At 60.2% G+C, this 57,671-nt stretch carries 51 protein-coding genes (2 of these 51 only partly in view); 24 read left to right on the top strand and 27 right to left on the bottom strand.

What is annotated here, in order from left to right; translation table 11 throughout:
- The 6 genes from ACN19L_RS18305 to ftsZ all read left to right on the top strand — a co-directional run.
- Positions 1-949 carry the 3' portion of an FtsW/RodA/SpoVE family cell cycle protein gene (locus ACN19L_RS18305; RefSeq protein ID WP_426490904.1) on the top strand. 230 nt of this gene lie to the left of the window's left edge, so only the last 949 of its 1,179 coding nucleotides appear in the window; the start codon falls outside the window, past its left edge; it ends in the stop codon at positions 947-949.
- Between the two features lie 90 nt (positions 950-1,039).
- On the top strand, positions 1,040-2,140 hold the full coding sequence (gene murG, locus ACN19L_RS18310) for an undecaprenyldiphospho-muramoylpentapeptide beta-N-acetylglucosaminyltransferase (protein WP_426490905.1): 1,101 nt from the start codon (positions 1,040-1,042) through the stop codon (positions 2,138-2,140).
- An 18-nt stretch (positions 2,141-2,158) separates the two neighbouring features.
- Positions 2,159-3,601 (top strand): UDP-N-acetylmuramate--L-alanine ligase, encoded by a 1,443-nt coding sequence (gene murC, locus ACN19L_RS18315; RefSeq protein WP_426490906.1) that lies wholly within the window; start codon positions 2,159-2,161, stop codon positions 3,599-3,601.
- The gene (locus ACN19L_RS18320) at positions 3,585-4,349 is read left to right on the top strand and encodes a cell division protein FtsQ/DivIB (RefSeq protein WP_426490907.1); all 765 of its coding nucleotides are present in this window, start codon (positions 3,585-3,587) and stop codon (positions 4,347-4,349) included. The genes murC and ACN19L_RS18320 overlap by 17 nt, the downstream gene beginning before the upstream one ends.
- Before the next feature lie 83 nt (positions 4,350-4,432).
- Positions 4,433-5,833 (top strand): cell division protein FtsA, encoded by a 1,401-nt coding sequence (gene ftsA, locus ACN19L_RS18325; RefSeq protein ID WP_426490908.1) that lies wholly within the window; start codon positions 4,433-4,435, stop codon positions 5,831-5,833.
- A gap of 108 nt (positions 5,834-5,941) precedes the next feature.
- Positions 5,942-7,435: a cell division protein FtsZ gene (gene ftsZ, locus ACN19L_RS18330; protein ID WP_426490909.1), complete on the top strand. Its 1,494-nt coding sequence runs from the start codon at positions 5,942-5,944 to the stop codon at positions 7,433-7,435.
- Positions 7,436-7,527: 92 nt separating this feature from the next.
- Here the strand turns inward: ftsZ and ACN19L_RS18335 are convergent, their stop codons facing one another.
- Genes ACN19L_RS18335 through ACN19L_RS18345 form a run of 3 tightly spaced genes read right to left on the bottom strand, consistent with a single transcriptional unit; the run spans position 7,528 to position 10,005 of the window.
- Entirely contained in the window at positions 7,528-7,695 is a 168-nt protein-coding gene (locus ACN19L_RS18335; RefSeq protein WP_426490910.1) for a hypothetical protein, read from the bottom strand.
- A gap of 12 nt (positions 7,696-7,707) precedes the next feature.
- Positions 7,708-8,841, bottom strand: coding sequence for an acyltransferase family protein (locus ACN19L_RS18340; RefSeq protein ID WP_426490911.1), 1,134 nt, complete (start codon positions 8,839-8,841; stop codon positions 7,708-7,710).
- Positions 8,842-8,883: 42 nt separating this feature from the next.
- A complete protein-coding gene (locus tag ACN19L_RS18345; RefSeq protein ID WP_426490912.1) occupies positions 8,884-10,005 on the bottom strand; it encodes a cytochrome-c peroxidase in 1,122 nt (373 codons plus the stop codon).
- Positions 10,006-10,128: 123 nt separating this feature from the next.
- On the opposite strand from ACN19L_RS18345, the gene ACN19L_RS18350 reads away from it, so the two are divergent.
- Positions 10,129-11,403 (top strand): chloride channel protein, encoded by a 1,275-nt coding sequence (locus ACN19L_RS18350; protein WP_426490913.1) that lies wholly within the window; start codon positions 10,129-10,131, stop codon positions 11,401-11,403.
- A gap of 102 nt (positions 11,404-11,505) precedes the next feature.
- On the opposite strand, the gene ACN19L_RS18355 is transcribed toward ACN19L_RS18350, so the two are convergent.
- The 8 genes from ACN19L_RS18355 to ACN19L_RS18390 form a co-directional block, all read right to left on the bottom strand.
- A complete protein-coding gene (locus ACN19L_RS18355; protein WP_426490914.1) occupies positions 11,506-12,510 on the bottom strand; it encodes a hypothetical protein in 1,005 nt (334 codons plus the stop codon).
- 18 nt (positions 12,511-12,528) lie between these two features.
- Positions 12,529-13,587, bottom strand: coding sequence for a cytochrome-c peroxidase (locus ACN19L_RS18360; protein WP_426490915.1), 1,059 nt, complete (start codon positions 13,585-13,587; stop codon positions 12,529-12,531).
- A 7-nt stretch (positions 13,588-13,594) separates the two neighbouring features.
- A complete protein-coding gene (locus ACN19L_RS18365) occupies positions 13,595-14,362 on the bottom strand; it encodes an MbnP family protein (protein ID WP_426490916.1) in 768 nt (255 codons plus the stop codon).
- Positions 14,363-14,477: 115 nt separating this feature from the next.
- Positions 14,478-14,855 carry a hypothetical protein gene (locus tag ACN19L_RS18370; RefSeq protein ID WP_426490917.1) on the bottom strand — a complete coding sequence of 126 codons (378 nt, stop codon included), beginning with the start codon at positions 14,853-14,855 and terminating at the stop codon, positions 14,478-14,480.
- Between the two features lie 82 nt (positions 14,856-14,937).
- Positions 14,938-15,465, bottom strand: coding sequence for an NADPH-dependent FMN reductase (locus ACN19L_RS18375; protein WP_426490918.1), 528 nt, complete (start codon positions 15,463-15,465; stop codon positions 14,938-14,940).
- 143 nt (positions 15,466-15,608) lie between these two features.
- The gene (locus ACN19L_RS18380; RefSeq protein ID WP_426493601.1) at positions 15,609-16,364 is read right to left on the bottom strand and encodes a succinate dehydrogenase/fumarate reductase iron-sulfur subunit; all 756 of its coding nucleotides are present in this window, start codon (positions 16,362-16,364) and stop codon (positions 15,609-15,611) included.
- 151 nt (positions 16,365-16,515) lie between these two features.
- The gene (locus ACN19L_RS18385) at positions 16,516-18,450 is read right to left on the bottom strand and encodes a fumarate reductase/succinate dehydrogenase flavoprotein subunit (protein ID WP_426490919.1); all 1,935 of its coding nucleotides are present in this window, start codon (positions 18,448-18,450) and stop codon (positions 16,516-16,518) included.
- A gap of 20 nt (positions 18,451-18,470) precedes the next feature.
- Positions 18,471-19,145, bottom strand: coding sequence for a succinate dehydrogenase cytochrome b subunit (locus tag ACN19L_RS18390; protein WP_426490920.1), 675 nt, complete (start codon positions 19,143-19,145; stop codon positions 18,471-18,473).
- A 234-nt stretch (positions 19,146-19,379) separates the two neighbouring features.
- On the opposite strand from ACN19L_RS18390, the gene ACN19L_RS18395 reads away from it, so the two are divergent.
- From ACN19L_RS18395 to fabD, 3 genes are all read left to right on the top strand, one after another.
- Entirely contained in the window at positions 19,380-22,232 is a 2,853-nt protein-coding gene (locus ACN19L_RS18395; protein WP_426490921.1) for a gliding motility-associated C-terminal domain-containing protein, read from the top strand.
- A 70-nt stretch (positions 22,233-22,302) separates the two neighbouring features.
- The gene (locus ACN19L_RS18400; RefSeq protein WP_426490922.1) at positions 22,303-22,638 is read left to right on the top strand and encodes a hypothetical protein; all 336 of its coding nucleotides are present in this window, start codon (positions 22,303-22,305) and stop codon (positions 22,636-22,638) included.
- Positions 22,639-22,749: 111 nt separating this feature from the next.
- On the top strand, positions 22,750-23,637 hold the full coding sequence (gene fabD / locus ACN19L_RS18405) for an ACP S-malonyltransferase (RefSeq protein WP_426490923.1): 888 nt from the start codon (positions 22,750-22,752) through the stop codon (positions 23,635-23,637).
- Between the two features lie 49 nt (positions 23,638-23,686).
- Here the strand turns inward: fabD and folK are convergent, their stop codons facing one another.
- Entirely contained in the window at positions 23,687-24,184 is a 498-nt protein-coding gene (gene folK / locus ACN19L_RS18410; RefSeq protein WP_426490924.1) for a 2-amino-4-hydroxy-6-hydroxymethyldihydropteridine diphosphokinase, read from the bottom strand.
- Positions 24,185-24,295: 111 nt separating this feature from the next.
- Positions 24,296-25,162, bottom strand: coding sequence for an alpha/beta hydrolase family protein (locus ACN19L_RS18415; protein ID WP_426490925.1), 867 nt, complete (start codon positions 25,160-25,162; stop codon positions 24,296-24,298).
- A gap of 160 nt (positions 25,163-25,322) precedes the next feature.
- Between ACN19L_RS18415 and ACN19L_RS18420 the strand changes: the two genes are divergently transcribed.
- A complete protein-coding gene (locus tag ACN19L_RS18420; protein WP_426490926.1) occupies positions 25,323-26,303 on the top strand; it encodes a polyprenyl synthetase family protein in 981 nt (326 codons plus the stop codon).
- A gap of 164 nt (positions 26,304-26,467) precedes the next feature.
- Here ACN19L_RS18420 and ACN19L_RS18425 read toward each other — a convergent pair whose 3' ends face one another.
- Positions 26,468-26,770, bottom strand: coding sequence for a hypothetical protein (locus ACN19L_RS18425; protein ID WP_426490927.1), 303 nt, complete (start codon positions 26,768-26,770; stop codon positions 26,468-26,470).
- Between the two features lie 186 nt (positions 26,771-26,956).
- On the opposite strand from ACN19L_RS18425, the gene ACN19L_RS18430 reads away from it, so the two are divergent.
- Together ACN19L_RS18430 and ACN19L_RS18435 are read left to right on the top strand one after the other, a co-directional pair.
- Entirely contained in the window at positions 26,957-28,339 is a 1,383-nt protein-coding gene (locus tag ACN19L_RS18430; RefSeq protein WP_426490928.1) for a cytochrome P450, read from the top strand.
- Between the two features lie 139 nt (positions 28,340-28,478).
- Positions 28,479-29,033 carry a GNAT family N-acetyltransferase gene (locus ACN19L_RS18435; RefSeq protein ID WP_426490929.1) on the top strand — a complete coding sequence of 185 codons (555 nt, stop codon included), beginning with the start codon at positions 28,479-28,481 and terminating at the stop codon, positions 29,031-29,033.
- A gap of 9 nt (positions 29,034-29,042) precedes the next feature.
- On the opposite strand, the gene ACN19L_RS18440 is transcribed toward ACN19L_RS18435, so the two are convergent.
- Positions 29,043-30,815: a glycosyl hydrolase 53 family protein gene (locus ACN19L_RS18440; RefSeq protein ID WP_426490930.1), complete on the bottom strand. Its 1,773-nt coding sequence runs from the start codon at positions 30,813-30,815 to the stop codon at positions 29,043-29,045.
- Between the two features lie 158 nt (positions 30,816-30,973).
- On the bottom strand, positions 30,974-32,317 hold the full coding sequence (locus ACN19L_RS18445) for a TlpA disulfide reductase family protein (protein ID WP_426490931.1): 1,344 nt from the start codon (positions 32,315-32,317) through the stop codon (positions 30,974-30,976).
- 251 nt (positions 32,318-32,568) lie between these two features.
- Here ACN19L_RS18445 and ACN19L_RS18450 point away from each other — a divergent pair, with 251 nt between their 5' ends.
- On the top strand, positions 32,569-34,851 hold the full coding sequence (locus ACN19L_RS18450) for an aconitate hydratase (protein ID WP_426490932.1): 2,283 nt from the start codon (positions 32,569-32,571) through the stop codon (positions 34,849-34,851).
- Between the two features lie 139 nt (positions 34,852-34,990).
- Positions 34,991-35,464, top strand: a complete 474-nt coding sequence (locus ACN19L_RS18455; protein WP_426490933.1) for a hypothetical protein — start codon at positions 34,991-34,993, stop codon at positions 35,462-35,464.
- 395 nt (positions 35,465-35,859) lie between these two features.
- On the opposite strand, the gene ACN19L_RS18460 is transcribed toward ACN19L_RS18455, so the two are convergent.
- Positions 35,860-36,270, bottom strand: coding sequence for a hypothetical protein (locus tag ACN19L_RS18460; protein WP_426490934.1), 411 nt, complete (start codon positions 36,268-36,270; stop codon positions 35,860-35,862).
- A 129-nt stretch (positions 36,271-36,399) separates the two neighbouring features.
- Between ACN19L_RS18460 and ACN19L_RS18465 the strand changes: the two genes are divergently transcribed.
- Positions 36,400-37,092, top strand: a complete 693-nt coding sequence (locus ACN19L_RS18465; RefSeq protein ID WP_426490935.1) for a TIGR02117 family protein — start codon at positions 36,400-36,402, stop codon at positions 37,090-37,092.
- A 65-nt stretch (positions 37,093-37,157) separates the two neighbouring features.
- Positions 37,158-37,862: a carbonic anhydrase gene (locus ACN19L_RS18470; RefSeq protein ID WP_426490936.1), complete on the top strand. Its 705-nt coding sequence runs from the start codon at positions 37,158-37,160 to the stop codon at positions 37,860-37,862.
- Positions 37,863-38,179: 317 nt separating this feature from the next.
- On the opposite strand, the gene ACN19L_RS18475 is transcribed toward ACN19L_RS18470, so the two are convergent.
- The 8 genes from ACN19L_RS18475 to ACN19L_RS18510 all read right to left on the bottom strand — a co-directional run bounded on the left by ACN19L_RS18475 (position 38,180) and on the right by ACN19L_RS18510 (position 46,085).
- Entirely contained in the window at positions 38,180-38,428 is a 249-nt protein-coding gene (locus ACN19L_RS18475; RefSeq protein ID WP_426490937.1) for a hypothetical protein, read from the bottom strand.
- A 234-nt stretch (positions 38,429-38,662) separates the two neighbouring features.
- Positions 38,663-41,455 (bottom strand): S8 family serine peptidase, encoded by a 2,793-nt coding sequence (locus ACN19L_RS18480; protein WP_426490938.1) that lies wholly within the window; start codon positions 41,453-41,455, stop codon positions 38,663-38,665.
- Between the two features lie 163 nt (positions 41,456-41,618).
- Positions 41,619-41,882: a hypothetical protein gene (locus ACN19L_RS18485; RefSeq protein ID WP_426490939.1), complete on the bottom strand. Its 264-nt coding sequence runs from the start codon at positions 41,880-41,882 to the stop codon at positions 41,619-41,621.
- Between the two features lie 129 nt (positions 41,883-42,011).
- A complete protein-coding gene (locus tag ACN19L_RS18490) occupies positions 42,012-42,764 on the bottom strand; it encodes a LytR/AlgR family response regulator transcription factor (protein ID WP_426490940.1) in 753 nt (250 codons plus the stop codon).
- 10 nt (positions 42,765-42,774) lie between these two features.
- Complete coding sequence (locus ACN19L_RS18495; RefSeq protein WP_426490941.1) at positions 42,775-43,947, bottom strand: sensor histidine kinase; 1,173 nt, start codon at positions 43,945-43,947, stop codon at positions 42,775-42,777.
- Positions 43,925-44,503, bottom strand: coding sequence for a DUF7010 family protein (locus tag ACN19L_RS18500; RefSeq protein WP_426490942.1), 579 nt, complete (start codon positions 44,501-44,503; stop codon positions 43,925-43,927). The genes ACN19L_RS18495 and ACN19L_RS18500 overlap by 23 nt, the downstream gene beginning before the upstream one ends.
- 87 nt (positions 44,504-44,590) lie before the next feature.
- Positions 44,591-45,526 (bottom strand): alpha/beta fold hydrolase, encoded by a 936-nt coding sequence (locus tag ACN19L_RS18505; protein WP_426490943.1) that lies wholly within the window; start codon positions 45,524-45,526, stop codon positions 44,591-44,593.
- 235 nt (positions 45,527-45,761) lie between these two features.
- A complete protein-coding gene (locus ACN19L_RS18510) occupies positions 45,762-46,085 on the bottom strand; it encodes a hypothetical protein (protein ID WP_426490944.1) in 324 nt (107 codons plus the stop codon).
- Positions 46,086-46,310: 225 nt separating this feature from the next.
- On the opposite strand from ACN19L_RS18510, the gene ACN19L_RS18515 reads away from it, so the two are divergent.
- Entirely contained in the window at positions 46,311-46,721 is a 411-nt protein-coding gene (locus tag ACN19L_RS18515) for an energy transducer TonB (protein ID WP_426490945.1), read from the top strand.
- Between the two features lie 173 nt (positions 46,722-46,894).
- Here ACN19L_RS18515 and ACN19L_RS18520 read toward each other — a convergent pair whose 3' ends face one another.
- Positions 46,895-47,443, bottom strand: a complete 549-nt coding sequence (locus tag ACN19L_RS18520) for a hypothetical protein (protein ID WP_426490946.1) — start codon at positions 47,441-47,443, stop codon at positions 46,895-46,897.
- 387 nt (positions 47,444-47,830) lie between these two features.
- On the opposite strand from ACN19L_RS18520, the gene ACN19L_RS18525 reads away from it, so the two are divergent.
- The 6 genes from ACN19L_RS18525 (at position 47,831) to ACN19L_RS18550 (ending at position 56,849) form a co-directional block, all read left to right on the top strand.
- Positions 47,831-48,511, top strand: a complete 681-nt coding sequence (locus ACN19L_RS18525; protein ID WP_426490947.1) for a response regulator transcription factor — start codon at positions 47,831-47,833, stop codon at positions 48,509-48,511.
- A 190-nt stretch (positions 48,512-48,701) separates the two neighbouring features.
- Positions 48,702-49,994, top strand: a complete 1,293-nt coding sequence (locus tag ACN19L_RS18530) for a sensor histidine kinase (protein ID WP_426490948.1) — start codon at positions 48,702-48,704, stop codon at positions 49,992-49,994.
- 117 nt (positions 49,995-50,111) lie between these two features.
- A complete protein-coding gene (locus tag ACN19L_RS18535) occupies positions 50,112-51,446 on the top strand; it encodes an MFS transporter (protein WP_426490949.1) in 1,335 nt (444 codons plus the stop codon).
- A 126-nt stretch (positions 51,447-51,572) separates the two neighbouring features.
- Entirely contained in the window at positions 51,573-54,431 is a 2,859-nt protein-coding gene (locus ACN19L_RS18540) for a TonB-dependent receptor (RefSeq protein ID WP_426490950.1), read from the top strand.
- Positions 54,432-54,553: 122 nt separating this feature from the next.
- Positions 54,554-55,474, top strand: coding sequence for an AEC family transporter (locus ACN19L_RS18545; RefSeq protein WP_426490951.1), 921 nt, complete (start codon positions 54,554-54,556; stop codon positions 55,472-55,474).
- 97 nt (positions 55,475-55,571) lie between these two features.
- A complete protein-coding gene (locus ACN19L_RS18550; protein WP_426490952.1) occupies positions 55,572-56,849 on the top strand; it encodes a cation:dicarboxylate symporter family transporter in 1,278 nt (425 codons plus the stop codon).
- Positions 56,850-56,938: 89 nt separating this feature from the next.
- Here the strand turns inward: ACN19L_RS18550 and ACN19L_RS18555 are convergent, their stop codons facing one another.
- Positions 56,939-57,671, bottom strand: the 3' portion of a protein-coding gene (locus tag ACN19L_RS18555) for a PQQ-dependent sugar dehydrogenase (RefSeq protein ID WP_426490953.1). The gene runs 494 nt beyond the window's last position; only the last 733 of its 1,227 coding nucleotides appear in the window; the start codon falls outside the window, past its right edge — the gene reads right to left on this strand; the stop codon is at positions 56,939-56,941.

A 57,671-nucleotide genomic window follows, 5' to 3' on the forward strand; every position in this document is an offset into this window, starting at 1 on the left:
CTACTCGCGCCTCTCGCTCTACGCCCTGCTGGCCTCGGTGCCGCTGCTGTTGTTCACATACGCTTTTGGTCCAGATGTAAATGGTGCAGCCCGCTGGCTTACCATTCCGGTTATCAACCAAACGGTGCAGCCATCCGACTTGGCCAAGCTGGCTCTGATTTCGCACCTGGCCAGCATGCTCAGCCGCCGCCAACAGCACGTCGATGATTTCAAGACTACTCTGCTGCCCGTTATGCTGTGGGTGGGGTTGATTTGCGGGCTGATTATTCTGTCGAACGCCTCCACGGCGCTGTTACTGTTTGCCACTTGCCTGCTGCTCATGTTCATTGGTCGGGTACCATTCAAGCAAATGGCTTTAATGGTAGTCATCGGTATTGTGGTAGGCGGAGTGGGGCTTACTTCCGGGCAGCGCTACAAAACGGTACTCTCACGTATTGAGAGCTTCACCGATAAGAGCAAGCCCGTTCCCTTCCAACTGGAGCACGCCTACATAGCCGAGGCCACCGGCGGCATCTTTGGCAAGGGGCCCGGCAAGAGCACGGAGCGCAACATCATGCCCCACCCGTACTCCGACTTTATCTACGCCATCATCATCGAGGAATATGGCCTGGTGGGCGGTGTGGTGGTGCTGTTCCTATACCTGGCCTTTCTGTACCGGGGGCTGAAAACGGTGATGAACAGTTACGGCGCATTCGGGGGGCTGCTTTCGGCGGGGCTGAGCTTTAGCTTGGTGCTGCAGGCCATGGTAAACATGGGCGTGGCCGTGGGGCTGGGCCCAATTACGGGTCTGCCACTGCCCCTGCTGAGCATGGGCGGCACCTCCCTCATCTTCACGGGTATCAGTATCGGCATCATTCTGGCCGTGAGTCGGGGCGAGCGGGAAATCCGTCCCATGGTAGGCGAGCCCGCCGATACTGCCCGCATCCCGCGCGTAACGCAGTACGCCTAGCTGGTTTTTAGTTTTTGGTTGATGGTTTCTGGCCTCTTTATGAGAGGAAAGAGCCAAAAACCAAAAACCACCAACCAAAAACCAAATTCCATGAAACTAATCATCAGCGGCGGCGGCACCGGGGGGCACATTTTCCCGGCCGTGGCTATTGCCAACGAAGTGCGCCGCCGCCACCCCGAGGCCGAAATCCTGTTTGTGGGGGCCAACGGCCGCATGGAAATGACCCGCGTGCCCGAGGCTGGCTACAACATTGTGGGCCTGGATATTGCCGGTTTGCAGCGCAGCCTTACGCCCAAGAACCTGCTGTTCCCCATCAAAGTGATGCGCGCCGTGCGTAAAGCCGGTAAAATCATCGAAAAATTCCGGCCCGACGCGGTGGTAGGAGTGGGGGGCTACGCCTCGGCGCCGGTGCTCATGGCCGCCACCTCCCGCAGTATTCCAGCCCTGATTCAGGAACAGAACTCCTACGCCGGCCTCGTGAACAAGCTGATGGCCCGGCGCGTGCAGCGCATCTGCGTGGCCTACGATGGCATGGAGAAATTCTTTCCGGCCGACCGGCTGGTGCTCACCGGCAACCCCGTGCGTACTGAAATTGCCGACGGTCAGCGCAACGAGGCCCTGGCGTTTTTCGGGCTGGATGCCAACCGGCCGGTGCTGCTGGTGATTGGGGGCAGCCTGGGGGCCCGCACGCTCAACCAAGCCACGGCCGCCGCGCTGCCCCGCCTGCGCGAGGCCGGGGTGCAGCTCATTTGGCAAACCGGCAAAACCTACTTCCCCGAAGCCGAGAAACAAGCCGCTCCCTTCGCCGCCGACAACCTGAAGGCCCTGGAGTTTGTGCGCCGCATGGATTTGGCCTACGCCGCTGCCGACGTGGTGATTTCCCGCGCCGGGGCCCTGTCGGTGTCGGAGCTGTGCCTCACGGGCAAGCCCAGCATCCTGGTGCCCTCGCCCAACGTGGCCGAAGACCACCAGACCAAAAACGCCCTGGCCCTCACCCAGAAAGACGCCGCCATATTGGTGCGCGACGCCGAAGCCGGAGCCCAGCTCTACGACGAGGCTTTGGCGTTGCTCCAAAACCCTGCCCGTCAGCAGCAACTGGCCGCCAACATCCGGCAGCTGGCCTATCCGCAGGCCACGGCTACCATCGTAGACGAGTTGCTCCGGCTGCTGCCCGCTGCTCCGAACTCCTAGCTTCTAACTCCTCGCTCCTTGAAAAAATACGTCTTCTTCCTCGGTATTGGTGGCATCGGTATGTCGGCGCTGGCGCGGTGGTTCCGGGCCAACGGCTATGAGGTAAGCGGCTACGATAAAACGGCCACGCCCCTCACCGAAAAGCTGGCCGCCGAAGGCATTGCCGTGCACTACGCGGATGCCGTGGAGAATATTCCGCTGGCCGTGCGCGAGAACCGCGAGCAGACGCTGGTAGTCCTGACGCCTGCCATTCCGAAAGACCATCAGGAGTGGGCCTGGCTGCGGGAGCAGGGCTATGACATTCAGAAGCGCAGCCAGGTACTGGGCGTGCTCACCCAGGGCCGGCCCACCATTGCCGTGGCCGGCACCCACGGCAAAACCACCACCAGCAGCATGGTGGCCCACCTGCTACACCACGCTGGCGTGCCTTGCGCCGCCTTTCTGGGCGGCATCAGCGTGAATCTGGGCTCCAACCTGCTGTTGCCCGAACAACCAACAACGAGCAACGAACAACCAGCCACTGACATTCCCGTGGTAGTGGAGGCCGACGAGTACGACCGGAGCTTTCTGACGCTGTTCCCCACGGTGGCCATCGTCACCAGCACCGATGCCGACCACCTCGACATCTACGGCCACAAGGATGCCCTGGTGGAGTCGTTCCGGCAGTTTGTGGGCCAGATTCAGCCAAGCGGCACGCTCATCATCAACCACACCGCCGACCCCAGCGTGGCGGCCGCCGTGCCGGCCGGGGTGCGCGTCATCCGCTACGGCCTCTCGCCCGAGCAGGGCCCCGAGTTGTACGCCGACGATATTACCGCCCAGGGCCACCAGTTTCGGTTCAGCCTGCACGGCCCGCAGGGGGCAGTCGAAGGGCTGACGCTGGCCGTGCCTGGCTACCACAACGTGGAGAACATGCTGGCCGCCGCCTGCGTGGCCCAGCTTTACGGCCTCTCAGCCGGGCAGCTGCGCGCGGCGGTGGCCGCCTACCAGGGCGTAAAGCGCCGGTTTGAGTTTGTGCTTACCGCTGGCACGCCCGCGGCGCCTAAGGTGTACGTGGATGATTATGCGCACCACCCACGCGAAATTGAAGCCTTTCTTCGTTCTCTGCGCGCCCTGTATCCGGGCCGCCGGCTGCGGGTGCTTTTCCAGCCCCACCTGTTCAGCCGCACCCGCGACTTTGCTCCGGGATTTGCTGAAAGTCTGAGTCTTGCTGACGAAGTGGTGTTGCTTGATATCTACCCGGCCCGCGAGCTACCCATGCCCGGCGTTACGTCGGAATTGATTTTATCCCAAATCACAGCGCCAGAAAAATCTCTGCAGACGAAAGAAGAAATTTTGCGGAATGCCGAAACCAATCCGAATTTTGACGTATTAGCCACCGTTGGAGCAGGTGACATTGATCAACTTGTTCCTCGTTTAAAGAATATTTTGGATATTCGCTGGAATGGAGCTGAAGCGTAAAGCCAACAACCTACTTTTTGCTACGGGCTGCCTGCTGATGCTGGTGGGCCTGGGGGCGTTTGCGGCGTTCCGGCAGGCCAATCGGCCTGTGGGCGAAGTTTCGGTGTCTATCAGCAATGAGTTCAACAACTTTTTCATCAGTGAGCGGGAGGTGACCAGCCTGCTCACCCGCCACGGCCAGGACCAGCTGGAAGGTGCCAATCCTGCCGATATCAACCTGAAGGAGCTGGAAGGCCGCCTGAAAGCCCACAGCTTTGTGAAAGATGCCCAGGTGTACCGCGACCTGGCCGGCAATCTGCACGCCGACGTGCGCCAGAACCGGCCCATTGCCCGCCTCGTACACGCCGACTCCCGCCAGGACAGCTACCTGGATGCGGAGGGCCACAAGCTGCCGCTTTCTCCGCTGTTCACGGCCCGGGTAGTGCCGGTTTCCCGCCTGGGAGGCCAGCCCCTGTCTGCAAACTTCTTTCAGGACAGCGCCGGCACCCGTTATCTGGAGTTTTTACGTTACATCGACGAAAAACCATTCTGGCGCGCGCAGGTAGCGGAAGTATTCGTGGGACCCAGCGGTAGGATTTCTTTCACGCAGCAAGTAGGCGACCAACGAGTAGAATTTGGCTTTCCTGAGAATATTTCGGAAAAATTTGCGAAACTGATGGTATTTTACCGTCAAATTCCCCCAGTGCTCGGGTGGGATACGTACCACCGCGTCAACGTCGAGTTTAAAGATCAAATCATCTGCGAATAGAAATATTCATCTAAAACGCTAAATTCAAGCGTTTTAGATGTGCTTTACCTGCAACCAACCGCAACTCTCTCGCCCCTCCTCCCATGCAACACGATAAAATTGTAGTCGGCCTCGACATCGGTACCACCAAAATTTGCGCACTGGTTGGGCGTAAAAATGAGTTTGGCAAACTCGAAATTCTGGGCATGGGTAAAGCCGTGTCGGAAGGCGTGGTGCGCGGTATCGTGTCGAATATCGACAAAACCGTGGATGCCATCAAAAAGGCAATTCGGCAGGCGGAGGAGCAGTCGGGCATCAATATTGGCGTGGTGAACGTGGGCATTGCGGGTCAGCACATCAAGAGCCTGCAGCACAATGGCAGTATCACCCGCGCCTCGGTGGACAACGAAATCACCCAGGCTGATGTGGAGCGCCTCACCAGCGACATGTACCGCTTGGTAACGCCGCCCGGCTCCCAGATCATTCACGTAATGCCACAGGATTACAAAGTGGATTATGAGGAAGGTATTCTCGACCCCGTAGGGATGTCGGGTGTACGGCTGGAGGGCAATTTCCACATCATCACGGCGCAGAGCACGGCCATTAACAACATTCACAAGTGCGTGACGAAGGCCGGGCTGGAAATCGACAACCTGATTCTGGAGCCCCTGGCTTCTTCGATGTCGGTGCTGTCGGATGAGGAGAAAGAGGCTGGTGTGGCCCTGATTGATATTGGCGGCGGCACTACGGACCTGGCCGTGTTCAAGGATGGCATCATCCGCCACGCGGCCGTGCTGCCTTTCGGGGGCAATATCATCACGTCCGATATCAAGCAAGGCTGTCTGGTGATGCAAAACCAGGCCGAGCAGCTCAAGGTGAAATTCGGCAAAGCCATTGCTGAAGAAGCTTCCGAGTACGAAATCGTGAGCATCCCCGGTCTGCGGGACCGGGCGCCCAAGGAAATCAGCCTGAAAAACCTGGCCTACATCATTGAGGCCCGGATGGAGGAAATCATTGAACTGGTGTACGCCGAAATTCAGCGTCTGGGCTTCCAGGATAAGCTGGCGGCGGGCATTGTGCTCACGGGCGGCGGCTCCCAGCTCCAGAACCTGGTGCAGCTGGCTGAGTACGTAACCGGCATGGATACCCGCATTGGCTACCCCAACGAGCACTTGGGCAAGAGCAAAATTGAGGCGGTAAAATCACCGATGTATGCCACTACGGTGGGCCTGGTACTGGCGGGTTACCGCTCCCTTGATGACCGCAACAACCAGCGTGGCTACGACGAGCCGGAACAGAACTACTACCGCACTGCGCCCGAGCCGCGCCCGGTAGCGGCTGCTCCCGCGCCGCAGCCTGCTGCTGCTCCCCAGCCGCAGCCCGTAGCAGCGCAGCCTGCGCCGGAAGCTCCTAAAAAATCGTCGGGTGCCGGCGACTTTTTCCAGAAGATCATCAGCCGGACCAAAGGGTTGCTGATTGATGACTTCGACGACAAACAGTACTAGTTCAGTTATGAGGTATGAGGTAGGAATGACGAATTACCAGATGGCATTGGCCGTCCATAATTCGTCATTCCTACCTCATACCTCATAATTCATAACTGACCTCAGCTCATGAATTTTACTTTCGATATTCCGGCTCAGTCCCGGTCCATCATTAAGGTGATTGGCGTAGGTGGTGGCGGCTCCAATGCCGTGAATCACATGTTCAGCCAAGGCATTAAGGATGTAGAGTTTGTCATCTGCAATACCGATAAACAGGCTTTGGCGTCTTCCACAGTGCCCAACCGTCTGCAAATCGGAGCCGATCTGACGGAAGGCCTCGGGGCCGGGGCCAACCCGGAGCGCGGCAAACAGGCCGCCATTGAGAGCCGGGAGCAAATCCGGGAGTTGCTCAGCAACGGCACCAAAATGGTATTTATCACGGCCGGTATGGGCGGTGGTACTGGTACCGGTGCCGCGCCCGTAATTGCCAAAGTGGCCAAGGAACTGGGCATTCTCACGGTCGGTATTGTAACGGCTCCCTTCATGTTTGAGGGCAAGAAGAAGCGGCAGCAGGCGGAGCACGGCATCAAGGAGCTGAGTGACAACTGCGACACGGTGCTGGTGATTCTGAACGACCGGCTGCGCGAGATTTTCGGCAACCTGCCCATCCGCTCGGCCTTCGCTAAGGCGGATAACGTGCTGAGTACGGCTGCTAAATCCATTGCCGAAATCATCACCGTTACGGCCGACGTAAACGTGGACTTTGAAGACGTGAAAACCGTCATGAAGGACTCGGGGGCGGCCGTAATGGGCAGCAGTATCACGGAAGGGGAAAACCGGGCCCAGCGGGCCGCTGAGGAAGCCCTGGCCTCGCCGCTGCTCAACAATACGGACATCCACGGGGCGCAGAAAATCCTGCTCAGCATTATGTCGGGCGACCAGGCAGAACTGGAAATGGATGAGCTGACCGAAATTACGGAGTACATTCAGGACAAAGCCGGCCAGAATGCCGAGGTGATTTTCGGGCACGGTATCGACCCTACGCTGGGCCAGAGCATCCGGGTAACGGTTATTGCCACCGGTTTTGCCCGCGACGCGCACAACATCACCAACGTGGTAGCCCGCGAGCCGGAAGCCACTACTGCCCAGCCCGATCCGCAAATCAACATCTTCGATAAAGACCGGCAGGAAGCAGTGGCAACACCCGCTGTGCCTACGTTTGGTCCGCCCACTCCCGTGGCCGCCGAGCAGCCGGTAACGCAATATATTCTCGATGCCCCGGCTCCGCAGAGTTATGAGCCCACGGTAGTTTCGGCCCCGTCGATGCCTGCTCCCGAGCCGGTATTGTCGCAGCAGCCGGCGCAGCCGGTTACTACGCACCACCTGCCGCGGCCGTCACTGGATGCCCGGGCGGAGGAGCGGCGGCAGCGGCTTCAGGCGTTGAGCAATGGCCTGAGCAACGACGCTATCAAGGACCAACTGGAAACGCCCGCCTACCTGCGGCGGCAGGTAAAACTGGAAAATGTGGTTCCCTCGTCGGAGCAAAACATCAGCCGATTCAATCTTTCGGATGATAACGAGCTACTCGGCGACAACCGGTTTCTGCACGACAATGTGGACTAATCCGGCTACCTCCAATTCAGCTAGTCTTTGAACACGAAGCCCCGATGGATAACCATCGGGGCTTCGTGTTCAAAGACTAGCTGAATTGGAGGTTATTGACCGCTGGGGGCCAGTGAGTCTGCCGGAATCGTGTCCTGCAGGATGCGGTCGGGGGCAGCCGCTTCCCGATCAGGGCTAAGGGTGCGGCCCCGGGACGTACGGGGCGTGAGTGTGCAGGAGGCCAACAATAGGCTGCTGGCGAGTAGGGCAAGAAAGCGCATCGGAACGGAATATCAGGAAATGGAAGAGGAAGATAGGGGCCGGGCGCGCAGCCAGCGGTGCAGTGGTTCTTCTACGCCATAATGCAGGCCAAGAGCCAGGGCATTAAGCAAAACAAATAGCAGCAGGCCGTTTGTGGTGACATAATACGCCAGCCAGTCGTGCACGATGCCCATGTGGATGAGGTAGAACACGTAGGAGCTTTTGCCCAGTACCCGAAGCAGTGGGGTAGATAGTAATTGGCGCAGCCACGTCTTTTCTGTCAGCAGGCCCATAAAAAGCACCAGAATGCCGCCGGGCAGTGCCACATTGTTCAGCACCACCCCCAGCGGGTGCTCCTGCCCGTAGGTGTAGCCGCCTTTTATCAGCACCATTCCGATTACGCAGGCCCCCATGATAACCAGCCCAGCCAGCGTGCGTCGGCCTTGATGCGCAGCAGCGGGTAGTTGGCGCTGCTGGTACAGCAGCGCCAACTGAACCCCCGCGTAGAACTCAAAACAGCGGCCCAGGAAAGTGAACAGCAGCATAAATTTGAAGTTGCCGAACAGGCCATGCAGCGCCGTGTAATGTGGCGCGCATACGGCTACCAGGGCAATACCCAGCGCCAGCAACCCGAACGGCTGCACCCACAGTAACCGGGGAAACCGGCGGGCCAGCACAAAAATCAGCGGAGCCAGCAGGTAGAAGCACTCCTCAACCGTGAGTGACCAGGCCTGCGCAATGCCGATGTATTTGGTATGGTCGAAAAAGCCTTGGGTAAGCGTCAGGCTCTGGAGTAGCTCAGGCAGATAAAACGTGCCCTGTCGCCGGAAAACGGCATACGTGAGCAGGGTCAATAGCAAATAAACAGGATAGATGCGGGCCCACCGGTTGCGCAGGTAGCGCGCCCACTGCCGGGGCTGCGTCAGTGGAGTGGTAGCATAGCGGAGCGTAATCAGAAAACCGCTCAGAACAAAGAATATGGGGACGCCCACGTGAAACTCCATCACCAGTGCTGCCAGTGGAGCCAGGCCCGGCTTAGTAGCACAGGGGTTGAAATGGTGCAGATACACCAGATAGGCCGCCACAGCCCGTATGCCGGTAAAGGCCGGTAAATAGATGGCGGGAGAAGGCGCAGAACTGAACCGGGAAGAAGAAGGAAGCAGCACGTGGTGAAAGGATGAGCCGCCAAACCTACTGATTTTTGGAAGCTACTGCCGGAAAGGGTCCGAAAAACGCTTATCTGTGAGGAAAGTAGAGTCCGTGAGCGTTTTCAGAAAGGCAATGAGCTGGGCTTTTTCCTGCACTGTAAGGTCGAGGCGGGTACCGTTCGGGGTGTTCGACAAAAGCACATTGGGGTCGACGCCGGGGCTGCTTACTTGGATATGCTCGTTATAATGGTCCAGCACCTGCTCCAGGGTCTGAAAGCGGCCGTCGTGCATGTAGGGAGCCGTTTGGGCAATATTGCGGAGACTGGGTGCTTTGAACTTGCCCCGGTCGGCGGGCAGGCCGGTTACGCTGCTCCGGCCGGGGTCGGTAAAGCGGGCATCCAGCCCGTTATTGAAGAAATCCGGAGACGTAAACAGGCCGTTTTCACTGATGTGGCAGTGGTGGCAGGTGCCGCCCCTGATAAACAAGCCGCTGACTTCACCCGGGTGGTTATTAAATAAAGCCGCCCCCGCCCGCTCCGTGGGCGAAAGGGAAATTTCCTTACGCAGGTACCGGTCGTAGCGGGAGTTAGCCGAAATCAGAGTGCGCTCAAACTGGGCCAGGGCCTTCAATACGCTGGTTTCCGTGATGGTGCTGCTCCCGAACGCCTTCTGAAACAATGGCGGATACAGGTCCGTTTTCTGCAGCTTCCGCACCCCTTCGGCCAGCGACTGGTGCATTTCCACCGGGTTTTCGATGGGCGTACGGGCCTGTTGCTCCAGGCTGGTCGCGGCCCCGTCCCAGGCAAGCGTTTTCTCCCAGAGCAGGTTTACCAATGACATGGTGTTGCGGGAGTGAGGCTGGCCATCGGCCCCAATGGCGCGCACTTGAGCATCGGTGAAGGCCCGGCTCTGCTGGTGGCAGCTCCCGCACGACTGGGTACCGTTGCCGGAAAGCTGCCCTTCGTAGAACAGCTTCCGTCCCAGTTCTACTCCCTCTACCGTCAGCGGGTTATCGGCCGGAACAGTGGCATTCTGGGGCAGGTTGGTTGGCAGCGTGAGTGGGTAAGGTGTCGTTATTACCGGGTTTTGCTCGCCGGTGGTGCCCTTGTCGCCGCAGCCGGTCAGCCCGGCCATTACCAGCAGAAACAGAACCGTACGAAGGCGGGAGTACAGGTGCGGCATACCGGAGTAAAACAAAGTCCTTCCTGAAGATATAGATTCTGCTGGAACAGTGCCTGCCGCGCCGGTGGTTCCGGATGGCTGCTGGCCGCGTACTTTTGCCATTCTGCTACCTTGCCTGCTGCTATGACTCCCCATTTACGCACTCTGCTGACTGAGTACCGCCTGTTACTGCTGTATCTGGGCCGCTGGGTGCTGCTGGCCGCCGCTGTGGCTGGGCTGGCCGGTACGGCTTCCGCCGGATTTCTGGTGGCGTTGGAGTGGGTGACTACCTGGCGGGAGGCCCATCAGTGGATTATTGCTCTGCTACCCCTGGGCGGCTTGGTGGTGGGTAGCTTGTACTACTATTTAGGCCGGAGCGTGGAAGCTGGCAACAACCTGATTCTGGACGCCATTCACCGGCCCCAGGCTGCGGTGCCGCTGCGAATGGTGCCACTGGTGTTGCTGGGTACTTTGCTTACGCACCTGGTGGGGGGCTCGGCCGGTCGCGAGGGTACCGCCGTGCAGATGGGGGGGGCGCTGGCCGACCAGCTGCCGGGCTGGTTGCGACTGCGGCATCGGGACCGTTCCGTTTTGCTGATAGCGGGGGTAAGTGCCGGTTTTGCTTCGGTATTCGGAACGCCGCTGGCCGGAGCCGTATTTGGGCTGGAAGTGTTTCTGCTGGGCCGAATCCGGTATCACGCGCTGCTGCCCGCGTTTCTGGCCGCCGCCGGGGCCGACTGGGTAACCCGGGCCTGGGGCGTCGGCCACACGGCGTATCCGCAGTTGGCGGTACCGGCTATTTCTGTAGAGTATGTGCTGCTGGCTGTGGGGGTGGGCGTGGCGTGCGGATCAGTGGCGCGGGTGTTTGCCGCGGCCACGCATTTGGTAGGAGCCACCGGCAAAAAATGGGTTGCTTGGCCGCCCCTGCGCCCGGTGCTGGGCGGGGCCGTGCTGGCGGTGGTAGTCTGGACCCTGGGCACTACGGAGTACATCGGTTTAGGTATTCCAACTATTGTTGCCTCCTTCCAGGGGCCACTGCCTCCCTATGCCTTCGCTCTAAAGCTCCTGCTCACGGCACTTACGCTGGGAGCGGGCTTCAAAGGCGGCGAGGTAACACCCCTGTTTTTCATTGGGGCGACGCTGGGCAATGCGCTGGGATGGTTGGTGCCCTTGCCGCTGCCGCTGCTGGCAGGAATGGGGTTCGTGGCCGTCTTCGCCGGGGCTGCCAACACCCCGCTGGCGTGCACCCTAATGGCTATGGAACTATTCGGCAGCGGCTGCGGGCTGTACGCCGGCCTGGCCTGCGTAAGCAGCTACCTGTTCTCAGGCCATCGGGGCATCTACGGGGCACAGGTAATCGGGGAGCCCAAACACCGCCGCTGGCTCCGTCAGCAGGGCCAGCGGCTGCGGGAATTATAAAACGTATGAGGTGGTGAGATGACCGGTGGCAGGCAAAACGAAACTGCGGGAACAGCGGGCAAGTATTTTACCTGCCACCTGCCACCTGTCACCTGTCACCTGTCACCTCAATAGATAGTTGCTCTGGTGGAAGCTGTAGCCAACGGCCACGACCATGCGGCCAGCGCTGGCCGGGTGGTCGGTGGTGGCGGTGTACACAGGTAGCTGGAAGCTGGTGTTCAGCGAGAAGTTCTTGTAGTACACATCCAAGCCGGGGCCCAGTAGCGCGTTATTCATGGCGTGTTCCCCCGTGCGCCTGCCTTCAAAGGTTTCGCCCTTGGTCTTCTCATAAAAGAACTGCGCCGATGGGTACAGCTGCCACTGATTGCCGCTGCCCAAGGGCACGCGGTAGAACAGATTGGCAAACGTGGTGATGCTGGGCGCCAGGCTCTCCGCCAGTGCGTTCCGGGACGCGCGCCGGTAACTGCTGTTCAGACTCAGCCCGAGGTTACGGTAGCTGCCGATATAATTAGCGTACACAAACCCATCGGTGGTACCGGTGCCAGGCTGGTTCAGGGCGGGGTACCGTCGGCCTTCCGCGTTGCGGCGCTGGTAGTTGCCGGTGGGCAGCTTGGCTCCACCGCCCACAATCAGCCGACTCTGTACCCCGGCCGTTTCGATGTTCCGGAGCAGATGGTAGCCGGCAAACACCGTTACATCACCCACCCCAGCCAGGTTCAGCGTGGCTCCATTGGCCCGGGCCGAGTTCATCACGTAGGGTAGAAAAGCATTTAACTCCACCCGTTTACTCAGGAAGAATTTGCCACGCAGCTCCATCACCCGAAAAATCTCGTAGTCAGAGGCGTCACCTTTGTGTGAGTGGCGGAAATCGTCATCTACATGGCTAAGGGGCGTAGAAAAAAACGGCCGGGACCCGGCGGGAAAAAACTGCGGCTGCTGGCCGTAGCGCTGGTAGCCGTTGAACACCCGGTAGCGGTGCATTAGCGAGAAGCCGCTTTGGTTGTCGTAGGGCGTGATACCCATAAAGCACCCGCAAACGTCGCAGGCGCAGGCCGCGGTTGCCAGCAGGAGTGCGGGCAACAGCAGTGTCAGAAATTTTTGGTTCATGAAAAGGCAGAACTGCGGCTAGCGGTGCTCGGCCAGCCGCTGGTCCTGAATAAATTCGGTGTCGGTGAGGGTTTGCAGGAAGGCCAGCAAATCCGTTTTCTCGTCGTCGGTGAGGCTGATGCCGGGCCCGGAGCCGCTCCGGCGGAACTGTTGGTCCAGCGTGGCCGACTCCATCATGCCCTGGCTGTAGTGGTCCAGTACTTCCTGAAGGGTTTTAAAGCGCCCGTCGTGCATATAGGGTGGGGTGAGGGCCACGTTGCGCAGGCTGGGCACTTTGAAGCGGCCCACATCCTGGGGCCGCCCCGTGATGTGCGCCCGCCCCGAGTCGGCCGCGAAGGTGCGGTCCAGCCCGTTGTTGCGGTAGGTTTCATCAGTGAACAGCTCGCCGGCGTGGCAGGAGCCGCACCTCTGTCGCAGCACCGCCAACCCGCGCAGCTCCCCGGCCGACAGCTCCGCGCCGGCTTCGTGGCGGGCGTACCGGTCGTAGCGGGAGTTACTGCTGGTGAGCGAGGCCGTAAACTGCGCCAGTGCCTTCAGAAACTGCTGGGAGGTGATGGGGCCCGGCCCGTACACCCGCGCAAACTGCTGCGGATAGCGGGCATCGGCGTTCAGCTTGCGCAATACGTTGGGCAGCGTCTCGTCCATCTCCACTGGGTTGGTAATAGGAGCCAGCGGCATGGTTTCGAGGTGTTTGGCCCCACCATCCCACAGAAACTCGCGGCGCCACCGCAAATTCTGCAAAGCCGGGGCGTTGCGGGTACCCAACAGGTTGTCCACCCCGTGGCTGACGCGGTGGTCCTGGTGGGCGAAGGCCACAAACTGCTGGTGGCAGCTGCCGCACGATATATCCCCCGTGCGCGACAGGCGCGGGTCGTAGAACAGGGTACGGCCCAGCTCAAACGCTTCCCGGGTGGGTGGGTTTTGCTCAGTTCCGTACACCGGAACCGGGAAGTTGGCCGGTACCGTGGTGCCGGGTACCTGCCAGGCCGGTGCTACTTCCGCCTCGGAAGTGCAGGAAGTCAGCCCCAGTCCGGCCAGCCCCAGCAGGGCCAGCCAGGCGAGTACAGCACGTAGCACGGCCCGATTAGTTGGCGTGCACATGGTCGACGCGGAACATGCCGGCGGCCTGGTTGTCGGCCACTCTCACCGAGCTGGCCCCGCCCATTGTGTTTGAGAGCGTGCTGAAATCAACGGGGTTCGGGCCCGTGAACATCTTTAGCACATCGGCCTGCAGGTGCACGGCCGGGGTGCGGTCTTTCCGAATCTGGATGGTGGCCCCGTTCAGGCTCGGCGACACGGTACGGATGGTGTTGTTGGGCTTCTTGAACCCGCCAATGTGAAACAGCAGCTGCTTGTTGCCGCTCGCCTGCGGCGACGAGCCTTCCAGCTTGGTGTAGATGTAGCCCGAGTTCCAGGTCCAGAACATGCCGTTGGCCGGGTCCAGCGCGCCGGTTTGGGCGCCCGATACATTCCGGGTGCTATCCACGCCGATGGTGAAGGCGAGGCTGGTGTAGTCGCCGGCCGGTACATTGGTGAGCGTGAACAGCTTGCTGCCCGCTTCCGACTCCCTTACCAGGTGGTAGCTCTCGGGCTCGGCGTACTCGGTGCCGTCGGACTTCCGGAGCTTGATGTTGGAGAGGTAGTAGTTGAACGTGGACACCGTGAACTGCTGGCCCAGCGGGGTGGAGTAGGTGCCCGTGTTGAGCGTGAGCGGGGTATTGCCCACCAAGTGGTCTACCTCAATATCGAGGGTGCCGGGCTGGGGAGTGGTGCTGTCGGCATCGTCTTGGCAGGCGCTGAGCAGGGTAGTGAATGCAACAAGGAACAGACAGGTAAACGAACGGAATTTCATCGGGAAAAAGCCAAAAGCTGAAAACAGGAGAATACAGCCGTGGGGGCCACCTCAGTAAGCGAGGAGCCCACGGCTACGCCCGGCCCCGGTGGGGGCGGGTACTGCCAGAAATCAGCTAGGCTGCGGGGGGATGAAACACGCCGGCGGCCGGCGAAAAGGCGTAGCAGCTGGCTACGCGGGGCGCGAACAGGCGCGCCAGGGCAAAAACGGCCGGGGCCGCCGGAGCCACGAATACCGGCTCCGGGGCCAACCCGTCGTACTTCACCTTGGCAAAGCCCCCGGCCGGCGTTTTAGAGTCGGCATCGGTGGCTTTGCGCAACTGTTTGCGCAGGTGGCATTTGCCGTTACACTGCAGGCGGGGCCGGGCCTTGTTCACGCAGAATAGCTGCGTGATTTCCGCCTTGCGGGCCTGATAATCCAGTACCAGCAACTCCCGACTAAACGTCTGGAGCAACACCAGGATACTCAGAAAACCAGCGAAAAAACGGGTCATGCCAACAAGCCAACAGCGCACCAATGCGGCCGCAAGGTAGCGCCGGAAATTCATTGTCGAGCAAAAAAGCGCCCGATATGGCCTAAAAACGCACTAGATGGGCTACCTGCTCCAGCAACAACTGCTGATATAAAGGTTCCGAGAGGGTACCATCATCAGCCAAGTGCTTATCGATGAACGGCAGCCGCACCCGCTGGGGTAGTACCGTAGTACCCAAATACATCAGGACATCGGTAAGGTGATTGAGGGCCAGTACGCCGCCCTGGGTACCGGTGCTCAGGCCCACCAGCGCCGCCTTTTTGCCGCGGATGCCGCCAGGGTAGGGAAGGCCATCAATAAACGACTTCAGCACACCCGGAAACGAACAATTGTACTCCGGTACCACAAATACCAGCTTGGTAGCCCGTTCTGCCATCTGCACTAACTGGTTGAATTCGGGGTGAAGGCCAGTGTTCTGGTAGAGGGCCGAGGTAGTAAAATCAGCCGGTAGCAACTGCAAATCCAGAATCTGCGCCTCTTCGCCCTGCTCAGTCAACAGATTCAGATATAAATCGGCAATGCGGCGGGCGCGTGAATTGGGCCGGTTGGTGCCGGCAACGATGGTGACCATGCAGGAGAGAAAAGTAAGATGGTAGAAGCGGCAGCCGGTACAGCAGGCCGCCAAACCAGAAAGCGAGGTTACTGAAAAACAAAAAGGCGAAACGGAAATCCGCTTCGCCTTTTGAGAAATCCTACGGGTATAACCCCGAAACCTTAGGCCAGGTTATTAGAAGTCGCCTTGGCGGCCAGGAATTCGTGGTTCAGGATGGCAATGTTCTCCAGCGAAATACCCACTGGGCACTCGGCGGCGCAGCTGCCAATGTTGGTGCAGGCCCCAAAGCCTTCTTTGTCCATCTGGGCCACCATGTTTTCTACGCGGGTTTTGCGCTCCACGTGGCCCTGGGGTAGCAACGCCAGCTGGCTCACCTTGGCCGATACGAACAGCATGGCCGAGGCGTTTTTGCACGAGGCCACGCAGGCCCCGCAGCCAATGCAGGTAGCGGCTTCAAACGCGCGGTCGGCAATTTCCTTCGGAATCGGAATTTCGTTGGCATCGGGGGTACCGCCGGTGTTTACCGACACGTAGCCACCGGCCTGGATAATCCGGTCGAAGGCCGAGCGGTCTACGCTCAGGTCTTTGTTGACGGGGAAAGCGGCGGCGCGCCAGGGTTCAATGGTGATGGTGTCGCCATCGTTGAACTTGCGCATGTGCAGCTGGCAGGTGGTGGTGCCGGGCTCGGGGCCGTGGGCGCGGCCATTGATGAACAGGTTGCACGAGCCGCAAATGCCTTCGCGGCAGTCGTGGTCAAAGGCTACCGGCTCCTCGCCTTTGCGCAGCAGGTCCTCGTTCAGTACGTCCAGCATTTCCAGGAACGACATATCGGGCGAAATGTCCTTTACCTGGTAATCTACGATGGCACCTTGGGTGTTGCGGTTCTTCTGCCGCCACACCTTCAGCGTCAGGTTCATCGGCTTGGCATTGGGGTTACTTCCAGCCATTTTTATTTCTGAATTATGAATTATGAATTAAAAATTATGAATCGAAATCATGAATTGCGAAGGTTAGTCTACATGAAAGCCAGCCCTTCACAATTCACAATTTCTAACTCATAATTCAGCTTTACTTGTAGCTACGCTGGGTGAGCTTCACGTTTTCGAACTGCAGCGCCTCCTTGTTCAGGATTTCGGGCTGGTTGTCGCCAGTGTACTGCCAGGCAGCCACGTAGGCGTAGTTCTCGTCGTCGCGCAGGGCTTCCCCTTCGGGCGTCTGGTACTCCTCGCGGAAGTGACCACCGCAGCTTTCGTTGCGGTTGTAGGCGTCGTCAATCATCAGCTCGCCCAGCTCCAGGAAGTCGGCTACGCGGCCGGCTTTCTCCAGCGCCTGGTTCATTTCCGTTTCGGTGCCCACCAGTTTCAGGTCGCTCCAGAACTCCTTGCGCAGTTTCTGGATTTCCTTTTTGGCGTGCTGCAGACCCTCGGCGTTGCGGGCCATGCCGCAATACTCCCACATGATGTGGCCTAGGGCCTTATGGAAGTCGTCGGGGGTGCGCGTACCGTTGATGCTCATCAGCTTCTGCACGCGGGCCCGTACGTCGGCCTCGGCTTCCTTGAAGGCCGGGTGCTCGGTGGTAACGGGCTTGGGGGCCGTCTGGGCCAGGTAATCACCAATGGTATAGGGAATTACGAAGTAGCCGTCGGCCAGGCCCTGCATCAGCGCCGAAGCCCCGAGGCGGTTGGCACCGTGGTCGGAAAAGTTACACTCACCGGTAGCGTACAGGCCGGGAATGGTGGTTTGCAGGTTGTAATCTACCCACAGGCCGCCCATGGTGTAGTGCACGGCCGGGTAAATGCGCATGGGCTGCTCGTAGGGGTTCTCGCCAGTGATTTTGGCGTACATATCGAACAGGTTACCATACTTCTGGCTTACCCACTCCGCGCCGTTGCGCTTGATGGCATCGGCGAAGTCGAGGAACACGGCCAGGCCCGAAGAGCCGACGCCGCGACCTTCGTCGCACATCTGCTTGGCGTTACGCGAGGCCACGTCGCGCGGCACCAGGTTACCGAAGGCGGGGTATTTGCGCTCCAGGAAGTAGTCGCGCTCCTCCTCCGGGATGTCCTGCACCCGAATCTGACCGGCCCGCAGGCGCTCAGCCGTTTCTTTCGAGGCCGGCACCCACACGCGCCCGTCGTTGCGCAGCGACTCCGACATCAGCGTCAGCTTCGACTGGTAGTCGCCCGATACGGGAATGCAGGTGGGGTGAATCTGAGTGAAGCAGGGGTTGGCGAAGTACGCGCCCTTTTTGTGGGCCCGCCACGCGGCGGTGGCGTTGCAGTACTTGGCGTTGGTGCTCAGGTAGAACACGTTGCCGTAGCCACCGGTGGCCAGCACCACGGCGTGGGCCGCGTGCTGCTCAATTTCGCCGGTAATCAGGTTACGGGTGATGATACCGCGGGCCTGGCCGTCTACTACCACCACGTCCAGCATTTCGGAACGGGTATAGAGCTTCACCTTGCCGTAGGCTACCTGGCGCGACAGGGCCGAGTAGGCCCCCAGCAGCAGCTGCTGGCCGGTCTGGCCCCGGGCATAGAATGTGCGGCTTACCTGGGCACCACCGAACGAGCGGTTCGCCAGCAGTCCGCCGTACTCGCGGGCGAAGGGCACACCCTGGGCCACGCACTGGTCGATGATGTTTACCGATACCTGGGCCAGCCGGTACACGTTGGCTTCCCGGGCCCGGTAGTCACCGCCCTTGATGGTATCGTAGAACAGACGGAACACCGAGTCGCCGTCGTTCTGGTAGTTTTTGGCAGCGTTGATACCGCCCTGGGCGGCAATGGAGTGCGCGCGGCGGGGCGAGTCGTGGTACGTGAAGGCTTTCACGTTGTAGCCCAGCTCGGCCAGGGACGCCGCCGCTGAGGCGCCGGCCAGGCCGGTACCCACCACAATCACGTCGTATTTCCGCTTGTTGGCGGGGTTTACGAGCTTAACGTTAAACTTGTGTTTGTCCCATTTTTCGGCCAGCGGGCCTTCGGGAATTTTGGAATCCGGAAACATCGGCTGTCGAGGTTAGGAGGTTATTTGACGAAGTAGAAATAGAGCGGCATGGCAGCAAAGGCAGCGCACACCACAATCGAGAAGGCATAGCCTACAAATTTGACGGCGGGTGTGTACTTGCGGTGCGTGAGGCCCAGCGTTTGGAAGGCACTGCTGAAGCCATGCAGCAAGTGATACAGCAGCGCTACTTGCGCAACTACGTACAGTGCCACGTACAACGGGTTTTTGAAGGCTGCCAGCACCAGGCTGTACGCGTCTTCGTTGCCATTGGCGTCGCGCGGTACATCCGTAAAGCGCAACGAGCCGAAGAAGTTGTACAGGTGCACAATCAGAAAGAACAGCACAATAGAGCCCAGCATGGCCATGCTGCGCGAGTGCCAAGAGCTATTCTGCTCAATGTGGTTGGATACGTAGCCCTGACCGCCCCGGGCGGCGCGGTTTTTAGCGGCTAGTGCCAGGCCTTCATAAATATGGAAGCCGAAGCCCAGTACCAGCACGATTTCCAGGGTACGGATAATCGGGTTATGGCCCATGAACTCAGAGTAGGCATTGAATGCCACGCCGTTGTCGGCTTTGAACAGCTGCAGGTTCCCAACCAGGTGCACTACCAGGAAGGAGCAGAGGAAAAGGCCAGTAACGGCCATGATAATTTTGCGGCCGATGCTGCTGGAAAGAGTTTTTGAAATCCAACTCATAGAGAGCTACTAAAGGGGGTTTGGGTAGGTCGGTATGACGGCCAAAGGTAGTCCTGAACCAAACAGGAAACAATCTAGATAAGGCAAGCGCGTTACAGTGAATCTATCCCGCGCCAACTCCGTTAGTACATTGTACTCTCTAACAACCGCAGGCTGGTTTTTTTGTTAGGTTCCTGCTTGGTTTTTGCTGACCTTCCTTTTTCCCGTTCCTCCGCTTACAAAGCTGCTGACTATATGAGTATTCCCTTACGTAATCGTGCCGGGCAGCGGTGGCTGACCGGGTTGCTAATAGTGCTGGGCTGGCTGGGGAGCATGACGATGGCCCAGGCCACTCACCTGCGCGCCGGCGATATTCAGGCTAAGACGGATACTACGGCAGCCCGTAATCCCCGCCGCATCTTTTTTAAGATGGTATTGTACACTTCGGCGGAAGGAAACGTGGCTGATGAGCCAACTGTCAACATCTATTTCGGGGATAATACCTGCGCAACGGGCAATAACGCCATTCCGCGTTCCGGTAACCGCCAGCAAATTTCGCCTGATACCTACCGGAACGTTTACTATTTTGAGCATACGTATAACTCGCCGGGTACCTATAGAGTGATGTACCTGAGCGTAAACCGGGTAGCTGGGGTAGTGAATATGCTGAACTCGGTGAACACCTCGTTCTATATTTCCACCACGGTTACCATTGATCCGTTTCTGCAAAACAGGTCGCCGATACTGAATGCGCCGCCGATTGATAAAGCAGCCATCGGCCAGGTATTTCTGCATAACCCCGCTGCTACTGACGCCGACGGGGATTCACTGGTGTATGAACTTCGGCCCAGCCAGCAGGCACCCGTACCCGCCGCCTGCACGCCCGCACCTACCGAAGTAGCGGGCTTCCGCTATCCCAGCGACCCGGGCCTGCCCGGAAGTCCCCGGCAGGTTGCCTATGCCGGCCCACCCGTGGGGGTGCCTGGCGACCCGGCTATCTTTGTGCAGAATCCCCGGACCGGACAAATCGTGTGGAATTCTCCGGGACTGCAGGGCGTATACAACGTGGCCTTTGTGGTGCGTGAGTACCGCCGCACGCCCGGTACGCGCGCCCGTCTGATTGGTGAGGTGGTGCGCGACATGCAGATAATGGTGCAGAACACGAATAACCAGCGGCCTACCATTGTTATACCGCCGGATATCTGCGTCATAGCAAATACCCCGGTTACGGGCCTGGTAACAGCCACCGACCCTGACAACAACCCCATTAAGCTGGAGGCGTTCGGCGGGATGCTGCCCCGTCCCGCCAGCTTTGTTCAAAATACCCCAGGTCCACCCACGGCCCGGGGTACATTTCAGTGGACTCCTACCTGCGCGGATATCCGTCAGGAGCCCCACCAGGTACTATTCAAGGCCACCGATCAGCCTACGGGCAACATCCCACCGCTCATCGACCAGCGAACCTGGAACATTACGGTCATAGGGCCGGCTCCGCAAAACCTGCGCGCCACGTTGCAGGGTAGCACCGCTCGCCTGGATTGGGACAGCTACAGCTGTCAGAATCCAGGTGCGCAGATACTGATTTTCCGGCGCGAAAACTCCTACCGCTTCACGCCCGGCCCCTGTGAAACCGGTTTACCAGCGGCAGCGGGCTATACGCAGGTAGGCTCGGTTGGGGTAGGGTCCCGAACTTTCCTGGATGATAACAACGGCCGGGGGCTTGACCGGGGCAAAACCTACTGCTACCGCATCTACGTGCAGTTTGCCTCACCGGGCCTGGGGGCCAGTATTGCCTCTAATGAAGATTGTGTGACTCTGGCCGGTCGCTCGGCGCGCCTGACCAACGTAACCGTGGACCGCACCGACGAAACCAACGGGCAGATTACCGTTCGGTGGACGAAACCTACCTCTACGGCCGGCTTCGGACCAACCAGAGGCTACCGGCTGTTCCGGGCTCCGGGGCTAAATCCGGCGGCTACGGCTTTTACGCAGGTGTATACTTCCACTAATCTGGATGATACTACCTTCGTCAACTCGGGCCTTAACACTACCGCTCTTACCTACACGTACCGACTGGATTTCTACAACGTGCCGGTAACGGGAGCTTCGGAAACGGTGGAAGTAGCGGGGCCGGCCTCCAGTGTGCGGGTAAGTGGCACCCCTGATCCGGTAGCTAACTCTATTGCTCTTTCCTGGACCTATCAGGTTCCCTGGGACAATACCAGACGGCCCACCACTATTTACCGGCGCGAGAATACGGGTACCTTCCGGCCAATTGCTAAGGTAACAGGGGCAGCCACGGGGGGTACGTATGTGGACCAAGGTACTGTGGGCGGTCCGCTGGTAAAGGGGCGGACGTACTGCTACTACGTGAAGACTAACGGCACTTACGACGCAACCCGGCCGGACTCCCTCATCAACCTGAGCCAGGAGCAATGTGTGGCGCTGCTCACCGTGCCGTGCACGCCCGTGCTCACGCTCAAAGCCACTAATTGCGACAGTCTGGCCAGCCGGTTGTTTGAGCTGCCGGCCACCCCACTCACCGGCCAGGTGTATACCAACTACCTGAGCTGGACGCTGAGCAGTCAGCCCACGGCCGACTGTAACAAGAATATCGTATCGTACATTATCTACTACGCGCCCACCGATGCCGACCCGTTACAGGAGCTGACGCGGGTTCCGGGTAATCAGCTGACGTACGAGCACAGAAACCTGACGTCGGCGCAGGGATGTTACGCGGTGCGGGCAGTGGACGACAACGGCGCCATCAGTGCCCTGAGCAACAAAGAGTGTAAGGATAATTGCCTGCTGTTTTTGCTACCCAACATCTTCACCCCGAACGGCGACGGCAAGAACGATACGTTCCGGCCCAAGGTGTTCAGTCCCATTGAGCGCACCAGCATCAAGATCTTCAACCGCTGGGGCACCAAGGTGTACGAAAGTGATAAGGACCCGCTCATTAACTGGACCGGCGGGGGCAATGGCCCTGAAAGCAACTCCAACGGCAAAGTGCCGGATGGCGTGTACCTATATCAGGCCGAAGTGCAGTTCCGGGACGCTAACCGTACCAAGCGCGTATTCAAAGGCTGGGTGCAGATTAATCGTTAACAGCAACGCCATGCTGTGCGTATAGCCGGGGCCCGCTCACCAAAGAGCGGGCCCTTTGCGTTGCCGCCTTATGAAATATGCCCCCGTGCTGGCTGGTTGGCTGGCCCTGACCGCCTGTAACCCCACTCAATCAGTGAATACCACCGTACAACCCCCAACTCCGTCGGCCTCAACTGCCGGCACCGAGGTACGCACCGAGCAGCAGGCAACACTGGTTGCAACGCGCTATTTCCGGTCGTTACCCGACTCAGCGGTGTACATGGTGCCTACGCTGCGGGTGCTGGATACCGGCCCGCGCTGGCAAGTGCTGGTGAAACGCTCTGACCGGGTAAACAGGATGCCCGATAACAGTGCCATCGAAATCGATAAGCAGACCGGCGTTATCAGTCCGGTATTGGTGAAGTAGGCGGGCATTGTGCATTCGCGGGGTTTTCTGCAGCTTGCGCCCGCATTGCCACAATCCGGCGGCCGAGTTGACCGATAGTTTCGGGCGTTTTGGTCGTGTAACTTCTCACTGATGAAAGCAGTTATTTTCCCTGGCCAGGGTAGCCAGTTCAGCGGCATGGGCCGCGACTTGTACGAGCAGTATCCGGAGGCTAAACGCCTCATGGACCAAGCCAACGACGTGCTGGGCTTTGCCCTGACCGATATTATGTTTTCGGGTTCTGAAGAGGACCTGCGCCGTACCGACGTAACCCAGCCCGCCATTTTCCTGCACTCCGTAGCCCTGGCTGCCGTGCTGCCCGATTTCCGTCCTGACATGGTAGCGGGCCACTCCTTGGGAGAGTTTTCGGCCCTGGTGGCAGCCAAGGTACTGCGCTTCGAAGATGCCCTGCGGCTGGTGGCACAACGGGCCCAGGCCATGCAGGCAGCCTGCCTGGAGCAGCCCGGCACCATGGCCGCCATTCTGGCTCTCGATGATGATACCACGGCCCGCATCTGCCAGGAAATTACCGACGGCGGTAATGTGGTGGTAGCTGCCAACTACAACTGCCCCGGTCAGCTGGTAGTGTCCGGCTCTCAGCGCGGCATTGAACTGGCCTGCGAGCAGTTGAAAGCCGCCGGTGCCAAGCGGGCGTTGCCACTGCCGGTGGGTGGTGCCTTTCATTCACCGTTGATGAAATCGGCGGAAACGGCTCTGGCCGAAGCCATTGCCCAAACTACCTTCTCGCCCGGCATCTGTCCGGTGTACCAGAACGTGGACGCCGCTCCTCACCTCAACCCCGACGAAATCCGGGAAAATCTGGTGCGGCAGCTCACAGCGCCGGTTCGCTGGACCCAGAGCGTGCAGCATATGGTACAGGACGGTGCTACGGAGTTTGTGGAGTGCGGCCCCGGCAAGGTGCTTCAGGGGTTAGTCAAGAAAATTACCCCCGAAGCAGTTGTTAGCTCCGCTACGGTATAACCATACCCACCAATAAAAAATGGTTCGCTGAGTAACAGCGAACCATTTTTTATTGGGAGTGAATGGCCGTAACGCGCCTGACCGGTAATGGGTCAGGGCAGGCGTGGAGAAGGGCTGCTACCGTTTGGCCCAGGGCGGGGTGCACTGCCTGCGCGGCAATATCGGCCAGCGGTACCAGCGCAAAACGGCGCTCCGGCAGGCGGGGGTGCGGCAGTTGCAGCCGGGGCGTATCCAGCACCAGATTGTCGTAAAGCAGAATATCCACGTCCAATGTGCGCGCCCCCCAGCGTACGAGCCGTTCCCGCCCCGCCCGTTGCTCAGCGTCCTGGCAAGCCGCCAGCAACTGTTCCGGGGCTAGGGAGGTGCTCAGCTCAACTGCCTGGTTAAGAAAGGCCGGCTGCTCTTCCAGGCCCCAGGCCGCCGTTTCGTACAGGTCCGAAACAGCCAGTACTGGCCCGGCCAAAGTGCGTAGCTGCGTAATGGCTTCGTGCAGAATGGCTGCCCGGTCGCCGAGGTTGGAGCCAAGCAGGAGGTAGGCAGTAGGCATATGCGGTGAATATTGCGGCCCGAAGCAGGCCTGCTCCGTGAAAAAAAACCGTTAGGCAGCGGGAGAAGTGCTTGGCAGGCTGTACCCAGTACTTTTCTGAAGCCCTTACTGCTACAACACCCGCCGCAGAAACTCCACCGTAACTTCGGCGGCTTGCCGGGCCTCGGTGGGTAGCTCGGTGGGCTGCCAGGGGTGAGCTCCGCCGAAATTGTGCGTCACACTGGGCAAAATAACCAGTTCAGCGGCGGGCTGCCACTCCTTGAGATGATAGGCACGTTGCAGCGGTACGGTTTCATCCTGGTCGCCGTGAACGATGAGCAGAGGCCGGCCACGTAGCTTCCGGCGCAGGTTGTGGCGGATATCGAGGCGGAGGCGGTTGCGGTGGTAGTCCTCCACAATCTGAAAGTACAGGGGAAGCTGCTGGCCGGTACGGCTGTTTTCCACGTGAAATACGCCCTGCTGCTGCCACTGCTGCATCAGCGGCTCCGGCCAGCCAGGGTTCACGTCGCTGATGGCGGCCCAGGTTACTACGGCTTGCACGCGCTGGTCTTCCGTCGTTTTCAGCAGGGCCAGGCCCCCGCCCCGGCTGTGGCCAATGAGGGCAAGACGCGTGAAATCAACCTCCTCCGCTGGAAGATAGGCGGCGGTGGGCAGGTAGTCCAGCAGCGTCCCGATGTCGTCCAGCTCCAGCGAGAAATTATTCTGCCCGAAGGCCTCCAGGTCTTCCAGGTCACCGGTGCCACCCACAACCAAGCCGTTGTGCGAAAGGTTGAGCTTCACGAATACAAAGCCTTGGTGAGCAAACCAATCGGCCAGCAGATTAAAGTGGCCCCAGTCCTTAAAACCCTTAAAGCCGTGTACGAAAACCACTACCGGCTTGGGCCGGCCATCGGCCAGGAAGCGGGCGTCGGCGGCAAAGGGCCGGCTGTGACGGGAGCTGGAAAGAACAAAATCGACGGAGGTAAGCGAGGCGGACATGCGGGCGAAGGTAAAAGCCGGCCCGACCCGTTGCCGGCCGGTTGCGGGTTGCGCCGGAGGTTATTTAAGCAATAACCAGAAAAGAACCCACACTTCCCGGATTTGGATCCTGCACTATTTCGGGGTTTCCCCGTATCATTGCACGCTCCAAATTACCCGCATGACCGTTACGCTGGACCAGATACAGGCTCCCATTGCCGCCGAGATGGCGGAATTCGAGAAGAAATTCCGCCAGTCCATGCAAACCCGCCAGCTGCTGCTGGACAAAATCATGGGCTACATTGTGAAGCGCAAGGGCAAGCAGATCCGGCCTATGTTCGTGTTCTTCACGGCTAAAATCAGCGGTGGCGACCCGTTGCCGGAAGCTTCGTACCGGGGAGCGGCCCTGATTGAACTGCTGCACACGGCCACCCTGGTGCACGATGATGTGGTGGATGAGAGTAACTACCGCCGCGGCTTTTTCAGCGTGAATGCGCTCTGGAAAAATAAAATTGCTGTGCTGGTAGGCGACTATCTGCTCAGCAAAGGATTGCTCCTGAGCCTGGAAAACAACGACTACGAGCTGCTCAAAATCGTGAGCAACGCCGTGAAGGAGCTGAGCGAGGGCGAACTGCTGCAGATTGAAAAGGCCCGCCGCCTCGATATCACCGAGGATGTGTACTTCGAGATTATCCGGCAGAAAACAGCCTCGCTGATTGCCTCCTGCTGCGCCGTTGGGGCCGCTTCGGCCGGAGCTGATACCGCCACTATTGAGCGGGCCCGGCTGTTTGGGGAGAAGGTGGGCATGGCTTTCCAGATTAAAGATGACCTGTTCGACTTTGGCACCGACGAAATTGGCAAGCCTGTAGGTATCGATATCAAGGAGAAGAAGATGACCTTGCCCCTGATTCATGCGCTCAGCAAGGCCGACTGGCTGACCAAGCGCCGCGTCATCTACAACGTGAAAAACAACGACGGCCGCAAAGACCGGGTGCAGGCCGTCATTGACTTCGTAAAGCAGTCGGGCGGGCTGGAATACGCCATTCAGGTAATGCAGCGCTACCGCGACGAGGCCCTGGCCATTCTGGACACTTTTCCGGACTCTTCCTCGCGCACTTCCCTGGAGCAGCTCATCAACTACACTATCGAACGGAACCACTGAACACGCGGATTTTTCGCGGAGGCCTTGGATTTCCTGGAGGGCATTGCGTTGGGAGGGGCAGCCCGAATACACCAGGGGCGGCCTGCTATGTAGCAAGCCGCCCCTGGTGTATTCGAACGTTAGTCGTGTGCAAAATCCGTGAAGCCCTCAAAAAACCAGCGTGATTAGTGATTCAGCTGATAGGCCACGCTGCCGGGAGCTACTTCCGATACCTCGAATTTCACGCCGTCGAAAGTGCTTTTTACGGTAATTTCGTGGGTCATGTCGCAGCCGGGGCACTTCACTTCCTCTTTTTCATACTGGCCGTCGTCGTCCAGGGAGTTGGCCAGATGGTCAGGGGCGGGTACGCCGAGCGAATCGGTGAATACTTCGGTGTGGCACTCGTTGCACTCAAATTTGAGGCCTACGGTGTGGCCCTGCAGATCGGCAAGAGGAGCCAGGGCATCGGGTTTCTGTTGAATCCACATAGGAAAGCGCAAATTTGGTTGTTGAAGGGGGAGAAGAACGGCAGGCCCCGCGGGCCTGTAGGGGCTGTACGCGGAAAGACGGCCAATGGGTTATTATTCGCGCAGGGGTGGGCTGCCTACGGACTCCTGTTGTACCTTCCGTCGTCCGTTACAATTCCCGGCCTACGAATGTCTGTATCTGAATCTGTGAAAGCAGTGTCACCGGTGATATTGCCCCAGGTACCACGCTGGCGCACCCTGCTGGGCTCCCTGGCTATGGCCCGGCAGCCTATCCAGAACCTTAACCGGGTGCTGGCCCGGCACGGCGACACGGCGCGGCTGTACCTGGGGGGACTCCGCCCCACCATTATCACCCGCGACCCCGCTCTGGTCCAGCATATTCTGCAGAAAAACCACCGCCGCTACCTCAAATCCGACCTTACCCACGGCCTGATCCGGTATTTGGGCCGGGGCCTGCTTACCAATGAGGGAGCCGACTGGCTGCGGCAGCGCCGCCTGATCCAGCCCGGCTTTCACCGGCAGCGGCTGGCGGCCCTCACGCGGCTGATGCAGGGCGTGGTGGAACAGTGGCGGCTGGGGCTGCAGCAGCGGGTACAGGCCGCGCCCGGCGGCCGCCTGCGGGTGGATATTCACCAGGAGATGACGCAGGTAGCCTTTGATATTATTGCCCGGGCCACCTTCGGCACCAACATGACGGCCCCGGAGCAGTTCCGGCTGTCGGATATGCTCACGCGGATTCAGGCCTTTTACGTGCGTACGGTGCGGCAGCCCTACCTGCGGCCCTGGTTTACGGCTACCGGTACCTTTGCCCGGCACGATGCCTTCAGCCGGGAGCTGCGCGCGTTAGTGCGAGGGTACATCCGGCAGCGGCTGGCGGCACCCCCCGCCACTGCCCCCGACGACCTGCTGCAAATGCTGCTGGATGCCCGTTACGAAGACAATGGCGAGCCTATGAGCGAAGATCAGCTGCTGGATGAGGTGAATATTTTGCTGCTGGCCGGCCACGAAACCAGCGCCAACGCTTTGAGCTGGATGTTTTACTTACTGGCTTGCCATCCGGATGCTGCCGAGCGGGTGCAGCAGGAGCGGAGCGCCGCAGGGCTGGCTACCCGCCCACCCGAGTTTCAGGAACTTCCGCAACTGCCCTACAGCCAGCAGATTATTCAGGAAACGATGCGCCTGTACCCACCCGCCTGGATTCTGGATCGGGTGGCGTTGGAAGACGACGAGTTTCGAGGGCTGCCTATTCCCAAAGGCACGTTGTTTTCCATTTACATTCACGGCCTGCACCACCACCCGCAGCTGTGGCCGGAAGCGGAAATGTTTCGGCCCGAGCGGTTTGCTCCCGATGCCGCGCCGCCTATTCCGCCCTACGCCTACCTGCCGTTTGGGGGTGGGCCGCGGCTGTGCGTGGGCAACCACTTTGCCCTCACCGAAATTCAACTGGTGCTGCTGGAAGCTACCCGCTGCTTCCAATTCCACCTGACCTCCGCCACCGTGCCCGGCACTGATCCACTCATCACCCTGCGCCCTAAGGCGCCCCTGTGGCTGGATGTAACGGCTCAGTAGCCCGCAGTTCCACTGCGCGCACAAGCCGCGGGCGAGTTCCCCCGCGGGAGAACAAACCGCCTGTTGCCCGCTCCACTCGGGTGCGCAGCGAAACTGCGCGCTACTGGGTAATGCTGCCCGTTTTGCGTTATTTGCCCGCATGATGCCTCTCTCCCTGCTCAACGCCCCGGCCGTAACAGTGCCCGAACTAGAAACGCCAGACTTGCTGCTGCGCGGCCCGCGGGTAGCTGACCTGCCGGAGTTTACGGCCCTGTCCAACGACCCGGTATTTTACCGGTTCCTGGGCAACAAGCCACAAAGCGAGGAAGAAGTGTGGCGGCGGATGTTGGGGCAACTCGGCCACTGGGCCATGTTCGGGTATGGGGCGTGGTCCATTGAGGAAAAAGCCACCGGCCGGTACTGCGGCTCCGTGGGGTTCTTTGATTTTCAGCGCAACCTGACTCCTTCGCTGAAGGGTACCTTGGAAGCAGGCTGGACTATTGCGCCCCGCCTGCATGGCCGGGGCTATGCCTCCCAGGCCGTGCAAACTGCCCTGCGCTGGATTGAGCCGCGCTTTCCCCAGGCCCGCATTACCTGCATAATCGACCCTGGTAATGAAGCTTCCCTGAATGTAGCCCGCAAATTCGGCTTCCACGAGTTTGCGCGCACCACGTACCACAACGAGCCCATTGTGTTGCTGGAACGCACTCGGTAGGCTAATTCGCTACTGCTTGATAAACTGTTGAGTAGCAGCGCCGTCTTCCAGCTGGAGGGTGTATGGTCCGGGTACCAGTTCGGCAATATCGATGCGGGGGCGGGCCGCCGTAATTTTCCTAGTGAGCACCAGTTGGCCGGTGGCCGAGTAAATCCGCACGGTGGTGGTACCGGTGCCGGGCAGGTGGGTCAGCGTCAGCTCGGTAGTAGCCGGGTTCGGAAAGGCCACGAAAAACGGAGCCTGAGCTGCCTGAGCTGCGCCCGTAACGGTAGCGGATACCAGCTCCACATTATCCAGGCTGCACCAGTTACCCGCGTTGGCATCGGATAGCAGCCCAATTTCGCACTGCCCGTTGCTCACCTGAATGCCCGGTATCTGAATCTGCGTCCAGCTGCCCGATACGGGCAAGGCTACGTTTTTCTCGGTACCGCCAAAGTTTTTGGCATACAGCTGGCAGGTAGTCTGGCCGCCCCCGTTCATCACCCAGGCCCGCAGCGTGTACGTGCCATTAGCCAGGCTGGTAAGCGTTTGGTACGTGGTAACCTGGTACGCGGTGCCCAGCCAGTGCGTAAGCCGGTAGGAACTGGTCTGGCCGTTGGTTTCGGTATAGTCGGCGGCGTTGCTGGTGTTGGAGGTGGTGCGGGTAAGCCAGCCGGCAGGCGTTTGCGTAGCGGCTCCATCAGCCTCAAATCCGGGGTTAGCTACCGGGTTGAATACCGGTTGGGGCGAGGTAGAAGTCCCCAGAAAGGCATTCATGGCCAGCGTGGGCCGGCCGTTGTTGTTCCAGGCGCTAAGCTGGTAGCCGCTGAAGCTGCGGTACCCCTCCGGCTCCCAGTAAAATACGCCCAGGCCTTTGTTGTCCGGTACGTTCCGTACGGCCTGCTGCACGGCTACCAGCATGTCGTACACGTTCTGGGGGGCAGTGGCGCAGTCGCCACCTACTTCGGCCACCACCACCTCCTTGTTGTAGCGGCTCACCATGTCCTTGAGGTTGGCCTGCAGGTTGTTGATGGAAGCCGTGTAGTCCTGGTTGAGCCAATAGGGGTAATAGGACATGCCAATCACATCATACTTGCCGCCGTTGGTCGTGAGCTGATCGAAAAACCACCGGAACCGGGCGTTGTCGTTGCCTTTGTCCAGGTGTACCACCACTTTGGTGGTGGGGCTAACTGCCTTCACGGCCTCGTAGCCTTTGTTGATGAGCTGGGTAAGTTGGCCGAAGTTGTTGGTGCTGCTGCCCTCGGGCCACAGCATACCGCCGGGTATCTCGTTGCCCACCTGCACCCACTCCGGCGTTACGCCGTTGGTCTTCAGGGCACTCAGCACGCTGTACGTGTGGTCGTACACATCGGTGAGCAGCTGCGCAAAGCTGTGGCTGGCCCAGGCCGCCGGCTTGGTTTGCTTGCCGGGGTCGGCCCAACTGTCACTGTAATGGAAGTCAATCATCACCCGAAAGCCCATGTTTTTGGCTCGCGTGGCCATGGTTACCACCTCGGCGGGGCTGCAGTGCCCGTTCACCCAGTCCGTCATGGAGGGGGTCACCCACACCCGCAGCCGGATGGAGTTGATGCCCTTATCTTTAAGAATCTGAAAGCAGTCCTGCTGCACGCCCTGGTCGTTGTAAAACAGGTAGTTGTTGGCCTCCATCTGCTGCAGCCAGCCCGTGTCAGCGCCTTTCGCAAACGATTGTGCAGAAGCAGCAGAAAAAGTTGACAGCTGCAGGCCCGTCAGTAAAGAGAAGAACAGTGCGCCGCGCGCAACGGTAGAGGACAAGTGAAACATAGCGAGCAGAAAAAAGCGGACCAACGTAGGTCTGGCGACGACCACCGAAGGTTGGAGGTACAATATACAGCCGGATTGTGCCACTCCGTGACGGCAGCAATGCAACGGCCCCACCTTCCGAAGAAAGCAGGGCCGTTGAGGGGGAACCAGCAGCACTTCTACTCGGCCAGCAGCTGATCAATGGTTTTGTTGAATTCGGCCACTTCCTGCTCGTAGTACTTACCGGTGCCGGGGCCCGAGTAGCCGGTGTGAATCTTGCGTACCTCGCCTTTCTTATCCAGGAAAATGGTGGTGGGGAAGGCCAGTACCTTCTGCACCTGCGGCAGCGACTTGCTGGCCGCTTCCGAGGAAGCCTCGCCGGCAATGGCAATGTCGTAACCGATGTTCATGCGCTGCTTCATCTTCAGCAGCTTCTGCGCGGCCACCTTCTGGTCACTCGTACGCTCGTAGCCCAGCCCAATGATTTCCACGCCGCGCTGCTTGTTCTTCTCGTACCAGGGCGCCAGGAAGTTGGTTTCGTCCATGCAGTTGGGGCACCAGGAACCCAGAATCTGCACTACTACCACTTTACCCTTGTACTTGGGGTCGGAAGGGGAGATGCTGCCGCCTTCGTAGATGCTCGGGAATTTAAAATCGAGCTTTTTCTGGCCGGGCTTCATACCGGTGAGGGCGTTGGCGTCGGGCAGTTTGGCGTTGGGGTCGAGCACGGCGGTCCAGGTTTCGTGGCCTTTCTTACCGCTGTAGAAATGGCCGCTGATGTTGTTGATGTTATCGGGCTTATCCAGCTTGCCGTCAAACAAAAAGCCGTGGCTGCCATCGAAGGTCGAAAGCATGATGTGCTGTCCATCGGTCTTGGTTACCAGATTGCCCGCCAAGTAACGGTAGTCGCCGGTAGTGGTCAGGAAGGTACCCGTAAGACGCGAAGGATTCACGGAATCCTGGGTGATGATGCCTACGGCTGGGGTAGTGGAACCATCTTCGCCTTTAAATGTGGTCCGGAACGTAGCACCCTTTTTCAGGTCACTAAACATCGGTGCTGTTTTACTTTCACTGTTGAAAAGTGGCGTTTCAGCCGACCCTTTCATAGCCGCAAACGGCACGCGGTAGGGCTCCTTACCGTCGTACTTCACCCAGGCACCTTTTAGCTTATCAGTGCCGTCGGGGCGTACCACCAACGCGGCGTCGAATACGCCCAGACGGATGGTGGTGGAGTCACCGGCGGTGCTGATTTCGTCGAGCTTCAGGCGCTCCTCGCCGTTGCGCAGCGTTACGGTGGGCTTGCCGCCGTCCTGGGCTACATCGAACAGGAACGGAATTTCCTGGTCCTGGGCCGAGAGTACGCCCCGCCAGGTACCGGCCGTGAGGGCCTGAGCCGCATTAGTAGCAGCGGCATCAGTGGCCGCCGTATTTTCGGAAGTGGTGGAATTGGACTGACAGGCCACCGCGGCCAGCGCGAGTCCGGCCCCGGTTACGGCCTTGCGAAATGCAATGGCTACGGGCATGATGAAAAAGTTAAGTGAGTTCGGGGCTAAACTACGGCCGGTATGTGGTTGTTTACAACCGAAGCCTGCGAATGTAGCGCACCTTGACCGCCTAAGCTGCAACAATTCCGCCACTATCCGTTAGAATCATTCTAAATGAGGTGGCAGGCTGGGGGCAAAGGCCCGAAAAGTTGGGCCGCGCAACGGCCGGTACCTATATTTGCGTACCTATTCCGATAGGTTCGTTCTCTCCACTTTTTCCATTTCGCATTATGGCGTTTGACTTAGAAATGATCAAGGCCGTGTACGATGGCATGGGCTCCCGCATTGAAGCCGCCCGTACCGCCGTTGGCCGCCCGCTTACCCTGACTGAAAAAATCCTGTACGCTCACCTGTACGGCGGCTCTGTTTCGCAGGCGTATGAGCGGGGCGTTTCCTACGTCGATTTCGCTCCGGACCGCGTAGCCATGCAGGATGCCACGGCCCAGATGGCGCTGTTGCAGTTCATGCAGGCCGGCAAAGCCAAAGTAGCCGTTCCCAGCACCGTACACTGCGACCACCTGATTCAGGCCGAGCGGGGTGCCGACCAGGATTTGGCCGTAGCCAACTCCGAAAACAAGGAGGTGTACGACTTCCTGGCTTCGGTTTCCAATAAATACGGCATCGGCTTCTGGAAGCCCGGTGCGGGTATCATTCACCAAGTGGTACTCGAGAACTACGCCTTCCCCGGCGGCATGATGATCGGTACCGACTCGCACACGCCCAACGCCGGCGGCCTCGGTATGATTGCCATCGGGGTAGGCGGGGCCGATGCCGTGGACGTAATGTCGGGCATGGCCTGGGAGCTGAAGTTCCCCAAAGTAATTGGCGTGAAGCTGACCGGCAAGCTCTCGGGCTGGACCTCGGCCAAAGACGTAATCCTGAAAGTAGCCGGCATCCTGACCGTAAAAGGCGGTACCGGTGCCATCGTAGAATACTTCGGCGAAGGGGCAGAAAACCTGTCGGCCACCGGCAAAGGCACCATCTGCAACATGGGCGCTGAAATCGGGGCTACCACGTCGGTGTTCAGCTACGATGAGAAGATGGGCGACTACCTGCGGGGTACCAACCGCGCCGAAATTGCCGATATGGCAGCCGGCGTAGCCCAGCACCTGCGCGCCGACGACGAAGTGTACGCCAACCCGGCCAACTTCTACGACCAGCTCATCGAAATCAACCTTTCCGAGCTGGAGCCTTACGTGAACGGCCCGTTCACGCCGGACGCCGCTTGGCCGATTTCGCAATTTGCCGCGGCCGTAAAAGAGCACAACTGGCCCGCCAAGCTGGAGGTTGGTCTGATCGGCTCGTGCACGAACTCCTCGTACGAAGACATCACCCGCGCCGCCAGCGTAGCCAAGCAGGCGGCCGACAAGGGCCTGACCGTACAAGCCGAGTACACCGTAACGCCCGGCTCGGAGCTGGTGCGCTACACCGTGGAGCGTGATGGCCTGCTGGATACCTTCGCTCAGATGGGCGGCGTGGTGCTGGCCAACGCCTGCGGTCCGTGCATTGGGCAGTGGGCCCGCCACATGGACGACATGAAGCGGCCGAACTCCATCATCACCTCGTTCAACCGCAACTTCGCCAAGCGCAACGACGGCAACCCGAACACCCACGCTTTCGTGGCTTCGCCCGAAATCGTGACGGCCTTCGCCATTGCCGGCGACCTGACCTTCAACCCTCTCACCGATACGCTGACCGCTAAAAACGGCCAACAGGTAAAATTCGACGAGCCCCAGGGCATCGAGCTGCCCCCCCGCGGTTTCGCCGTGGAGGATGCCGGTTTCCAGGCTCCCGCCGCCGATGGCTCGGGTGTGCAGGTACTGGTAGATGAGGCTTCGGACCGTCTGCAGCTGCTGGAGCCCTTCAAGGCCTGGGAAGGCACCGACCTGAAAGGTCTGCGCCTGCTTATCAAAGCCCAGGGCAAGTGCACTACCGACCACATTTCGATGGCCGGCCCGTGGCTGAAATACCGCGGCCACCTGGACAACATCAGCAACAACATGCTCATCGGGGCTACCAACGCCTTCAACGGTGAGGCTAACTCGGTGAAAGACCAGCTGACCTCGGGCACGCCCCACGGCACAGTACCGCAGGTTGCCCGTAACTACAAAGCTCAGGGCATCGGCTCGGTGGTGGTAGGTGATGAGAACTACGGGGAAGGCTCCTCGCGGGAGCACGCCGCCATGGAACCCCGCCACCTGGGCGTGCGCGCCGTGCTGGTGAAATCCTTTGCCCGTATCCACGAAACCAACCTGAAGAAGCAAGGCATGCTGGCCCTGACCTTCGCCAATAAGGCCGACTACGACCTGATTGAGGAGGACGACACCATCGACATCCTCGGTCTGACCACGTTTGCCCCCGGCAAGCCGCTGGAAGTTCGCCTGCACCACGCCGATGGCGACACGGACCTCATCACGGTGAACCACACCTACAACGAGGGCCAGATTGAGTGGTTCAAAGCCGGCTCGGCCCTGAACCTGATTCGTCTGAAAGAGTCGGGCCAGGTAGCCTAAGCTGCCGGTACGCTACAGTAGAAACGGCCGCCTTCCCGGACAGGGGAGGCGGCCGTTTTGTTTACGAGGTAGTTGCAACCGTTTCGATAGTCAACTGCTCCACATAGTATTACTACTACTCACGGCGTAAAAAGATGCTATGAAACGAACTGTTACTCTTGTTGCTGGCGGCGTGCTGGCTTTACTGTTCACGGGTTGCATTACCTGCGAAGGAGATACTGAGCCCTGCGCCGACGCTACGCTGCCCGTCACCAGCCTGGAAAAGGAATATGGCTGCGGTGATACCCGCCGACAGCTCAGTGTAGATCTGAATCAGACGTATACTATCATCCGCAACCAACCCGACTTTGACCGGCTGGTAACTGGCAACTGTCACCCGCAAATTGACTTCACAAAGTATGATTTGGTGATTGGCAACAAGGGTACGGCCAGTGGCAGCTCGTCGATTTCCTACGCCTATAAGCAGGAATGTGAAACGGGCCGCCGGCATCTGCAGGTGACATTTACAGCAGGCATGACCAACGACGCGCCTATCCTAACTTATCATGCCTTGGTGCCGAAGCTAGCGGCCCAGGAAACCGTGCATGTAGATGTGGACATGAAAACGAAATAGGAACACAGCGTTTTATACGCAAACAGCCGCCTCCCAGCTTGTGGGTGAGGCGGCTGTTCTGCGTGGTAGAATCCAGATGAAACCGGCTGGAAAGTAGGGAAAAGAGGGTTTGCTGCTCTCCACTAAGCCAGGACATGTAGCTCCCGGCTCCTGTTATGCTCAGGGATTTGGTACAGGAAGCAACCAGTGCTTCCCGTTCCGGTTCTGGTATTCGTTCTTCCGGTCATAGCTCACATAGCTCCGGGTGTCCCTGATACGGACCGAGCCTTGCCGGGAGTAGCGGTAACTTACCGTGCGGGCCGCCGCATCCTGGTCACTTTTCTAACCCTGAGTGGGCGGAGCGTTGGGCCCAGGCCGTGGCACTGGTTGAAGGGCAGTTCCGGCTGGAGGTGCGGCTACAGCGTGACTACTTGTGCCGGCCGGTTTTCGCGGGGGCGCTGCACCAGGTAGTAATACAAGAGAATGATCAGCCCGGTAAGAAACGGTACCAGAGCCAGGTGCTTGCCGGTAATGCCGCCCCACACGCGCACCGTGTCAAACCCCGCAAACTCGCTGATCATCCAGTAGGAGTTGGCCGAAATCCAGAATACGATGGCCAGGTTGTGGGCCAGCTCGGCTTTAATTTCGCGGGTGCGCCAGGTGATGAGCAGGGCAATGGTAAGTGTGGGGAAAATCATGCTGATGCCCAGCGGCTTCCAGATCATGCACCAGCCGATATCCTTGAGCAGCCAGAACAGAATGTGCAGGTTTTCCATGCGGCGGTACGGGGCCGGAATGGTGTAGAGCTGGTCGTCGGGCTGGGGCATGGGCGCGGGCGAAAAGCCAAAGATACTGGGTGGAACGGGCGCACCAAGTACCCAAAAAACGACCCGGCTCAGCTTTTTCGGCGGGTTTGCGTATGATGCCCCAATTGCTCCTTCGTAGCTTGTGCCCGCATGAAAATTCCCCTGAAACAAGTTGCCAAAGGCGTAGCCTGGACTGGTGCCGGCCTACTCGGCACCGTGGCCGTGTACCTAGCGGCCTCGGTAGCCTTTTCGGCGGTGCCGGTAGCCGCCACCGATGCGCCGCCCTCGCCAGAAGAAACCATTGAAGCCTACATTCTCTCCAACGGCGTACATACCGATCTGGTAGTGCCCGTGCGCTCCGCCTACATCGACTGGGCGCAACTGGTGCCTTACTCCGATACGCCCGCGGCTGACAGCACGATGCAGTTTGTAGGCTTCGGGTGGGGTGACAAAGGATTTTACCTGGATACGCCTACCTGGGCCGAGCTCAAGCCCAGTACTGCCATAAAAGCCATGTTCTGGCTGAGCACCACGGCTATGCACACCACCTTCCACCACCGCCCCACCGAGGGACCCGACTGCGTACGGCTGCGCCTGAGTCCGGCCGAATACACGCGCCTGATTGCCTTCATCAAAAACACGTTTCAACTAAATGCCCAGGGCCAGCCGCAACGCATTGCCGGGCACAGCTACGGGCAGCACGATGCCTTTTACGAAGCCCAACACACCTACAACCTGTTCTATACCTGCAACACCTGGGCCAACAACGGCCTGAAAGCGGCCGGGCAAAAAGCGGCCCTCTGGACACCCTTCGATTTTGGCATTTTCTGGCACTACCGCTAGTCCCGGTCACCGATTTAAGCTCGTTTTAACACCTGAAAACCCACTTCACCCGTACATTCGACACTATGACGACCTACGACGAAATCTTCGAGAACAACCGCCAATGGGTGAGCAACAAAACCGGCTCCAACGCCGATTTCCTGCGCCAGCTCGCCGCCGACCAGAAGCCGGATTACCTGTACATCGGGTGTAGCGACTCGCGGGTAACGGCCGAAGACCTGATGGGCGTAGCGCCCGGGGAAGTGTTTGTGCACCGCAACGTGGCTAACCTGGTAATCAGCATTGATCTGAATGCTACTTCGGTGATTGAATATGCCGTGGCTCACTTGGGTGTGAAGCACATTGTGGTGTGCGGGCACTACGGCTGCGGGGGCGTGAAGGCGGCTATGCAGTCAAAGGATTTAGGGATTATGAACCCCTGGCTGCGCAACATCCGCGACGTGTACCGCACGCACCAGGCAGAGTTGGATGCCATTGAGGATTCCGATCTGCGTTACGACCGGCTGGTGGAGCTGAATGTGCAGGAGCAGTGCGTGAATGTTATCAAAATGGCGGTGGTGCAGCAGAAATATCTGGAAAAGGGGTACCCCACGGTACACGGCTGGGTATTCGACCTGAAAACCGGTTTGCTGAAAGACCTGAAGCTGGACTTTGAAGAAATCCTGCACAACATTCAGGAAATCTATAACCTCGGGGATGAGCCTATCTTCAAAACCAGAAACGCACCGGCTGAGGAAATCGGCCAGGCAAAAACTGAGGTGCAGCGCTAAAGACCGGCAGCCTGCCTAAGCCAGTTCTGTCAACCCAAAGAACGTCCTGCTGAGCAGGACGTTTTTTTGTGCGCTTTTGGCAGTGGATTGCGTGGAGCAGGAAGAAAGTATCCGGAAAAGCCAGAGAACAATGCGGTTGAGCTTACCGAATCCTGGGCCCGTTTACCTGAAACTGCAGATGCCCTGCGTAGTCCCAAAGCTCTGTTTCCGTATGGTTTGACACCGGGCTGAAATAGGCTTCCTGAAAAGAAAACCGGCTGCTTATCGGGTAGCGCACCGAAAGCAGCCGGATGAGGAGGCAGAACCACAAAGTGGGGTTAGTTGAGCCACACCTGAGCGACCGGCTCGAAACGGTGCTTGGCAAAGGCCCCATACGGCTGCTCAGCATAAAAGCCCAGCACATGCACCTGCAGTTCGCCGGTGTGGGCATGCCGCCGCATCTGAATGGGATAAACCCGGCCGCTGGTGGGCCAGTCACCGATGTGGTCAACAGGGCGTCGGGTGGCATCTACACACCGAGCAAACTGCTGCAGCGGAAGAGGAACGGGAAGCTGTGTTTTTGACATATCCAAAGATACACATATTACTTGATTTTAGCTAAAAAAGTTAGTGAATAATGCGCCGGGACGAAGTGAGAGTAAACGTGATTTTAGACTTCTCTAATTTAGATTTTAGACTTTACTTTCTTCCAACAGAGGTCAGGTTGCAGGTGCGTTATCAGGTGATGCTTTCTAAGGTAATTGCTAAAAAAATTGGTTGGCTGCAATCCTGAAACAGACCAGCATCGGTGGGGATACACGTTACTGCTTTGTCAGCTTGAGTACGTACTGCCGATTCTGGGTTTGCACCCGTACCAGATAGATGCCCGCCGGGTAGGCGCTTAGGTTCAGGACCAGCCGGGAGGCGTTGCAGGTTTGGGTATGAAACACTTGACCGGCTAGGGAAAGCAACTGAACCGTGGCAGAAGGGAAGGATGGGGGCAGGTTCAGGTACACGAGGCCGGTTGTGGGGTTGGGGTAGAGTGCCAACCCACCGGAATAGGCTGGCCGCACGGGCAGTACCTGCTGGTAGCGGGTGGCAGCGGCATCAGCGGCCAGCTGAAGCTGCGTCAGCGTGGGAGCGGCCAGCACGGCAAAGGCAACCGTCACCGAGTCAGCGGGAGCCAGGTAAGGGAGCACCGCCCCCGTTACCTGAGAAGCGTCCGTAGCGGTGGGGTAAGTAGCCTCCCGGGTACCACTGCTCAGCGTAATAAACTTTTCGGCGGAGTTGAACCCATCGGCCAGGTAAACCGGCCCGCCACCTGGGGCCTGATGGTTGAGAGCATAGGCGCTGGGCTGCCCGCCACGCAGGTGTTGCACGCCGGCGTAGAGGCGCGGCGCAGTGGGGTCGAACAGGTACTGCAGGCGGCGCGCTGCGTCCCAGGCTACTACGTTACGGCTGCCCTCACCCGGCAAATCCCAGTCCATAAACAAGCCCATGTGCAGGGGTTTAAGCGTATCGGCGGTGAGGTTAGTGACGCGGTACTCCAGAATCACGTAGTCGCGGTGGGGAGTAGCCGCCCAGGCGTAGGCGTGCTGCCGCACGCGCACGCCTACCGTACGACCCCGGGTAAGGGTAGGGAGGGAGTCGCGGAAAGTAGCGGTGGCTTCCTGGTCAGCGCGGAGGGGCTGTGCAAGGAGGCGGACGCGGTTCAGGGTCCAGAAATCTGCATCACTTCCTCGCCGGTCGTTACGCAGGTTATCTGAAACCCGGGCCGGGGAGGCTGCCACTAGTAGCCCGCCCTCGGCCAGCAGCGGGGCCCCCTGTCGGTAGCTCACCCCCTCGCCCACCATGCCCAGTCCATCGTAGCCGATGGAGCCGCGACTGGTGAGGGTGAAAGCCAGGTTGTTGGCATTGAGTACCACGTAATCAGGGTTCAGCTGGATGGTCTCGTACTGGTCTTCCTGGTAGCCGGTGGCGGCATCCTGCAGGCGGTAGCGGATGATAGCCCGGGTGTTGAGCGGTGTGCCCGGGGCTACCGCCAGCCGGAATGGGGCCACGGAGTTGGCCCGTTGCTCCAGCGTCACCAACGGGCCGGCCGCAAATGTGCCCTGCCGTACCAGCAGGTGCGGCGACAACGAGGTGAGCGTGACGGTGAGGTTGCTGACGGGCTGCAACAGGTTCTGAACCTGCACCGTCAGCCGCATGGTGTCGCCGGGGGAGTAGGCTTGGCGGGCCGGGGCGTAGGTGCGGGCAATGATGCGGGCCGAGCGTTGGCCGGTTTCCGTAACGGCCCGCAGCACGTTCAGCCGGCCCGAGCCGAGGCGGCCGGCATACGCTACGTTGCCCGGAAGGGCATCAATGTTATCGGTGGTGCGGCGCAGCTGGGCGGCTACCTGGGCGGCGGTGTACTGCGGGAACCGGGCGCGCACCAGCCCCGCCGCGCCCGCCACCAGCGGAGCCGCGAACGAGGAACCGCCCACCGCAAAATAATCCGAATCCGTATTACCGAGTATAGTCAGAATCTGAGTACCGGGAGCCGATAAATCCACGCGGCGGCTGAAGGTGGCGTTGGGGCTCCGCTCATCGGAGGGCGTAAGCATAGCTACTGACAGCACATGCTCGTAGCTGGCGGGGTAGAAATCGAGGTCGGCGGGGGTGTTGCCGGCAGCGGCTACTACCACCGCATTGCGGTTGATGGCCGCGTACCGAATTACTTCCTGCTCGAAGCGGGAATAGCCACCCACCCCGCCCCACGAGAGGTTAATAACCTGGCAGCCGTGGTCGGCGGCGTATATAATGGCCTCATAGCCCGCGAAGGAGCCGCTACGGGTGCTGGAGTAAATTTTCAACGGGAGAAACCGGCAGCGGAAGCCTACGCCGGCAATGCCTTTGCCATTGTTGGTAGCTGCTGAAGCACAGCCGGCTACCAGAATACCGTGCACGCTGTTGGCTTCCCGTACGGGGTCGTTGTCGTTATCGGCGAAATCCCAGCCGGTGTAGTTATCCACGTAGCCGTCCTGGTCGTTGTCGAGGCCGTCGATGGGGTCCCGACGGTTGCGCTGCACCTGGGAAGCCAGGTCCTCGTGCGAGAGGCGGGTGCCGCCGTCCACAATAGCAATGGTAATGGCCGTATCGCCCTGGGTTACGTCCCAGGCCCGGTAGGCCCGGATGTTTTTCAGGTGGTACTGCCCCCCGGCCCGGGCTGAATCAGCCAGCGGATCGGAAGTTTGCAGCAAAGGAGAATAGTAATAAAGCGGCTCGGCATACTCCACGGCCCCGGTTTTAAGGAGGCGGCGGCAGGCTTCTTCTACCGGCAAGGCGGGCGGCAGCCGCACTTCGTACACCGGGCGCAGGTCCACGGCACCGGGCAGGTCGAGGGGCGGAGCGAGGCTGTGCGGAAACTTTTGCTGAGCAGGCTGAGCGGCAAACTGCCGCAGGGCCGCCGCCAGGGCCGGACTGCTACCCGGTTCCGCAACGCCCGCTGCCAGCCGGAATACCAGCCGGCCGGCCTGTACGGTTTTGGCGGCCGGCTGGCCGTAGGCCGTGGCCCCGCCCAGCACGGCCACCCACCAGACGGCAAGCGCAACAACAACGCGTAAAGAGTGCATCATAGTCGGAAGGATGACGATAAACGGACTGAGCGTATGAGGCCAGCTTTCAGAAAGATACTGCGCCTCGGACCAACTGCGCCTACTTATTCCACCAAAAAGCCACCGGCCTATCCGGACAATCCGAATACACCGGTGGCTGCTGAAACTGGCCCGGCAGAAGGCACTAACGGGGCTTGGCGTACTTGTACTTTTTAGGTGCGTTAACAGTGCGGTACTTATACGGGTCGTTGGAGTTGGGGTCGATGTTGAGACCCAGCCCTACGGTGCGCCGCTCCTTGCGGAAGCGGGCTTTGTTATTATTGCGCTTGATGCGCTCCGCCGAGACCGTACCGTAGCGGCTAGGGCGCTCCATCATTTTATCTTCGCTGGAGCAGGAGGTGCCCGCCAATAGCAGAGCACAGGCGGTGAGGAGTAGGTAAGCTTTCATGATGAAACGGTGGCGAGTAGAGAGGTGGCAGGCTGAGGCGTAGCGTGTTGCCTGCTTCTGCCGTGTACTCCAAACCAGCTAAAAAGGATACGGCCGGCACTCGCACTCACGCCGTGGCCGCCCGCCTGCCTACAGGCTCAGCATATCCCGGAACCGGGCCGACTGCTGCCGGGATACCTCCACTTCGGGCCCGCCCCCGCGCAGCCGGATTTTAAGCGTGTTGCTGAACCAGGGCTCAATGCTTTCTATCCACTTCAGATTAATGATCTGCTGGCGGTTGGCCCGGAAGAATACCCGCGTATCCAGGCGCTGCTCCAGGTGCTGCAGGGTGCGCGGAATGAGTGGGCGGTGCTGCTCGAAATAGATTTGCGTGTAGCTGCCGTTGATTTCAAACAGCCGAATATCCGCCAGGCGCACAAACCAGCACCGTTCCCCGTCTTTCACAAACACCTGGTCGTGTTCGGTAAGTGGGGTCGGGGCCGGTTCCTCCGGCTCAGGCCCCGAGGCCGGTGCCAGGGTCGGCACGGGTACGGTCAGCTTCTGCCGGGCCTTCTGCAGCGCGGTTGTTAGGCGGCTTTCCTGAATGGGTTTGAGCAGGTAATCAAGAGCGTTGACCTCAAACGCGCGCAACGCGTACTCGTCGTACGCGGTGGTGAAGATGACGTGCGGGGCCGTTTCCAGCGAGGCCAGCAGCTCAAATCCGGTTTCGCCGGGCATATGAATGTCCAGAAACAGCAGGTCGGGCTGTAGCTCCCGCAGCAGGGTACGGGCTTCCTCGGCGTGGCGGGCTTCCCCCACCACCGTTACTTCGGGAAAGGCCCGCAGCAGATGGCGCAGCTCCGTGCGGGCCAGGCGGGAATCGTCAACAACGAGGGCATTCATACGGGCAGGGTTAGAAGCAGAAAGTGGTAGAAACGGGGACAGCGGGGCTGTCAGCAGTCAGGCCCGGATGGGCCGGACTGGTTCGGGTTGGCAGTTGCAGGTGGGCCGTCACGGCATCGGGCGTGTGCGGGTCATTGCCAAGGTGGAGGTGGGCGGCCGGGCCAAATAATAGCTGCAGCCGCTCCCGGGCGTTGCGGATGCCTACGCCCTCGTGGCCGGGCCGGGGCGCATAGCGGCCGGTATTGCGCACGGTCACGTGCAGCACGCCGCCGTCGTTGAGCTGGGCCGTGAGCTGGATGAAGCCACCCGCGGGCCGGGGAGCCAGCCCGTGCTTGATGGCGTTTTCCACCAGCAGCTGCAGCGTCATGGGCGGAATGGGTACTTCCAGCGCGGCCGGGTCCACGTCCAGCGTATAGTGCAGGCGTTCCTCCAACTGCATGGCTTCCAGCTCCAGGTAGTGCTTCACAATCTCCAGCTCCCGGCGCAGCGGCACCTGCTCGGCCGAGTTCAGCTGAATGGAATAGCGCAGTAAATCAGAAAGGTGGGTAATCATGTCGCGGGCCCGGGCGGGGTCTTCCATTACCAGGGCCCGGATGTTGTTGAGCCCGTTGAACATGAAGTGCGGGTTGATCTGGGCTTTGAGGGTGCGCATTTCGGCCTCGCGCACGGCGGCCGTCAGCTTCCAGGTATTCACTTCCGCCTCCCGGGAGCGGCGCAGGTAGTGCCAGCCCAAGTAGAAGCCTTCCCACAGCCACAGCAAAATGTTGACATTGGCGGCAAACAGCAGAAACGCACCCCAGCCGAAGGATTGCCCGTTGCCAGCCGGCTTAACCACCCAAATCATCAGGCTCCAGATGATGGCCTGACTCAGCAGGGATACTACCAGATTCAGCAAAAACAGGCGGCCCAGCAGTGCCAGCGGCCCCAACGCCAGCCAGTTGGCGGCCCGGATAAAGTACCGTACTCCGTGGGACAACAGGGCAATGGGGACTACAATGGCGGCATCAACCAGTAGCAGCTCCAGCGTAAGCTCCCGCGACGACAGGAACAGAAACAGGTTTAGTATCGCGTACGCGCTCCAGCCAATGAACTGGCAATACCAATACAGGCGGCTGGGAGCGGGCACGGCGCGCAGCATCATGGCCTCGGTGGCGGGCTGGCTAGAGGCTGGCAGCAGCGGCATACGCGGGACGGTTTCGACGGTGACCCAGCAGCAGCAGTCCTGCCAGGCCCAGCAACGACACGGTAATGAAGCCCGGAATCAGGTAGAGAAGGGCCGGGGCCAGCGTTAGCCCCAGCACCAGGCAGCCGCCACTAATGAGGCCGGCTGCTACCCCGTAGGCCGGGGCCCGGTACAGCCACGCATAGGGGAAGAAGTGCGCCCCCGTAATGATGCCGTAGCACATCACGAAGTGCTGGGGGTAGCGCATGAATATGAATAGCAGGAAGGGGAAGTAAAACAGCTGCGCCAGATTCAGTACCAGGCCCAGCGGCTGCAGCGGATTGTGTGGCAGCGTCCAGATGGTGCCCAGCGCTTTGGAGAGCAGCCAGGCCAGCGGCAGGGTAAGCGCGCCCACAAAAAACGTGATGAAGCCCCGCGTAGCCACGGGCAGCGGCAGCGTCCAGACAAACGTAATGGCGGCCCAGACCAGGCTGGCGGCCAGGATAAAGTCGAGGCCGTTTTTAGCTTTGGTGGCGAGTTCCAGGCGGAGCGAATCGAACTGCTGAGCGGAAACCATGCGAAGTAGAAGTAGAGAGTGTAACGGCTAGAGAAGAATTGTTGGCACCGCCGGGCGCGGCGCGCGTCCGGCGGTGCCAAAATACGGTTATTTCGCAGCCACGGTAGGTTGCTTAAGGAACGCGTCGGCCTGCTGGAAAAACCACTGCTGGTCGTCGTACATCAGAAAGTGCTTGCCGGCCTCCGACATTTCCAGGCGGTAGTGGGGCAGCTTGGCGTACTGCTGGTTGAAGATGGCCGCCGTGCTTTCCTTGGTGGAGCCGTAGGGCTTGTAAGCCGCCCAGGCTCCCAGTACCAGCACCGGCTGCTGAATCCGGGCCACGTCGGGGCGCAAATCGGTGGTGTACATATCGTACATGGCCTGCGCCACCGTGGCGGGGTCCGACTGCAGGCCCCAGCGCGTTACCTGCGTAATGCGGGCCGTATCCGTTACCATGGAGGCCGTCATCTGGCGCTGCTGCACGGGGTTTGCTTTGCTCTGGCTCATCTGCCGGCGCAGGTTTTCGGCCATGGGGCGCACCTGCTCCACGGTAGTGGCCGGGTTCTGAATGGCCCCCATGAACGGCAGCGAGTCCACAATCAGCAGCGGGCCCACGGCCTCGGGCTGGGTGCTGCTCATCCAGAGGGCCATAAAGCCGCCCAGGCTGTGGCCGATGATGGCTGGCTGCCGCAGCTTCTGGGTGTTGATGTAGGTCAGCAACTGGTCGCGCACGTTCAGCAGCAGCTTATCGGTAGAAGCCGGGGCCGCCGTACCGCCGAAGCCGTTGAGGGTAATGATGTGGCACTGGTACTGTTTCTGGTAGCGGGCCACGGTTTCGTCCCATACCGTGCCAGGACAGGTCAGACCCGGAATCAGCAGCACCGGCCGGCCCTTGCCCACTACCCGCACCGTGAAGTTGGGGTGCGCTGTGGGGTTGTCGGCAACGAGGGTGGCAGCCGGGGCAGCGGCAGCAGCGGGCAGCGCGGCACTGGCCGACAGCAGCAGGGCGGCGCAGATAGGGCGGAGGGCAGCAGTCAGGTTCATAGCAGAGGGAAGTGTGAGGGTTGATTGATAACTCAAACTTACCAGCCCGCCTCGCCCGGTGAAACTGCTTTTCCGGGAACGGTAAATGCAAGGGCTGAACTGCCGGAACTGCGGCCTGAATGGTAGTGGTGGGTGGCGAATGGAAGCGGCTCCGTAACCCCGTAAACCCAAGAAGAGCTACCAGCCAGGCAGCTCTTCTTGGGTTATTCAACAAAATACAGGTAGGAAGCCCGTGCTAGATGAGGTTGCGCAAATCCTGGCGGAGCGTTTCGATGCCCCGCCAGATTTCATCCAGCGGGCCGCTGGGTTGCTGGTCGGGCGCGGCGGCCGTTGGAGTTGCAGCCGGAGTCTGATGGAGGCGCTCCAGCAGGCGGGCCCGCTTGGCTTCCAGCGCTTCAGCGTGCTGCTCATAGGTGGCCTGGGAGCCGGCCGTAGTGGCGTTGGCCCGGTTGTGCAGCGTCCGGATCTTGTTGTCCAGCTCGGTAAGAGCCTGGTGCAGGCTTTCGGCGCTCAGGTTGGCGGGCGCCCGCATGTGGTCGGGGGTGGGAGTAGTAGCCATACAGGAAGTGAGGAAAAACAACCAGTAAAAGGCCGCAGCCTATTAGCGTGTACCCGCTCAGGTCGGAAAAAGATACAGGCTATGTTACCAACAATTCAACAATATAAGCATAACACGCCGCTCATCCCGCCCGGAAGTGTAGCCGCTAGCTTTGCAGCCAACGCTCTGCTACTCAGTTGTCCGGTTATGCGCGTCCGTGTGATACTCCTGCTTGTTGCCTGCTGCTTGTCCGCCACCGTAGGATGGGCGCAGGTGCACACCGTTTCCCTGGCCGACTCGGCTCCCACCCAGGCAACGGGCCCGGCCCCGGCTGCCCCCGAAGTCTTCCACGCTGCTGACGAAATGCCCGCCTTCCCCGGCGGCTCCGAAGCCTTCCAGAAGTTTCTGCGCAAAGAGCTGAAGTACCCCGATGAAGCCTTGCGCAAAGGGGTATCGGGCCGGGTATTCGTGCGGTTCCTTATTACCGATGAAGGCCGCATCCGCGACGCGGAGGTAGTGAAAGGCCTGGGCAGCGGCCTCGACGAGGAGGCGCTGCGCCTGGTGCGTATTATGCCCTGGTGGACGCCCGGGCGGATCAGTGGGCAACCCGTCTGGATGTCCTACACGCTGCCAATCATCTTCCGGGCGCTGGAGTAAGTGAAGTAGTGAATTTGTGATGGGTGTGCTGTGCTGTCATCCTGATTGTGCGAAGAATCTTAGTCCGTCCGCGCATTACTGAGTGACCTCCTCGGCTGGCTGTAGAGCCTTCTTCACCGCTTCATGCCCGGAATGCCCAGGTGATAGAATGATACCCGCACCACTTCACAGGCTCACCAATTCAAGGCTACGCCCAGCTCCCGGGCCAGGGGCGCGGCGGCGGAAGCGTAGAGCAGCGGCAGCAGCTCCTGCACAGCCGGGGTAAACTCCACACGGTAGTCTTCGTGGAGCTTGTCGATGGCCTTGAGGACCTCGTGGGTGCGGCGGGCCAGGTGTTGGAGCAGGGGCTGGGTGGGGCCATGCAGGCGGGCAGTGGCCTCGGGCTGGTGGCGCAGCACGTTGGTGAGCAGGCGCAGCGTCAGCTCAATTTCACCCAGCTTATCGCCGGTAATTTTGGCATGGTACGCCAGGCGCTGCTGCAGCTGGCGGGTAATGTGCAGCAGGTCGTTGGGGGTTTGATGGAAGCCGCGCACGGGGTCGTCTACCTGCTGGCGCAGGCGGTGGCGGCGGTCCTCCAACGCGTCTTCGCCTTCCAGCAGCCGAAAGCTCAGTTGTTCTACCAGCGTGGCATCCTGGGCTACCAGGCGGGCCAGCAGCTGGTCCTTTTCTTTCTGGGGAAGGTTGAAGAGGGCTTTGCGAAGGTCGGGGGAGAGGGCAGGCATGAGTAGAGATTAAGAGCAGAGAGGCCAGAGGCGTATCACTAACGCAAGAAACGGGCTTTTGGCTCCCTGCTTTCTGCTACTGCTTTGGGTCCCGCTGGCGAAGCCACCCAAAAAGCCGCTTCGGTAACTTCACTATTCACCGTGCCGGGACTAGCTGCGGGCTAGACACCGATGGAGAAATGATACCCCTACTTAAAAAGCATTCCTTCTGGCAACTGGCCGTGGTGGCGGGCCAGGCTGTAGCGGTGCCGTATGAGCTGCCGGTGGAGTTTCAGATTCTGTAACTCCACCTCCTGTAAGAGCATGCTATAGTCTAGCTTTTCAATATTTTTACCGGTACCCACCTCAGGTTCCGGTTTGCGGGCCGGAGCCGCCGTCTGCCCCCGTATGAAAATTTTATTGATTGAGGACCACCCGGAGCTAGCCCGCAGTATTGCCGGGTACCTGGTGCAGGAGCACTACATCTGCGAGGTGGCTTCCACCTTCGATGAGGCCCGCGAGAAACTGGTGCTGTTTACTTACGATGTGGTGCTGCTGGATATTATGCTGCCCGATGGCAACGGCATCAACCTGCTCAAGCTGCTGCGCAAGGATGGGGTGGAAAGCAGCGTCATCATCATCTCGGCCCAGAATGCGCTGGACTTCAAGCTCACCGGCCTCAGCGAAGGGGCCGACGACTACATTACCAAGCCCTTCCCGCTGCCCGAGCTGCACGCCCGCATCAAGGCCATCATGCGCCGCCGCAGCCCCCAGAAAAACAACGTCCTCACGTTTCAGAACATTACGGCCGACCTGGACTCGCTGGAGTGCCGGGTGGGAGGGAAGCTCCTCAACCTCACGCGCAAGGAAACCAACCTGCTGCTCTACTTCATCAACAACAAAGGCCGCATGCTGAGCCGGCAGGCCATTGCCGCCCACCTCTGGGGCGACTACACCGACAACCTCGACAGCGTGGACTTTGTGTACCAGCACGTGAAAAACCTGCGCAAGAAAATCACCGACAGCGGCGGTCAGGACTACATCAGCACCGTGTATGGCCTCGGCTACAAGCTCAACGCCCCGGAGTGAGGTGAGGTGAGGTGGTGAAATGGTGAGATGGTGAACTGGTGAGTTTACGTTATGTCGGCGCCAGTGGCGCCACTAGCCCAAAGTCCACATTGATACTGCTGAATAACAACGCCGCTAGAACGGCAACGCCGCGCCGACGCCAGCCGCGCCTCTCGCGCCATTAGAACAAGAACTCACCATTTCACCAGCCATGAAGCTCAATTACCGCTATACCATTGCCTACGCGGTAATTACGCTGTTTGTGCTGGCTGTGGGCTTTACCATCGTGTACGGGGCCATGTCGCGCAGCGTCACGCAGACTACCATTGGCAAGCTGCGCCACCTCAACGCCACGGTAGGCCGCCAGCTGGCCAGCGGCCGGGACTATTCTGCCCACCCGGCCCGGACTCAGGTGCAAATCCGTCGCCTGGCCCCCGCCGACACGGTCACCCACGACCAGCAGGTGCGGGTGCGGGAGGAGTGGGTACCGGCTCTGCAATCCACGGCCAGCGTGGTGCGGCTTACCACGTATCCACGCATCAGGGGGCAGCGCTATGGCATCACCAGCCAGGCCGTGGTGGTAATTCCCAGCGACGAATACCTGACCGGCATCATGCTGGTATTTGCCTGGACGTTCGTGTTTTTGCTGGCGCTGGTGGTTATTCTGAGCGAGGTGATTTCCTGGTACATCCTCAAGCCCTTCAACGCCCTGCTGCGCGGCATCGAGCGGTTTCAGCTCAGCCAGAAAACCACCATCAGCCTGCAGCCCAGCCGCACGCTGGAGTTCAACGTACTCAACGAGTTCCTGATGAAGATGACCCGCCAGGCCCAGCGTGACTACCAGGGCCTCCAGGAGTTCTCCGAAAACGCCTCCCACGAGCTGCAAACGCCCATTGCCAGCATGAAGGCCCAGGTAGAGCTGCTGATGGACTCGGAGCTGACCCAGAAGCAGCTGCTCATGCTCACGGGCATCCACGACCAGCTGGAGCGCCTGGCCAAAATCAACCAGGCCCTTACTCTGCTGGCCAAGCTGGAGCACTACGAAGCCCACCCGGCCCCGCTTACTGACCTGAGCCAACTGGTGCCCGCCACCGAGGCCACCTTCGCCGACCTGGCCGAAATGAAGGGCCTGCGCACCACCCAGCACGTGGCGCCCGGCGTGCGCGTGCCCCTGGATGAAGCCCTGGCCCAACTGCTGCTGAATAACCTGTTCAGTAATGCCATCCGCCACAACCTGCCGGGCGGCGAAATTGAGGTGACGCTCACGCCGGCCGCATTGGAGCTGCGCAACACCGGCCTGCCGCCCTTGCTGCCGGTAACCGAGCTGTTCGGGCGCTTCAAGAAAGGCAATGCCGCCCTCGATTCTATTGGGATTGGCCTAGCCATTGTGCAGCGTATCGGGGCCCTGTACCACCATCAGCTGGCCTACACGTTTGCCGACGGCTGGCACTGCCTGCGGGTGGATTTTGCCCCGCCTACCGCCGCAGTGGAGGCTGGACAGTAAATTTCATACTCCCCATAAGTTTTCTATAAAGTTTCTTCAAAATCGGGTTGTTCATTTGAAGCAAGTCAGCCGGATACCCGGGCTGACTTACTTCTCCCACCCCCGATACTCCCCGCCATGGTTCTGCTCGCTCCACCCGTTGCCGCCGCTGCTCCCGAGCAGATTTCGCGGCGCCGGTTGCGGGCCATCTTCAGCGGCTCGGTGGGCAACCTGGTGGAGTGGTACGACTGGTACGTTTTCTCCGCGTTTTCCCTTTACTTCTCGGCCTCCTTCTTCCCCTCCGGCGACACCACGGCCCAGCTGCTGCAAACGGCCGGCATTTTCGCGCTGGGTTTTCTGATGCGGCCCATCGGGGGCTGGATGTTTGGGCGCATTGCCGATAAAGTGGGCCGCAAGCAGTCCATGACCTTATCGGTGCTGCTGATGTCGTTGGGCTCCTTGCTGATTGCCCTCACGCCCACTTACCAGACGGTGGGCATCGTAGCACCGATTCTGCTGCTCACGGCCCGGCTGCTGCAAGGCCTGAGCGTGGGTGGGGAGTACGGCGTATCGGCCACCTACCTGAGCGAAATGGCCACCCAGCGCCGCCGGGGCTTCTATTCCAGCTTTCTGTACTTCACCCTGATTGGGGCCCAACTGCTGGCTTTGGGCATTCAGCTGGTGCTGCTGAAGGTGCTGCTTACCGAGGCTGAGCTGCTGGCCTGGGGCTGGCGCATTCCGTTTGTGGTGGGGGCGTTGCTCTCGGTGGTAGCCCTGTACCTGCGCCACAACCTCGACGAAACAGCGCCTTTCATCGCCCAGCAGCAGGAGTCGGAAGAGCTGCGCGGTAGTATCCAGATGCTACGCCGCTACCCCCGCTCGGTGTTCAAGGTAATTGGCCTCACGGTAGGCGGCACGCTGGCCTTCTACACGCTCACCACCTACATGCTGAAGTTTCTGGTGAATACCGCCCACATGACCCGGAGCGCGGCCACCAACACCTGCTTTCTGGCGCTGCTGGGTTTTGCGGCCATGCAACCCCTGTTCGGTGCACTGGCCGACCGGATTGGACGACGTCCTTTGCTCATCGGGTTTGGGGTGCTGGGCGCGTTGGGGAGCGTGCCCCTGCTCACGGCCCTGAGCCACGTAACGCGGCCTGCCCCGGCGTTGGGGCTCTTGTTGCTGGCTTCGGTGGCCGTGAGTGGCTACACCAGCATCAGCGCGGTGGTGAAGTCGGAGCTGTTTCCGGTGCAGGTGCGGGCCCTGGGCATCGGGTTGCCCCACGCCCTCACGGTGGCGGTGTTCGGGGGCACGGCCGAATACATTGCGCTCTGGTGCAAGCGCATCGGGCACGAAGCCTACTTCTACTGGTACGTAGCCGGTTGCATTGCCATTTCCCTGCTGGTGAGTCTGCTGATGACGGAAACCCGGCACACCTCCTTCCACGACCTCGAAGGCCAGCCTCCAGCTTAGCCCGGGCAGCCTGGCCTGATTTTTTGCCCTTCCCATACGCTCGATTTTTGCTCCATCTTCCGGCTCCCCAGGCCGGTTTGGAAAACTGTTCCCTGCTCTTTCCCTAATCCAAAATTCCCCCTGCACATGACTTCTTCTCTACGATTTTTCTCTGCGCCCCTGCGGCGGCCGCTGCGCCCAGGCCAGGCACTGTTTCTGCTGCTGGCCCTGCCCGGCGCCGCGGCGGCTCACGGTCTGGCTCTACCCACGGCTACGGAACTGAGTCGGCCGGTGGCCGGCCCCGTGAAGGGCCGTATTACCGGGCCCGATGGGGCCGGCATTCCCGGTGCCACGGTGGTGGAGGTAGGAGCTACCAACGGCACCAGCACCGATGCCGATGGCAACTTCTCGCTCACCGTGAAACCCGGTGCTACGCTGGCAATTTCGGCCATTGGCTTTAAAGCGCAGCAGATTACCGTGGGCCAGCAAACTACCATTAACGTGCGCCTGGAAACCAGCACCACCGACCTGGGCGACGTGACCGTAGTGGGCTCCCGCGGCCTGCCTCGCACCGACGTGGAGCGCCCCATGCCCGTGGACGTGCTCAACGCTAAGGATTTGCAGCTCACCGGCCAGACCGACCTGGGCCAGCAGGTACAGTTCAACTCGCCTTCCTTCAACTCGGCCAAAACCGGCGTGAACGGCGTGGCCAACTACGCCGACCCGGCCTCGTTGCGCGGCCTCTCGCCCGACCAGGTGCTGGTGCTGGTGGATGGCAAGCGCCGCCACCAGTTTTCGGCCCTGAACCTGAACGTAACGGTAGGTTCGGGTACGGTAGTTACCGATTTGAACTCCATTCCGGCCCTGGCCATTGAGCGGATTGAAGTACTGCGCGACGGCGCGGCGGCCCAGTACGGTTCCGATGCTATTGCCGGCGTTATTAACCTGGGCCTGAACCGCAGCACCGGCGTGGCTACCGTCAAAACCCAGTTTGGTATAACCCAGGAAGGCGACGGGGCCCAGTACCTGGCCGGGGCCAACTACGGCCTGAAGCTGGGCAAGACGAACCCCGGCTACCTCAACCTGACGCTGCAGTACCAGCACCAGGGCCAGACCAACCGCTCCGACAACTACGTGGGCGGCATCTACACGGCTTTCCCGGCCCTGCCGGCCCAGCCCACCGCCGCCCAGATTGAGGCCGAAAACAACGCCCGGGCCAAGGCCGGGGTGTACCCGCCCGTGGGGCAGCCCTTCCGAGTGGGCGTGTACGGCAGCAACAAGGCTGATATCTACCAGGGCTTCTACAACCTGGGTTTGCCGGTAGGCGGCTCGGGCTGGACGGTGTATAGCTTCGGGGGGGCGTCGCGCAAGGACATTCTGGCCTACGGTTTCTTCCGCAATGCCCAGCCCAACAACGTGAACTACAGCCCCGTGCAGCCCAACGGCTACCTGCCCGAGTTGCCCGGTCGCTCCGACGACTACTCGGCCGTGGTGGGTTTGAGCCGCAAGGTAGCCGGGCAGTGGAACCTCGACTTCAGCACCGGCTACGGCTACAACTACCTCGACCTGAACGCCAACAAAACGGCCAACCCCTCCATGGGCGCCGACTCGCCGACTGATTTTTACGTGGGCCGCAGTGCCTTCGGACAGAGCACCAGTGAGGTGAACATATCGCGCAATTACCTGGACCGGTTCGGGGTCAAGTCCTTTAACGTGGCCTTCGGCGGGCAATTCCGCGTGGACCAGTTTAAGCTGGAGAAGGGGAGCCCCGAGTCGTATTTCGTAGGGCCGTTTGCGCTGGCCGCCCCGGCCACGCCTACCACCCCGGCCCGCACGGCCAAGGCCCCCGGCTCCAGCGGCCGCCCCGGCATTGCCCCCGAGGACGAAACCAACTCCACCCGCCGCAACGTGGGCGTGTACGTAGATGTGGAAAGCGACATTACTCCCCGTTTGCTGCTGACTTCGGCCCTGCGCTACGAAAACTACTCCGACTTCGGCTCCAACCTCTCGGGTAAGCTCGCCAGCCGCTTCAAGGTGACAGAAAACATTTCCCTGCGCGGCTCCATCAACCGGGGCTTCCGGGCGCCTTCGCTCCAGCAGATTTACAACAGCGTAACCACCTCCACCGTGCAGGCCGGGGCCATTGTGCAAACCAAGCAGCTGCGCAACAACGACCCGCGCCTGAAGCCCCTGGGCGTGGCCGACCCCAAGGCCGAAACCTCCTGGAACTACAGCGTGGGCGCGGCCGTGCAGGCCGGCAACAACCTGCTCTTCACCGTGGATGCCTACCAGATCGACATCAAGGACCGCATCATCAATAGTGAGCGACTCATCAAGTCCGATATCAAGGCGCTGCAAACCTCGGACTTCGCCAACATCAGCGAAATCCGCTTCTTCACCAACGCCATCAATACCCGCACCCGCGGTATTGACCTGGTATCGACCTACAAAACCGAAATGGGGGAGAAGCAGCGCCTGACGGCCAGCCTGGCCCTGACCTTCAACGCCACCAACATCGTCTCGACGGCAGCCACGCCGGCTGCTTTGCAGGCGGGCACCGCCAAACCCATTCTGCTGATTGATACGGTGAGCATCGGGCTGATTGAGCGGGCTCAGCCCCGGCAGAAAATTCTGCTCTCGGCCACCTACCAGGTAGGCAAGTTCAGCATCACGCCCCGGGCCACCTACTTCGGCTCCGTTATCGCCTACGAAAAGCCGGCCAACCGCACCGTTACCACCAACGGCGTGACCACCGTCATCTACGTGCCTCACATCAGCCAGAAATTCGGCGGCAAAACCCTGCTCGACCTCTCGGCCGTGTACACGCCCAGCGAAAAGGTGTCGATTACGCTGGGGGCCAACAACCTGACCAACGTGTACCCCGACCGGGTGGACTCCCGCCGCTTTGCCAGCTACTCCAACGGCGAAATTCCCTACTCTCGCAACGTGGCTCAATTTGGCTTCAACGGCGCGTACTACTACACCAACGTGACGCTGACCTTCTAGGCCGGCGCCTGGGGCTGCCGGGCGCGGCAGACTAGCAGACTGGGCTTTATAGCTGCAACGAGTTCAACCTGCTATCCGGCCAGTCTGGCGGCCCCTCACGTTTTTGCTTTTACCTTCCCTGCATGACCAACCTGCTGCTGCTGCTCATGTGTCTGGTAGTAGGTGCCTGGCTGCGCTGGCGGCAGGCCGTGCCGGCGGGTACGGCCGCAGTGCTCAATCAGCTGCTGGTGCTGGTGTTCATGCCCGCCCTCACGTTTCTGCACCTCGCCGACGCCCACCTTGACCGGCACTTCCTGCTGCCCGTGCTGGCTCCCTGGCTGATTTTTGGGATGAGCGGGCTGCTGTTCGGCACGCTGGGGACGCGGCTGGGGCTGAGCCGGAATACGGTGGGTGCGCTCATCATCACGGCCGGTATCAGCAGCACTTCCTTCGTGGGGTTTCCCATTTTTGAGCTGCTGTATGGGCCGGCGGGGTTGGAACTGGGCATTATGATGAGCCAGGCGGGCTCTTTTCTGATTGGCGTGACGCTGGGCGTGGCCGTGGCCGCGTGGTACGGGTCGGCGGAGCCTTCGTGGCAAAGTATGGCTGGTACGGTGCTGCGCTTTCCGCCCTTTGTGGCCTTTGTGCTGGCGCTGGGGGCCAATGCTGCCGGCTACCGGCACCCGGAGCTGGTGCGTGGGGTCTTGGAAAAGCTTAGCGCCCCGTTTTCGGTAGTGGCCCTGCTCTCGGTGGGGCTGCAAATGAACCTGAAGGTGCCCCAGGCTCAGCGCCGGGCTCTGGGCCTGGGCCTCACGTACAAGCTGCTGCTGGCCCCGCTGCTCATCTTCGGCCTCTACCACGGCCTGGGCGCGCAACCCAGCCGGGTGGTGGATTTGTGCGTGCTGGGCGCGGCCATCGGGCCCATGAATACGGCGGCCGTGGTGGCGGAGCGCTACGGCCTCAATCCGCCGCTGGCCGCACAAATGGTGGGCTTGGGCATTCCGCTTTCCTTGCCCCTGCTAGCTTTGCTGGCGTGGTGGCTGGGGGCAGTTGGGCCTCACTAGCACTTTTTTCTTGACACTTTTTCCGGCACCGGGAGGTACACGCACTAGCCGTTCCTGTTCTCGGTACCGTTAGCCGCCGGGTTTTCCCCGACTCCACATGAAAAAACTAGTTTCCAACCTGACGTTCTGGGTGCTGACGGCCATTGTGGCCGGGGCGCTGCTGGGCCACTTTGCCCCGGCCACCGCCGTGCGCATGGATGTGCTGGGCAAAGGCTTTATCAGCGTCGTCAAGCTCTTCATTAACCCGATCATCTTCCTCACCATTCTGCTGGGCATCAGCAGCATGGGCGACCTGAAGAAAGTGGGGCGCATTGGCGGTAAGGCGCTGCTGTATTTTGAAGTGGTAACTACCCTGGCCCTGCTGATTGGGGTGGGCGTAGCCTACCTCATCCGGCCCGGCGATGGGGTGAGCACCGGGCAACTTGATGGGCAAGCCATTGGGGAGTTTACCCAGCGCGCCGGGGAATTTAGCTGGCTGCAATTCCTGGCCGATAACTTCACCCTGCAGGTGCTACTGGTGTCCATTGTGCTGGGCATGGTGCTAAGCCGCTACGCCGGTCGCCAGCCCATCATCGACCGGCTGAGCTGGGCTTCGAAGTACGTGTTCCGGGGCCTGCACCTGGTAATGCTGTTTGCGCCCATCGGGGCTTTCGGGGGCATGGCCTATACCATTGGTAAGTACGGCATTGCCACGCTGCTGCCGCTGGCTAAGCTCATGGCTACGGTGTACATTACCTGCGGGCTGTTCGTGTTTCTGGTGCTGGGGGCCATCCTGCGCTATTGTCGGGTGAGCATTCTGGCGTTCCTGGGCTACATCAAGGCGGAGCTGCTGATTGTGCTGGGTACTTCGTCCTCTGAAGCAGGCCTGCCGGGGCTGATGGAGAAGCTGGAGCGCCTGGGCTGCGCCAAGCCGGTAGTGGGGCTGGTGGTGCCGGCCGGCTATTCCTTCAACCTCGACGGCACTACCATCTACCTTTCGCTGGCTACCATCTTCCTGGCCCAGGTGTTCGGGGTGGAGCTTACCGGGGCCCAGATGCTGACCATTGTAGGTATTCTGATGGTGACCAGCAAGGGCGCGGCCGGTGTAACCGGCTCGGGCTTCGTGGTGCTGGCCAGCACGCTCACGGCGGTGAAGGTTATTCCGGTGGAGGGCCTGGCGCTGTTGTTGGGCGTGGATCGGTTTATGAGCGAGGCCCGCTCCCTCACCAATTTTGTGGGTAACGGCGTGGCTACCATTTTCCTTTCTCACACCGAAGGCGCCCTCGACCATGCCCAGCTCACCCGCACGCTCAGCGGCCAGGCTACCGCCGAACCTAAGGAGCAGTTGCCGGATACAATACCGGTAACCGCCCCAAAACCCGTTGTGAAGTCATAATCCGGCAACCGGGTAACTACTTGCTATTCCAGTAAAAACGCCCTGCTCCAATAGGTGGAGCAGGGCGTTTTTACTGGAATAGCAAGTAGTTACCCGCGCTTCTTGGACTTTTTGTTGTCTTTGCCAGCTGCGCCGTAAGCCACCCGGTAAATCACGCCGTTGTCATCGTCAGAAACCAGCAGGGAGCCATCCGGGGCTTCCACAATGCTGCACGGGCGGCCGAATTCCGACTTGTCGTTTTCTACCAGCCAGCCCGTGATGAAGTCCTCGAACTGCTGGGGCTGGCCCTGCTCGTTGAACTTCACCCGCACGATTTTGTAGCCCGAGGGCTGGGCCCGGTTCCAGGAGCCGTGCATGGTCACGAAGGCATCCTGCCGGAATTGCTGCGGAAACTGCTGGCCCCGGTAGAACACCATGCCCAGCGGCGCGGAATGGGCCTTGTACGTGAGCAACGGCCGCACCGTGCGGGCATCAAACTGCTCGTAGGTTTCCCCCGATTTGGGCTTGTTGGCGGGGTAGTGCTTGCCGTCGGCAATGATGGAGGGCCAGCCGTAGTGGCCGCCGTCCTTTATCTGATTAAATTCTTCCTGCTGGTCCTCATCCCCGAGCCAGTCGATGCCGTGGTCGAGGCCATAGAGCTGTTTGGTAACCGGGTGCCAGTCGAAGCCGATGGTGTTGCGCAGGCCCTGGGCGTACACGCGTCGGCCCGAGCCGTCGGGTTTCAGCTGGAGCAGGGTGGCACTTTCGGGGTTGTCCTCGTCGCAGGCGTTGCAGGTGCTGCCCACCGAGAGGTAGAGCATCCCATCGGGCCCGAACTGCAGG

The organism is Hymenobacter sp. 102 (genome assembly GCF_049949205.1).
Classification (GTDB): domain Bacteria; phylum Bacteroidota; class Bacteroidia; order Cytophagales; family Hymenobacteraceae; genus Hymenobacter.

Coding starts and splice junctions, on each gene's coding strand:
- murG (WP_426490905.1), top strand. CDS start 1,040: ATGAAACTAATCATCAGCGGCGGCGGCACCGGGGGGCACATTTTCCCG.
- ACN19L_RS18320 (WP_426490907.1), top strand. CDS start 3,585: ATGGAGCTGAAGCGTAAAGCCAACAACCTACTTTTTGCTACGGGCTGC.
- ftsA (WP_426490908.1), top strand. CDS start 4,433: ATGCAACACGATAAAATTGTAGTCGGCCTCGACATCGGTACCACCAAA.
- ftsZ (WP_426490909.1), top strand. CDS start 5,942: ATGAATTTTACTTTCGATATTCCGGCTCAGTCCCGGTCCATCATTAAG.
- ACN19L_RS18335 (WP_426490910.1), bottom strand. CDS start 7,695: ATGCGCTTTCTTGCCCTACTCGCCAGCAGCCTATTGTTGGCCTCCTGC.
- ACN19L_RS18345 (WP_426490912.1), bottom strand. CDS start 10,005: ATGCCGCACCTGTACTCCCGCCTTCGTACGGTTCTGTTTCTGCTGGTA.
- ACN19L_RS18350 (WP_426490913.1), top strand. CDS start 10,129: ATGACTCCCCATTTACGCACTCTGCTGACTGAGTACCGCCTGTTACTG.
- ACN19L_RS18355 (WP_426490914.1), bottom strand. CDS start 12,510: ATGAACCAAAAATTTCTGACACTGCTGTTGCCCGCACTCCTGCTGGCA.
- ACN19L_RS18365 (WP_426490916.1), bottom strand. CDS start 14,362: ATGAAATTCCGTTCGTTTACCTGTCTGTTCCTTGTTGCATTCACTACC.
- ACN19L_RS18370 (WP_426490917.1), bottom strand. CDS start 14,855: ATGACCCGTTTTTTCGCTGGTTTTCTGAGTATCCTGGTGTTGCTCCAG.
- ACN19L_RS18375 (WP_426490918.1), bottom strand. CDS start 15,465: ATGGTCACCATCGTTGCCGGCACCAACCGGCCCAATTCACGCGCCCGC.
- ACN19L_RS18380 (WP_426493601.1), bottom strand. CDS start 16,364: ATGAACCTGACGCTGAAGGTGTGGCGGCAGAAGAACCGCAACACCCAA.
- ACN19L_RS18385 (WP_426490919.1), bottom strand. CDS start 18,450: ATGTTTCCGGATTCCAAAATTCCCGAAGGCCCGCTGGCCGAAAAATGG.
- ACN19L_RS18390 (WP_426490920.1), bottom strand. CDS start 19,145: ATGAGTTGGATTTCAAAAACTCTTTCCAGCAGCATCGGCCGCAAAATT.
- ACN19L_RS18395 (WP_426490921.1), top strand. CDS start 19,380: ATGAGTATTCCCTTACGTAATCGTGCCGGGCAGCGGTGGCTGACCGGG.
- ACN19L_RS18400 (WP_426490922.1), top strand. CDS start 22,303: ATGAAATATGCCCCCGTGCTGGCTGGTTGGCTGGCCCTGACCGCCTGT.
- fabD (WP_426490923.1), top strand. CDS start 22,750: ATGAAAGCAGTTATTTTCCCTGGCCAGGGTAGCCAGTTCAGCGGCATG.
- folK (WP_426490924.1), bottom strand. CDS start 24,184: ATGCCTACTGCCTACCTCCTGCTTGGCTCCAACCTCGGCGACCGGGCA.
- ACN19L_RS18415 (WP_426490925.1), bottom strand. CDS start 25,162: ATGTCCGCCTCGCTTACCTCCGTCGATTTTGTTCTTTCCAGCTCCCGT.
- ACN19L_RS18420 (WP_426490926.1), top strand. CDS start 25,323: ATGACCGTTACGCTGGACCAGATACAGGCTCCCATTGCCGCCGAGATG.
- ACN19L_RS18425 (WP_426490927.1), bottom strand. CDS start 26,770: ATGTGGATTCAACAGAAACCCGATGCCCTGGCTCCTCTTGCCGATCTG.
- ACN19L_RS18435 (WP_426490929.1), top strand. CDS start 28,479: ATGATGCCTCTCTCCCTGCTCAACGCCCCGGCCGTAACAGTGCCCGAA.
- ACN19L_RS18440 (WP_426490930.1), bottom strand. CDS start 30,815: ATGTTTCACTTGTCCTCTACCGTTGCGCGCGGCGCACTGTTCTTCTCT.
- ACN19L_RS18445 (WP_426490931.1), bottom strand. CDS start 32,317: ATGCCCGTAGCCATTGCATTTCGCAAGGCCGTAACCGGGGCCGGACTC.
- ACN19L_RS18450 (WP_426490932.1), top strand. CDS start 32,569: ATGGCGTTTGACTTAGAAATGATCAAGGCCGTGTACGATGGCATGGGC.
- ACN19L_RS18455 (WP_426490933.1), top strand. CDS start 34,991: ATGAAACGAACTGTTACTCTTGTTGCTGGCGGCGTGCTGGCTTTACTG.
- ACN19L_RS18460 (WP_426490934.1), bottom strand. CDS start 36,270: ATGCCCCAGCCCGACGACCAGCTCTACACCATTCCGGCCCCGTACCGC.
- ACN19L_RS18465 (WP_426490935.1), top strand. CDS start 36,400: ATGAAAATTCCCCTGAAACAAGTTGCCAAAGGCGTAGCCTGGACTGGT.
- ACN19L_RS18470 (WP_426490936.1), top strand. CDS start 37,158: ATGACGACCTACGACGAAATCTTCGAGAACAACCGCCAATGGGTGAGC.
- ACN19L_RS18475 (WP_426490937.1), bottom strand. CDS start 38,428: ATGTCAAAAACACAGCTTCCCGTTCCTCTTCCGCTGCAGCAGTTTGCT.
- ACN19L_RS18480 (WP_426490938.1), bottom strand. CDS start 41,455: ATGATGCACTCTTTACGCGTTGTTGTTGCGCTTGCCGTCTGGTGGGTG.
- ACN19L_RS18485 (WP_426490939.1), bottom strand. CDS start 41,882: ATGAAAGCTTACCTACTCCTCACCGCCTGTGCTCTGCTATTGGCGGGC.
- ACN19L_RS18490 (WP_426490940.1), bottom strand. CDS start 42,764: ATGAATGCCCTCGTTGTTGACGATTCCCGCCTGGCCCGCACGGAGCTG.
- ACN19L_RS18495 (WP_426490941.1), bottom strand. CDS start 43,947: ATGCCGCTGCTGCCAGCCTCTAGCCAGCCCGCCACCGAGGCCATGATG.
- ACN19L_RS18500 (WP_426490942.1), bottom strand. CDS start 44,503: ATGGTTTCCGCTCAGCAGTTCGATTCGCTCCGCCTGGAACTCGCCACC.
- ACN19L_RS18505 (WP_426490943.1), bottom strand. CDS start 45,526: ATGAACCTGACTGCTGCCCTCCGCCCTATCTGCGCCGCCCTGCTGCTG.
- ACN19L_RS18510 (WP_426490944.1), bottom strand. CDS start 46,085: ATGGCTACTACTCCCACCCCCGACCACATGCGGGCGCCCGCCAACCTG.
- ACN19L_RS18520 (WP_426490946.1), bottom strand. CDS start 47,443: ATGCCTGCCCTCTCCCCCGACCTTCGCAAAGCCCTCTTCAACCTTCCC.
- ACN19L_RS18525 (WP_426490947.1), top strand. CDS start 47,831: ATGAAAATTTTATTGATTGAGGACCACCCGGAGCTAGCCCGCAGTATT.
- ACN19L_RS18530 (WP_426490948.1), top strand. CDS start 48,702: ATGAAGCTCAATTACCGCTATACCATTGCCTACGCGGTAATTACGCTG.
- ACN19L_RS18535 (WP_426490949.1), top strand. CDS start 50,112: ATGGTTCTGCTCGCTCCACCCGTTGCCGCCGCTGCTCCCGAGCAGATT.
- ACN19L_RS18540 (WP_426490950.1), top strand. CDS start 51,573: ATGACTTCTTCTCTACGATTTTTCTCTGCGCCCCTGCGGCGGCCGCTG.
- ACN19L_RS18545 (WP_426490951.1), top strand. CDS start 54,554: ATGACCAACCTGCTGCTGCTGCTCATGTGTCTGGTAGTAGGTGCCTGG.
- ACN19L_RS18550 (WP_426490952.1), top strand. CDS start 55,572: ATGAAAAAACTAGTTTCCAACCTGACGTTCTGGGTGCTGACGGCCATT.